Annotated in this window: 45 protein-coding genes and 1 tRNA gene (1 of these 46 cut by a window edge); 33 read left to right on the top strand and 13 right to left on the bottom strand. The window is 65.6% G+C overall.

Annotated elements, in window-relative coordinates; translation table 11 throughout:
* The 3 genes from WKW82_RS15590 to WKW82_RS15580 all read left to right on the top strand — a co-directional run.
* Positions 1–1,078, top strand: a 1,078-nt coding sequence (locus WKW82_RS15590; RefSeq protein ID WP_340343203.1) for a Mu transposase domain-containing protein, incomplete at its 5' end; no start/stop codon positions are given.
* Complete coding sequence (gene istB, locus WKW82_RS15585; protein ID WP_340343202.1) at positions 1,075–1,872, top strand: IS21-like element helper ATPase IstB; 798 nt, start codon at positions 1,075–1,077, stop codon at positions 1,870–1,872. The genes WKW82_RS15590 and istB, both read left to right, overlap by 4 nt.
* Positions 1,873–1,993: 121 nt before the next feature.
* Entirely contained in the window at positions 1,994–3,910 is a 1,917-nt protein-coding gene (locus tag WKW82_RS15580) for an ATP-binding domain-containing protein (RefSeq protein ID WP_340343201.1), read from the top strand.
* A 699-nt stretch (positions 3,911–4,609) separates the two neighbouring features.
* On the opposite strand, the gene WKW82_RS15575 is transcribed toward WKW82_RS15580, so the two are convergent.
* The 3 genes from WKW82_RS15575 to WKW82_RS15565 all read right to left on the bottom strand — a co-directional run bounded on the left by WKW82_RS15575 (position 4,610) and on the right by WKW82_RS15565 (position 6,099).
* A tRNA-Ser gene (locus WKW82_RS15575) sits at positions 4,610–4,700 on the bottom strand.
* Between the two features lie 13 nt (positions 4,701–4,713).
* Positions 4,714–5,640: an SPFH domain-containing protein gene (locus tag WKW82_RS15570; protein WP_340343200.1), complete on the bottom strand. Its 927-nt coding sequence runs from the start codon at positions 5,638–5,640 to the stop codon at positions 4,714–4,716.
* Positions 5,641–5,673: 33 nt separating this feature from the next.
* Positions 5,674–6,099: an NfeD family protein gene (locus tag WKW82_RS15565; RefSeq protein ID WP_340343199.1), complete on the bottom strand. Its 426-nt coding sequence runs from the start codon at positions 6,097–6,099 to the stop codon at positions 5,674–5,676.
* A 108-nt stretch (positions 6,100–6,207) separates the two neighbouring features.
* Here WKW82_RS15565 and WKW82_RS15560 point away from each other — a divergent pair, with 108 nt between their 5' ends.
* Entirely contained in the window at positions 6,208–8,502 is a 2,295-nt protein-coding gene (locus WKW82_RS15560) for an Orn/Lys/Arg family decarboxylase (RefSeq protein WP_340343198.1), read from the top strand.
* A gap of 50 nt (positions 8,503–8,552) precedes the next feature.
* Here the strand turns inward: WKW82_RS15560 and WKW82_RS15555 are convergent, their stop codons facing one another.
* The 4 genes from WKW82_RS15555 to fabI all read right to left on the bottom strand — a co-directional run bounded on the left by WKW82_RS15555 (position 8,553) and on the right by fabI (position 12,378).
* Entirely contained in the window at positions 8,553–9,494 is a 942-nt protein-coding gene (locus WKW82_RS15555) for a M12 family metallo-peptidase (RefSeq protein WP_422823496.1), read from the bottom strand.
* Positions 9,418–10,380 carry a hypothetical protein gene (locus tag WKW82_RS15550; protein WP_340343196.1) on the bottom strand — a complete coding sequence of 321 codons (963 nt, stop codon included), beginning with the start codon at positions 10,378–10,380 and terminating at the stop codon, positions 9,418–9,420. Before WKW82_RS15550 ends, WKW82_RS15555 begins: the two co-directional genes overlap by 77 nt.
* A 277-nt stretch (positions 10,381–10,657) precedes the next feature.
* Positions 10,658–11,506 (bottom strand): DNA ligase, encoded by an 849-nt coding sequence (locus WKW82_RS15545; protein ID WP_340343195.1) that lies wholly within the window; start codon positions 11,504–11,506, stop codon positions 10,658–10,660.
* A gap of 80 nt (positions 11,507–11,586) precedes the next feature.
* Complete coding sequence (gene fabI, locus WKW82_RS15540; RefSeq protein WP_340343194.1) at positions 11,587–12,378, bottom strand: enoyl-ACP reductase FabI; 792 nt, start codon at positions 12,376–12,378, stop codon at positions 11,587–11,589.
* A gap of 38 nt (positions 12,379–12,416) precedes the next feature.
* On the opposite strand from fabI, the gene WKW82_RS15535 reads away from it, so the two are divergent.
* The 13 genes from WKW82_RS15535 (at position 12,417) to WKW82_RS15475 (ending at position 29,618) form a co-directional block, all read left to right on the top strand.
* Entirely contained in the window at positions 12,417–14,213 is a 1,797-nt protein-coding gene (locus tag WKW82_RS15535) for an extracellular solute-binding protein (RefSeq protein WP_340343193.1), read from the top strand.
* Positions 14,213–15,247: a microcin C ABC transporter permease YejB gene (locus tag WKW82_RS15530; protein ID WP_340343192.1), complete on the top strand. Its 1,035-nt coding sequence runs from the start codon at positions 14,213–14,215 to the stop codon at positions 15,245–15,247. The genes WKW82_RS15535 and WKW82_RS15530 overlap by 1 nt, the downstream gene beginning before the upstream one ends.
* A 4-nt stretch (positions 15,248–15,251) precedes the next feature.
* A complete protein-coding gene (locus WKW82_RS15525; RefSeq protein WP_340343191.1) occupies positions 15,252–16,283 on the top strand; it encodes an ABC transporter permease in 1,032 nt (343 codons plus the stop codon).
* Between the two features lie 16 nt (positions 16,284–16,299).
* Positions 16,300–17,907 carry an ABC transporter ATP-binding protein gene (locus WKW82_RS15520; RefSeq protein ID WP_340343190.1) on the top strand — a complete coding sequence of 536 codons (1,608 nt, stop codon included), beginning with the start codon at positions 16,300–16,302 and terminating at the stop codon, positions 17,905–17,907.
* Positions 17,908–18,030: 123 nt separating this feature from the next.
* Positions 18,031–19,206: a YbfB/YjiJ family MFS transporter gene (locus WKW82_RS15515; protein ID WP_340343189.1), complete on the top strand. Its 1,176-nt coding sequence runs from the start codon at positions 18,031–18,033 to the stop codon at positions 19,204–19,206.
* Positions 19,207–19,515: 309 nt separating this feature from the next.
* Positions 19,516–20,109 carry a ribosome maturation factor RimP gene (gene rimP, locus WKW82_RS15510; protein WP_340343221.1) on the top strand — a complete coding sequence of 198 codons (594 nt, stop codon included), beginning with the start codon at positions 19,516–19,518 and terminating at the stop codon, positions 20,107–20,109.
* A gap of 17 nt (positions 20,110–20,126) precedes the next feature.
* Complete coding sequence (gene nusA, locus WKW82_RS15505) at positions 20,127–21,611, top strand: transcription termination factor NusA (RefSeq protein ID WP_340343188.1); 1,485 nt, start codon at positions 20,127–20,129, stop codon at positions 21,609–21,611.
* Positions 21,612–21,635: 24 nt separating this feature from the next.
* Positions 21,636–24,596 (top strand): translation initiation factor IF-2, encoded by a 2,961-nt coding sequence (gene infB, locus WKW82_RS15500; protein WP_340343187.1) that lies wholly within the window; start codon positions 21,636–21,638, stop codon positions 24,594–24,596.
* Between the two features lie 140 nt (positions 24,597–24,736).
* Positions 24,737–25,108 (top strand): 30S ribosome-binding factor RbfA, encoded by a 372-nt coding sequence (rbfA, locus tag WKW82_RS15495; RefSeq protein ID WP_340333627.1) that lies wholly within the window; start codon positions 24,737–24,739, stop codon positions 25,106–25,108.
* Positions 25,109–25,110: 2 nt separating this feature from the next.
* Entirely contained in the window at positions 25,111–26,070 is a 960-nt protein-coding gene (gene truB, locus WKW82_RS15490) for a tRNA pseudouridine(55) synthase TruB (RefSeq protein WP_340343186.1), read from the top strand.
* A complete protein-coding gene (gene typA / locus WKW82_RS15485) occupies positions 26,067–27,902 on the top strand; it encodes a translational GTPase TypA (RefSeq protein ID WP_340343185.1) in 1,836 nt (611 codons plus the stop codon). Before truB ends, typA begins: the two co-directional genes overlap by 4 nt.
* Positions 27,903–27,972: 70 nt before the next feature.
* Complete coding sequence (locus tag WKW82_RS15480) at positions 27,973–28,749, top strand: hypothetical protein (RefSeq protein ID WP_340343184.1); 777 nt, start codon at positions 27,973–27,975, stop codon at positions 28,747–28,749.
* Between the two features lie 29 nt (positions 28,750–28,778).
* Positions 28,779–29,618, top strand: a complete 840-nt coding sequence (locus WKW82_RS15475) for a DMT family transporter (RefSeq protein WP_479694181.1) — start codon at positions 28,779–28,781, stop codon at positions 29,616–29,618.
* Between the two features lie 220 nt (positions 29,619–29,838).
* Here WKW82_RS15475 and WKW82_RS15470 read toward each other — a convergent pair whose 3' ends face one another.
* Positions 29,839–30,231: a COG4315 family predicted lipoprotein gene (locus WKW82_RS15470; RefSeq protein WP_340343182.1), complete on the bottom strand. Its 393-nt coding sequence runs from the start codon at positions 30,229–30,231 to the stop codon at positions 29,839–29,841.
* Positions 30,232–30,309: 78 nt separating this feature from the next.
* Positions 30,310–30,789: an SsrA-binding protein SmpB gene (gene smpB, locus WKW82_RS15465; RefSeq protein WP_213954899.1), complete on the bottom strand. Its 480-nt coding sequence runs from the start codon at positions 30,787–30,789 to the stop codon at positions 30,310–30,312.
* 63 nt (positions 30,790–30,852) lie between these two features.
* On the opposite strand from smpB, the gene WKW82_RS15460 reads away from it, so the two are divergent.
* Together WKW82_RS15460 and WKW82_RS15455 are read left to right on the top strand one after the other, a co-directional pair.
* A complete protein-coding gene (locus WKW82_RS15460; RefSeq protein ID WP_340343181.1) occupies positions 30,853–31,305 on the top strand; it encodes a type II toxin-antitoxin system RatA family toxin in 453 nt (150 codons plus the stop codon).
* Entirely contained in the window at positions 31,302–31,634 is a 333-nt protein-coding gene (locus tag WKW82_RS15455) for an RnfH family protein (protein ID WP_340343180.1), read from the top strand. Before WKW82_RS15460 ends, WKW82_RS15455 begins: the two co-directional genes overlap by 4 nt.
* 4 nt (positions 31,635–31,638) lie before the next feature.
* On the opposite strand, the gene WKW82_RS15450 is transcribed toward WKW82_RS15455, so the two are convergent.
* Positions 31,639–32,163, bottom strand: a complete 525-nt coding sequence (locus tag WKW82_RS15450; protein WP_340343179.1) for a DUF4124 domain-containing protein — start codon at positions 32,161–32,163, stop codon at positions 31,639–31,641.
* 166 nt (positions 32,164–32,329) lie between these two features.
* On the opposite strand from WKW82_RS15450, the gene guaB reads away from it, so the two are divergent.
* The 4 genes from guaB to guaA are packed head-to-tail and all read left to right on the top strand — an operon-like array spanning position 32,330 to position 36,149.
* The gene (gene guaB, locus WKW82_RS15445) at positions 32,330–33,799 is read left to right on the top strand and encodes an IMP dehydrogenase (RefSeq protein ID WP_340343178.1); all 1,470 of its coding nucleotides are present in this window, start codon (positions 32,330–32,332) and stop codon (positions 33,797–33,799) included.
* A gap of 37 nt (positions 33,800–33,836) precedes the next feature.
* Positions 33,837–34,109 carry a type II toxin-antitoxin system Phd/YefM family antitoxin gene (locus WKW82_RS15440; protein ID WP_340343177.1) on the top strand — a complete coding sequence of 91 codons (273 nt, stop codon included), beginning with the start codon at positions 33,837–33,839 and terminating at the stop codon, positions 34,107–34,109.
* Positions 34,106–34,531: a type II toxin-antitoxin system VapC family toxin gene (locus tag WKW82_RS15435; RefSeq protein WP_340343176.1), complete on the top strand. Its 426-nt coding sequence runs from the start codon at positions 34,106–34,108 to the stop codon at positions 34,529–34,531. Before WKW82_RS15440 ends, WKW82_RS15435 begins: the two co-directional genes overlap by 4 nt.
* Positions 34,532–34,538: 7 nt before the next feature.
* Positions 34,539–36,149 carry a glutamine-hydrolyzing GMP synthase gene (gene guaA / locus WKW82_RS15430; RefSeq protein WP_340343175.1) on the top strand — a complete coding sequence of 537 codons (1,611 nt, stop codon included), beginning with the start codon at positions 34,539–34,541 and terminating at the stop codon, positions 36,147–36,149.
* Between the two features lie 69 nt (positions 36,150–36,218).
* Here the strand turns inward: guaA and WKW82_RS15425 are convergent, their stop codons facing one another.
* Positions 36,219–37,391, bottom strand: coding sequence for a hypothetical protein (locus WKW82_RS15425; RefSeq protein WP_340343174.1), 1,173 nt, complete (start codon positions 37,389–37,391; stop codon positions 36,219–36,221).
* A gap of 202 nt (positions 37,392–37,593) precedes the next feature.
* Between WKW82_RS15425 and WKW82_RS15420 the strand changes: the two genes are divergently transcribed.
* Both WKW82_RS15420 and mdoH read left to right on the top strand, forming a co-directional pair.
* The gene (locus tag WKW82_RS15420) at positions 37,594–38,130 is read left to right on the top strand and encodes a cytochrome b (RefSeq protein WP_340343173.1); all 537 of its coding nucleotides are present in this window, start codon (positions 37,594–37,596) and stop codon (positions 38,128–38,130) included.
* Positions 38,127–39,887, top strand: a complete 1,761-nt coding sequence (gene mdoH, locus WKW82_RS15415) for a glucans biosynthesis glucosyltransferase MdoH (protein ID WP_340343172.1) — start codon at positions 38,127–38,129, stop codon at positions 39,885–39,887. The genes WKW82_RS15420 and mdoH overlap by 4 nt, the downstream gene beginning before the upstream one ends.
* 33 nt (positions 39,888–39,920) lie before the next feature.
* Here mdoH and WKW82_RS15410 read toward each other — a convergent pair whose 3' ends face one another.
* Both WKW82_RS15410 and WKW82_RS15405 read right to left on the bottom strand, forming a co-directional pair.
* Positions 39,921–41,828, bottom strand: a complete 1,908-nt coding sequence (locus WKW82_RS15410; protein ID WP_340343171.1) for an acyl-CoA synthetase — start codon at positions 41,826–41,828, stop codon at positions 39,921–39,923.
* A 157-nt stretch (positions 41,829–41,985) separates the two neighbouring features.
* Complete coding sequence (locus WKW82_RS15405; protein WP_340343170.1) at positions 41,986–42,819, bottom strand: phytanoyl-CoA dioxygenase family protein; 834 nt, start codon at positions 42,817–42,819, stop codon at positions 41,986–41,988.
* A gap of 158 nt (positions 42,820–42,977) precedes the next feature.
* Here WKW82_RS15405 and WKW82_RS15400 point away from each other — a divergent pair, with 158 nt between their 5' ends.
* The 8 genes from WKW82_RS15400 to WKW82_RS15365 form a co-directional block, all read left to right on the top strand.
* Positions 42,978–44,435 carry a sensor histidine kinase gene (locus WKW82_RS15400; protein ID WP_340343169.1) on the top strand — a complete coding sequence of 486 codons (1,458 nt, stop codon included), beginning with the start codon at positions 42,978–42,980 and terminating at the stop codon, positions 44,433–44,435.
* Complete coding sequence (locus WKW82_RS15395; RefSeq protein ID WP_340343168.1) at positions 44,432–45,058, top strand: response regulator transcription factor; 627 nt, start codon at positions 44,432–44,434, stop codon at positions 45,056–45,058. The genes WKW82_RS15400 and WKW82_RS15395 overlap by 4 nt, the downstream gene beginning before the upstream one ends.
* Positions 45,059–45,172: 114 nt before the next feature.
* Positions 45,173–45,688 (top strand): GlcG/HbpS family heme-binding protein, encoded by a 516-nt coding sequence (locus tag WKW82_RS15390; RefSeq protein ID WP_340343167.1) that lies wholly within the window; start codon positions 45,173–45,175, stop codon positions 45,686–45,688.
* A 5-nt stretch (positions 45,689–45,693) separates the two neighbouring features.
* Positions 45,694–46,380 carry an ankyrin repeat domain-containing protein gene (locus WKW82_RS15385; protein ID WP_340343220.1) on the top strand — a complete coding sequence of 229 codons (687 nt, stop codon included), beginning with the start codon at positions 45,694–45,696 and terminating at the stop codon, positions 46,378–46,380.
* A gap of 185 nt (positions 46,381–46,565) precedes the next feature.
* Positions 46,566–47,195 (top strand): response regulator, encoded by a 630-nt coding sequence (locus tag WKW82_RS15380; protein WP_340343166.1) that lies wholly within the window; start codon positions 46,566–46,568, stop codon positions 47,193–47,195.
* 12 nt (positions 47,196–47,207) lie between these two features.
* Positions 47,208–50,894: a response regulator gene (locus tag WKW82_RS15375; protein WP_340343165.1), complete on the top strand. Its 3,687-nt coding sequence runs from the start codon at positions 47,208–47,210 to the stop codon at positions 50,892–50,894.
* 60 nt (positions 50,895–50,954) lie between these two features.
* A complete protein-coding gene (locus WKW82_RS15370; RefSeq protein ID WP_340343164.1) occupies positions 50,955–51,590 on the top strand; it encodes an FMN-binding negative transcriptional regulator in 636 nt (211 codons plus the stop codon).
* Positions 51,583–51,656: the 5' end (the start) of a hypothetical protein gene (locus WKW82_RS15365; protein ID WP_340343163.1), read on the top strand. It continues 148 nt past the right edge of the window; only the first 74 of its 222 coding nucleotides appear in the window; the start codon lies at positions 51,583–51,585; the stop codon falls past the right edge of the window. Before WKW82_RS15370 ends, WKW82_RS15365 begins: the two co-directional genes overlap by 8 nt.

Below are 51,656 nucleotides of genomic sequence, written 5' to 3'. Positions count from 1 at the left end.
CGTCTGCGACGAACTCAAGGTGGTCATCGCTGGCATTGCCTTCCCGCATCGGATCTACCAGTTCGCGCTTGCCCACTCGGGCTGGCGCCACGCCGTCGTATTCGAGGGTGGCGAGAGCTTCATCGCGCTGTCCACCGGACTGCAATCGGCGCTATGGCGCCTGGGCGGCGTACCCGAGGAACATCGAACCGACAGCCTGTCGGCCGCCTTCAACAACCTGGCAGAGGAGCTGGAACTCACGCGCCGCTATGCCGCGCTGTGCAAGCATTACGAGATGCGCGCGAGTCGCTGCAACCCGGGTCAGTCGCAGGAGAACGGCTCGATCGAATCGCGTCACGATTCGCTCAAGACGGCGCTCGACCAGGCACTGCGCCTGCGCGGCTCGCGCTGCTTCGACGAGCGTGCGGCGTACGAGGCGTTGGTAGCGACGATCGTGGCGCGGCTCAACGCCCGCGTAGCAGTCCGCCTGGTGGTCGAGCGCGCCACGTTGCGCGCGCTGCCGCAGCGGCGTACCGCCGAGTACGAGGAGGTGCCTGCACGGGTGAGCAAATACGCGATCTTCACCGTGCGCGGCGCCCAGTACAGCGCGCCGAGCCAACTCGTCGGCCAGCGCATGACGGTGCGCCTGTACACCGACCACATCGAGTGCTGGCTCGGTGGCACGTGCGTGCTCGAGCGTGCGCGCTTGAACCACTGCGACGGGCAGCGCCATCCGCGCGACATCGACTACCGGCACCTTATCGCAGCGCTCAGGCGCAAGCCCGGCGCCTTCGCACGTTCGGTGCTGCGCGATGCAATGTTCCCGCGTGCGGTCTATCGCCAGACCTGGGAGCGACTGAACGCGCAGCTGAGTGAACGCGACGCCTGCAAGACCATCGTCGGTTTGCTCGCGTTGGCCGCCGACGGCCATGAGGCCCAACTGGCCACCGAACTGGAGCAGCTCATCGAGCTCGATCAATTGCCCGACCTGCTGGCGCTGACTACCCTGCTTGCGCCGCGCCCCGGCGTGCTGCCGGACGTGAAGGTGGAATTGCCCGATCTGGCGGGCTTCGATGCCTTGCTTGGAGTGCGAGCATGAGCGCGGCCCTGGAAGGCCGTCTGGGCCTCATCCTGACCGATCTGAGGCTGCCCACGATCAAGCGGCTCGCCCTCGATCTGTGTGCCCAGTCCGATCGTGAGGGCTGGCCTGGCAATCGACTGCTGGAGGCGCTGTTCGAGCACGAGATCAACGAGCGCGAAGTGCGCCGCATCGAGCGGCACCGCAACGAGTCGGGGCTGACCCCGGACAAGCAGTTGTCGAACTTCGACTTCGCCGCGGTGCCCAGCGTGTCCAAGGCTCAGGTGATGGCGCTGGCCGCAGGGACCGAGTGGCTCGATCGCGGCGCCAGCGTGCTCTTGTTCGGCCCGCCTGGCGTTGGTAAGAGCCACTTGATCAGTGGCCTCGGGCACGCTCTGATCGATGCCGGACGAAGGGTCCTGTTCGTGCGCTGTTCCGAGCTCGTGCAACGCCTGCAAACGGCGCGACGCGACCTGCGCCTGGCCCAAGAGTTGGCCAAGCTCGATCGTTTCGATCTGCTGGTGCTGGACGATATCAGCTATGTGCGCCGCGACCAGGCCGAGACCAGCGTGCTGTTCGAACTGATCGCCGAGCGCTACGAGCGAAAGAGCATTGCCATCACGGCCAATACGCCGTTCTCGCAATGGGGCGAAGTGTTCGTCGACGCCGCCATGACGGTGGCCGCGGTCGACCGCCTGGTCCACCACTCGACGATCCTCGAGATGAACGTCGAAAGTTACCGACGTCGGGCCGCTCAGGCAGCACAGGCGCCGGCAAAACGCGCCCTGGCGGCGACAACTATCGAAAGCATTTGAACAAACCTCGCCCGCCGTGGACAAGCCACCTGCCCACAGGCCAAGCCTGTGGACAGCCCCTGCGGGGTCCGTGACTTGACCACCGCTCCCCGAATGATGCCTCCGGCCTGACGCGCTTCGCTTGCCAAACAGCCATTTAAAAAGGAACTCGAGAAGAGACAGCCAAAGACAACTCAGACCATCAATAAATTCCCCCGCCTCCACCGGCCAGGATAGTTGTCGCCGGGCGGACAAGGTAGTTGACGCCGGCCACCCTTGCAAGCAGATGTCGCAGTCAAGACGACGCGTCGTGTCGCAGGCATGGCAATTCCTGCGCTTCGGCATCGCGGCAAAGTCGCTGCCTCGAATAGAGTGCGCCATGGCTGAAATTCGTCCTCCGCTTTCGCCCGCCATCGGTAGCGGTCAGTACCGCGAACACGACATGATCCGGCTGTTGGGAGATGCGCTTCCGGCAGCTTGCACCATCTATCACTCGTTGCAGATGTCGCAACTGCACGAGTCATTGCAGCGATTTGGCGAGTTGGATGTGGTAGTGGTCTTTCCAGGTGGGCATCTTGCGGTACTCGAGGTCAAGGCCGGCGCGGTCGAGCTGTCGGAGAGCGGGGTGTTCAAACGCTACGGTTCGGGCGGGAAGAACCTTGCCCACCAGGCGCACTCGCAATTGCAGGGCTTGATCTTCCGGCTGCGCGAGTCGCAGCTTGGCGAGGTGCGGATCGCGCATTTCCTGCTCCTGCCGGATTTCAGGGTGGCGCAGGGCAGCATCGGCTACCCGCGAGAACGGATCATCGACGCGGGCCAGCTTCACGAGTTGGGACCATTGCTGACCGATGCCTGCAGGCACATGCCGCTGGCGCCGGACAAGGTCGAACAACTGCACGCCTTTCTCGCCAACCGCTTCGCCGTCGTTCCGGATGCCGCCTGCCACCAAGGCCAGCGCCAGGCAGCCACGCGGCGCTTGGCGCAGGGGCTTGCGACGTGGGTGCCGCGCATCAGCGCGCCGTCAGGCGTCTACATCGTCGAAGGCACCGCAGGGTCCGGCAAGACGCAACTGGCGCTGACACTGCTGCAGCATGCGGCTGAGCGGCGCGAGCGAGCGCAGTACGTGTGCTTCAACCGCCCGCTGGCGGACCACATCGCGCGGATTGCCCCGGTGCGCGCCGAGGTCGGCACGGCCGATGAATTCGGGATCACCGCGCTGCGCGCGAGCGGCGTGGAGCCTGACTTCGTTGGTGATCCGGCAGTGTTTGGCAAAGGGCGCGCAGCGCTGGCTGCGGCCAATGCGTTGGCCGCGCCCACACTGGACATGTTGATCATCGACGAGTCGCAGGACTTCGATGGCGAATGGCTCGAGGCATTGCTGCCGCGCCTGAAGCCGCAGGGTCGCCTTTACCTCATGGGCGACCCAAGCCAGGCGATCTACCAGAAAGCGCCCTTCGACCTGCCCGAGGGCGTGCGCACAGTCTGTCCGGACAACTTCCGCAGCCCGCGGCGTGTCGTGGAGACGATCAACCTGTTGCGCCTGACCGCCGAGCCCATCGTCGCGCGTGGTCCGGACGAAGGCGACATGCCTGGCTTGCATGTGCATGAGCCATCCGATCTCGGTGGTTTGAAAGCCGTCGAAAAGATCATTGCGGATGTGCTTCGGGACGGCTTTGCGACCGACGACATCGCGCTTGTGAGCTTCTGTGGTCGCCAGCGTTCGGCCCTGTTGCAGCAGGACCGGTTGGGGTCACGACCGCTGCGCCGCTTCACGGGTCGATACGAGCCGTCGGGAGTGCCTGTCTGGACCGATGGAGAGTTGCTGGCCGAATCGGTCTACCGCTTCAAGGGCCAGTCGGCGCCCGTTATCGTGGTCTGCGAGATGGACTTCGAAGCGCTGGACGAGCAGCGGGCGCGGATGCTGTTCGTCGCGATGACGCGGGCGCAGTCTCGGTTGCACCTCGTGATGTCTCGAGCGGCGGAGCGGGCGCTCGCCGCGCGGCTCGATCCCGCCAGCGCCGCAGCCCAGGGTTTGCAGGACAGGGCGCAGCTCACATGAGCTGTTGAAAATGCAGGCGGATGATTCGGTCGTCACCAACATGACGTCGAGTGCATCGCCACCACGTTTGAGTCTCCCGTCGGAGTTCAGCCGCCCCAGGATGTTCGAGTAGATGACCTTCGCGGAGTCGCCGCTTCGTAGGTCTGGCTCATTGCGTCGAATGCATCGACGATCTGCGTCAGCACCGTAGGGGTCTTCTCTGCACCATCCTTGAACGAAGCGCCAGACTGATGGCAGGTGGCGCGATCAATGAAGACATAGCGATCGTGTCCGTTGGCGATTCGAACCCCCACTTGCGCTCCCGTCTGCTTCACAAACTGCGCAACTGCGGGGACGAGAACTTGAATCCCCTTCGAACACAAGATCCGGATCGTGACGCCGGCTGTGACCGCGGCAAGTAGCGAGACACGAACTCGGCTGACATGTGCGGATCGACGAACAGAATGTCTTGCCTGGCGCCTTCAATAATCTTCCGCAACTCATCAAAACAGCTGAAGACCTGCCCAGCGCCGAAAGCTGTCGAAGTCGGTCCAGCGGCCTGCAGACGCAGTTCGTGAGCGGCGCGTCGAAGTGTGATCTGCATGTCGCGCAGGTACGTGGCGGACACTTCGGGTTGAACCTTAGACCCGAGGCTGGTGGGCCTGGTTGTGGGAAAAGAAAGAAAAACGGGGCGCTAGGCCCCGTTCTTTACTCACTATCTGGCGGAGCAGGCGGGATTCGAACCCGCGGAGGGCTATTAACCCTCACACGCTTTCCAGGCGTGCGACTTAAACCGCTCATCCACCGCTCCGAAGCCCAAGATTCTAACCCGCAGAAGTGTTCGTTTTCCCGACCTGAATCATCCGCATCGCCGATGCGATCAACGCAGCCGTCTCGGTCATGTTGCTCGGCACGATCAGCGTGGTCTTCGAATCGGCCGCGACCTTGCCGTAGGCGTCCACCGCGCGCTCGGCCACCTTGAGCTGCACCGCCTGTTCGCCGCCCGGTTCGCGGATAGCGGCTGCCACGCGCGAGATGGCGCCTGCGGTCGCCTCAGCCACGGCAGTGATGGCTGCGGCCTCGCCCTGGGCGTTGTTGATCTGGGCCTGCTTCTCGCCCTCGGAACGGGCGATGAAGGCCTCGCGTTCGCCGGTAGCGATGTTGATCTGTTCCTGGCGACGGCCTTCCGACGCGGCGATCAGCGCGCGCTTCTCGCGTTCCGCAGTGATCTGGCGCTGCATGGCTTGCAGGATCTCCTTGGGCGGCGTCAGGTCCTTGATCTCGTAGCGCAGCACCTTCACGCCCCAGTTCAGCGCCGCCTCGTCGATGGCGGCCACCACTTGGGCGTTGATGATGTCGCGTTCCTCGAAGGTCTTGTCCAGCTCCAGCTTGCCGATCACGCTGCGCAGCGAGGTTTGCGCGAGTTGCGTCACGGCCACGATGTAGTTGGAGGAACCGTAGCTTGCGCGCATCGGGTCGGTCACCTGGAAGTAGAGGATGCCGTCCACCTGCAGTTGCGTGTTATCGCGCGTGATGCAGATCTGGCTCGGCACGTCGAGCGGAATCTCCTTCAGGCTGTGCTTGTAGGCCACCTTGTCGATGAAGGGGATCAGGAAGTTGGGCCCCGGTGTCATCGTGCCGTTGTACTTGCCCAGCCGCTCGCGCACCCACGCGTTCTGCTGCGGCACGAACTTCACCGACTGGCTGATGAAGATGATGGCGATGACGAGGATGACGGCTGCGACTTCCATGGTGCGGTTCCTTTGCTGCGTTCTCTGCGGGTTTCAGATCTTGTCGACGATGAGGCGGCTGCCGACCACCTCGGCCACGCGGTGCATGCCGGTGGTGGGCGTGACGCCGGGGCGGTGCATGGCCGTCCATTGCGCGCCGCGATAGCGAACACTCGCGGTGCCGTCGGTGTTCCAGGCGTCGACCTGCACGCTGCCTCCAACGTCGAGATTGACGTCGGCATTGGATTGCGCGGGCAACTCTGGCGGCCTGCGCTTGCGGATGACGTACCAGGCCAGCACCGCACCCACGCCGATCACGGCGGCCACGACCAGTTGCGTGGTCAGGCCCGCGCCCAGATGCGCTGAAACAGCGGCCGCCGCAAAGCCTCCGCCCAGCAGCAACAGGTAGACCGTGCCGGACATCAGTTCCAGCACGATGGCGGCCCCCGCAATCAACCACCAGACGGTGGAAAGCTCCATGAATTTGCTCCTGCACGTGAATCCGGCTGCATTCTCTGACATACGGTCCAACAGCGGGCTTTCGAATTCCTTACACTTCGCGCCTCTTTTCCCCATCCGGGCACGCCCATGAAATTCCGTTTTCCCATCGTCATCATCGACGAGGACTTCCGCGCCGAGAACACCTCGGGCCTCGGCATCCGCGCGCTCGCACAAGCCATCGAGAGCGAAGGCTTCGAAGTCCTTGGCGTCACGAGCTACGGCGACCTGAGCCAGTTCGCCCAGCAGCAGAGCCGTGCCAGCGCCTTCATCCTGTCGATCGACGACGAAGAGTTCACGCCCGGCCCGGACCTCGACCCCGCGGTGTTGAACCTGCGCACCTTCATCGACCAGGTGCGCCGCAAGAACGCCGAGGTGCCGATCTACATCTACGGCGAGACACGGACCTCACGCCACCTGCCCAACGACATCCTGCGTGAGCTGCACGGCTTCATCCACATGTTCGAGGACACGCCGGAGTTCGTGGCGCGTCACATCATCCGTGAGGCCAAGAGCTACCTGGAAGGCGTGCAGCCGCCGTTCTTCAAGGCGCTGATCGACTACGCGGAAGACGGCTCCTATTCATGGCACTGCCCCGGCCATTCCGGCGGCGTGGCCTTCCTGAAGAGCCCGGTCGGCCAGATGTTCCACCAGTTCTTCGGCGAGAACATGCTGCGCGCGGACGTGTGCAATGCCGTGGAGGAACTCGGCCAACTGCTCGACCACACGGGCCCTGTGGCCGCGAGCGAGCGCAATGCGGCGCGCATCTTCAACGCCGACCACTGCTTCTTCGTCACCAACGGCACCAGCACCAGCAACAAGATGGTTTGGCACCACACCGTGGCGCCAGACGACGTGGTGGTGGTGGACCGCAACTGCCACAAGTCGATCCTGCACGCGATCATCATGACTGGCGCCATTCCGGTCTTTATGAAGCCCACACGCAACCACTTCGGCATCATCGGCCCGATCCCCAAGAGCGAGTTCGAGCCCAGCGCAATCAAGGCCAAGATCAAGGCCAACCCGCTGCTGGCCGGCGTCGATGCCGACAAGGTCAAGCCGCGCGTGATGACGCTCACGCAGTCGACCTACGACGGCGTGATCTACAACACCGAGACGATCAAGAACATGCTCGACGGCTACGTCGACACGCTGCACTTCGACGAGGCCTGGCTGCCACATGCGGCCTTCCACCCGTTCTATGGCGCCTATCACGCGATGGGCAAGCGCCGCGTGCGGCCGAAGGAGTCGCTGGTGTTCGCCACGCAGTCCACGCACAAGCTGCTGGCCGGCATCAGCCAGGCGAGCCACGTGCTGGTGCAGGACTCGCAGAATCGCGCGCTGGACCGCGACCTGTTCAACGAGGCCTACCTGATGCACTCGTCGACCAGCCCGCAGTACGCCATCATTGCCAGCTGCGACGTGGCCGCCGCGATGATGGAGCCACCCGGCGGCACGGCGCTGGTGGAGGAGTCCATCCTCGAAGCACTCGACTTCCGCCGCGCCATGCGCAAGGTCGAGGAAGAGTTCGGCAAGAACGAATGGTGGTTCAAGGTCTGGGGCCCGGAGAAGCTGGTCGACGAAGGCATCGGCCGCGCCGAGGACTGGGTCATGAAGGGCGAGGGCAGCAGCGAGAAGAAGACCAAGAGCTCGGCCCGCAACTGGCACGGCTTCGGCAAGCTGGCCGACGGCTTCAACATGCTCGACCCGATCAAGTCGACGATCGTCACGCCGGGCCTGGACCTGCAGGGCAAGTTCGCCGAGACCGGCATTCCGGCCAGCGTGGTGACCAAGTTCCTCGCGGAGCACGGCGTGATCGTTGAGAAGACCGGGCTCTACAGCTTCTTCATCATGTTCACCATCGGCATCACCAAGGGCCGCTGGAACACGCTGTTGACGGCGCTGCAGCAGTTCAAGGACGACTACGCCCGCAACCAGCCGATGTGGCGCATCCTGCCGGAGTTCTGCCAGCAGCATCCCGGTTACGAACGCCTGGGCCTGCGCGACTTGTGCAACCACATCCACAAGCTCTATGCGCGTTACGACGTGGCGCGCCTGACGACCGAGATGTACCTGAGCGACCTCACGCCGGCGATGAAGCCCAGCGACGCCTATGCCCACATCGCGCACCGCAAGACCGAGCGCGTGGAGATCGACAAGCTCGAAGGCCGTATCACGACCAGCCTGATCACGCCGTACCCCCCAGGCATTCCGCTGCTGATCCCCGGCGAGGTATTCAACAAGAAGATCGTCGACTACCTGAAGTTCGCGCGCGAGTTCAACACCGAGTGCCCGGGCTTCGAGACCGACATCCACGGTCTCGTGGCCAAGGTCGACGAGACCGGCAAGAAGCGCTACTACGCGGACTGTGTGCGGGCCGACTGAAACTTGTGTCTGCCCGATGCGCGCTCATCCGGAGTCGCTTTCGGCTAGCGCTAGCGAAAGGTTGCAGCCTTGAACCGGCTTTCGTTCAGCACGCGCGCGTTGTTCCTGGTGGGTGTTCCCATCGGGATGCCGTCATAGAAGATGTCCGGGTTGGACCAGTAGTTCAGGCGAATGTTGGGGGCACCTGCCTCCAGGGTGCTCCATTTGCCGTTGTAGTTGTAGCCGTAGGCATAGCTTCCCTCCTTGGCCTCTGCAGTGTCATGGTTCGCGCCCAGGTTATGACCGATCTCGTGGGTCGCTGTTGAGCCGTTCGAGGCGCACGCCGCCCAGACGACACTGAAGGCCGCCGCACCGGATTGCGCAGCCAGGTACGCCTGGCCGCAGTATCCATTGTTGTTGGCCCACAGCTGGACGAGGTTGGCGTTGGTCGCGGCCCGTTGCGTATGAACGCCGTCGAGCTTGCCATCGCCCTTGGTGCGCAGGTCAAAAAGGATGGTGCTGAAGGTCTTGTCCTCGACATAGTCGGGATCCACCCATGTGCCGGCGAGTTCGAACTTGATCTTGACGTTGCTGTTCGTGAAGCTCTGATTCGCCTGCGCAATGACCAACTGTGCCTGTGCCTGGAGATCGGGGATGTACTTCTGGACGGCGTCCTTGGTCGCGACGATCAGGACTCGCAGCGTGGTGATGTCATCCACAGCGGGTGCGGGTGCGGGTGCGGGTGCGGGTGCGGGTGCGGGTGGCGATGGTGGTGGCGGGGGTGCTGGAGGTGGCGGTGCTGGAGGCGGGGGAGGCGGCGGAGGAACTGGAACTGGCGCCGGGGCCGGAGCGGGCGCAGGGCCCGGAGCGGGCGCGGGGGCGATCCCGCAGTCGCCCACCGGTTGCCAGACGCCATACGCGCCCGACGCGCTCGGGTCATCGCCCTGGGTCCACCATTTGTTCTCGTAGTTCTTGCCTTTCCAGCTGACCCGCGTACCTCCGGTGGCGTACACCACGCCGGATGACCATGTGGGGCCGCATGCGGAGGAAGGTGCAGGCGACGGAGCCGGAGCGGGAGGTGGTGCTGGTGCTGGGGCGGGCGGCGGAGGAACAGGCACCGGCACCGGCGCCGGTGCAGGAGCAGGCGCCGGAGCAGGCGCCGGAGCAGGAGCAGGAGCACCCGACCCGCACGCCCCTGCCCGCACTCCACACGCCCCATTGGCCGCTCAGGCTGGGGTCGTCCCCTTGCGTCCACCACTTGTTTTCGTAGTTCTGGCCGTTCTGGCTTGCGCGTTTGCCTGCGACGTCGTAGACCTGTGCGGAAATCCACGCCGGTGCGCAGGGCGGGGCGGCGGCGGTGCTTGCAGCGGCCACCGTTTCAGGCGGCGGCGGCAGCGCGTCATTGGTGTCGGGCGGCAACTTGTCCAGATCGACCTCGACCAGGGCATGCCCGCCGCCGGCCAGCGGCATGATGCTGTAGAGCTGACCGTTGTAGCGCACCGAGCCGGCGATGTTGTTGCCATGGCGAACGATGGTGACGGAGTTGAATTCATCCGTGGGCGCCTCTGATGATGAGCGCGTGCGCCTGGGTGAAAAGTTGCCGCGCCAGACCTGCGTTCCGTCGCGTAGCGTTTCGAACCCCTGCTTCAGCGCAATGCGCCCCGCCCCCGAGGGCAGGTCGATGGAGATGGACTGCGAGCCGTCCGACACCATTGCGGGATTGGGATTGATCACCATGAAACTGCGCGTGGACGGCAGGGTGGCGACCGGATCGTTGCGCCGGGTCTCTCGTTGTGCCGGCTGCACCGTGAACAAGCTGTTGCCCTGGGCCTGGGCGGGACCGACATGGCCCAAGCCGCTACCGACCAGCGCAAGAAAAAGGGCTGATGGACGATTCATTGCCTCAATCCCCGCGTTTCTGATGAGAGGGCGCACTTGTACATCCGCAGAGGTGCGTGGATGTCGACCTATCGGACTAAAGAGTTGCCACCGGTATCGAAGTTGGTTTTCTTGGTGACAATCGAAAGGGATGATTGCTTCGGTGCGTGTAAAGCCGAATTCGATGGCAAATCAGGCTGCGGCGGGGCGCTCCGCGGAATCGTTCCGTCGTCGATCTGCCCGCCGCTCGTGGACAAGATCGCGCGAGCGCTGAGGCAGGACTGGATGCCCCGACACGTCAGCCCGGCGCGTCGGCGCGCACGCGCATGAAGCGCGCGAACCGGGGCAGGCCACTCGGATTCGTGCCGTTGTAGCGGTAGGTCACCCAGGCACCGATCGCCGGAGGATCTTCGCGTTGCGCGTCGGTGAAGCCTCCGCCGAGCTTGAAGCGATGGCCATCGGGCGTTTCGACCAGCAAGGCGCCGAGCCGACCGGTGTGCTTGCCCTTGCCGGGCACGATGCCGATCACGCGCGCATCCGCATCGTCGAAGGGCTTGAACTTCAGCAGGTCGGTCGTGCGTTCACCGCGATAGAACGACGTGCCCTTGTGCAGCATCAAGCCTTCGCCACCGAGCTTGATGGTCTTGTCGAGCAGGGCTTGCAGCTCGGCCTCCGTGGTTGCGCGTTGCTGCGCCACGGGCAGCACCCACGGCGCCGCCGGGAGCGGAAGCAGCCTCCGCAGGGCAACGAGCCGGGCATTGAAGTCGCCCGGTTGCATCGGCAAGTCGAACACCATGAAGTGGATCTCGCGCCATGCCGCATCGTTGGGCGTCTGGCTACGCACCGTGGACATGGCCAGGTTGAACTTGCCGCGGCCGGCCCAAAGCTCGCCATCCATCGGCGTGCTCGGCATCGCTGCGGTGAACCAGGTGGGCGCCGTGATCGGCTCGCCGTTGCGGGTCCAGAACTGCTTGCCGTCCCAGTAGCCGCGGACGCCATCGAATTTCTCGCTGACCCAATAGCCATCGAGCGGCATGCCATGCCGGTACACCTCGGCAAGCATCACGGCCCGCGGCGCCGCGAAGGTTGGCGTGCCGAGGCCGAATGCCAGCACGCCCAGGGCGAGGAGTTTTCGCCGATTCAACATACTTCCCTTTGGATACGCTGGCCGCTTTCGCCCTCTTTCCGGGGCGGTGCGGCACTTGTGAAAAGAACCGAATGACAAGCTCAGGCGGCAGGTTCCGAGAGGCCCCCCACGACTTGGCTGAAGCCGCCGTCGACGTAGGTGATCTCGGCGCTGACGCCGCTGGCCAGGTCGCTCAGCAGGAAGGCGGCCACGTTGCCGACCTCGTCGATCGTCACGTTGCGGCGAATCGGCGAGGCCTTCGCCACACCCGACAGCATCTTGCCGAAGTCCTTGATGCCGCTCGCTGCCAGCGTCTTGATCGGGCCGGCGCTGATGCCGTTGACCCGCATGCCCTTGGGGCCGAGCGAATCGGCCAGGTAGCGCACCGAGGCTTCCAGCGAGGCCTTGGCCAGGCCCATGGTGTTGTAGTTGGGCAGGGCGCGCAGTGCACCGAGATAGGTCAGCGTCAGCAGGGCCGACTTGTCGTTGAGGTAGGGCAGGGCCGCCTTGGCCATGGCGGGGAAGCTGTACGCACTGATGTCGTGCGCGATCTTGAAGCCTTCACGCGACAGCCCTTCGAGAAAGTCGCCGGCGATGGCCTCGCGCGGCGCAAAGCCGATGCTGTGCACGAAGCCGTCGAACTTGGGCCAGGTCTGGGAGAGGTCGGTGAACAACTTGTCGATCTGCGCATCGTCGCCTACGTCGCAATCGAAGATCAGCTTGGAATCGAAGTCGGCCGCGAATTCGGTGATGCGGTCCTTGAAGCGCTCGCCCACATAGCTGAAGGCCAGTTCCGCGCCTTGTGTGTGGCATGCCCTGGCGATGCCGTAAGCGATCGAGCGGTTGCTCAGCACACCGGTGATCAACAGTTTTTTCCCCGTGAGAAAGCCCATGGATGTTGCCTCTTTGAAATCTTGGGCAGAATTCTCGCATGCGAGGTTGGCTGTTCTGTGTGTTGGCTCTCTTGGCGGCCCCTTCGTGGGCTGCCCATGCCTATGCGCAATTCGGCGACATCAAATACGCGCCCGGTTTCACCCACTTCAGCTATGTGAATCCCGATGCGCCCAAGGGTGGCGAGATCCGCCTCGTCCCGCCCACGCGCCCGACCAACTTCGACAAGTTCAATCCGTTCACGCTGAAGGGTACGCCGCCCTATGGCCTGGGTGGGCTGATGTTCGAAAGCCTTCTCACCGGCAACTCCGAAGAGCCAACGACGGCCTACGGTCTGCTGGCCGAGGATGTGGAAGTCGCGCCCGATCGCAAGTCGGCCACTTTCAGGATCCACCCGAAGGCACGATTCAACGACGGCTCGCCGGTACAGGCTGCCGATGTGGTGCATTCGTTCACCATGCTGACCAGCAAGCTCGCGGCCCCGCAGTTCCGCACGATCTATGCGGAGGTGCAACGCGTGGTGGCCGTGGACGATCGCACGGTGCGCTTCGAGTTCGCCAGTCCCAACCGCGAACTGCCGCTGGTCGTGGGCGGCATGGCGGTGTTCAGCCGCAAGTGGGGCGCAGGCAAGCCCTTCGACCAGATCACCAGCGACGTGCCGATCACCTCCGGCCCCTACCAGCCCGCGAAGGCCGGACTGGGTCGCGACATCACCTATGTGCGTGACCCCAAGTACTGGGGCGCCGAACTGCCCGTGCGCCGGGGGCAGTTCAATTTCGACCGCGTCACCTTCAAGATCTATCTGGACGACACCTCCCGCTTCGAGGGCCTGAAGGCCGGCGAATTCGACTTCATGCGCGAGTTCACCTCGCGCAACTGGGCCCGTCAGTACACCGGCAAGCAATTCAGCTCGGGCGAATTGAAGAAGCAGGCCTTCCAGAACCACAATCCGGGCGACTTCCAGGGTTACGTCTTCAACCTGCGCAACACGAAGTTCAAGGACATCCGGGTGCGTCAGGCGATTGGCCTGGCGATGGATTTCGAATGGCTCAACAAGCAGCTTTTCTACGGGCTCTACAAGCGCGTCCAGGGCTACTACCCCAACAGCGACTTCCACGCGGAGGGCGAGCCCAAGCCGGATGAACTCGCGTTGCTCGAACCCCTGCGCGACAAGCTCCGTCCCGAGGTGTTCGGCCCCGCCGTGATTTCACCCAGCACCGCGCCGCCCGGCAGCCTGCGTGAGAACCTGCGCAAGGCGCGGACCCTGCTCGAGCAAGCCGGCTGGACCTACCGCGACGGTGCGTTGCGCAATGCAAAGGGCGAGCCTTTCACCATCGAATTCCTGAACGACCAGCCCTCGCTGATCCGGGTGGCGACACCGTTCCAGACCTCCTTGCAAAAGCTCGGAATCGCCATGACTTTCCGGACGGTCGACTTCTCGCTGTCGCAACAACGGATGGACAACTTCGAGTTCGAGATGACCTCGATCCGCTTGCCCGGGAGCACATCGCCGGGAGGTGAGTTGCTCGAGTTCTTCGGCTCGAAAGCGGCCGACACCAAAGGCTCGTCGAATATCTGGGGCATTGCCGATCCGGCCGTGGACGCGCTGTTGCAGAAGGTGGTGAGTGCCACGACACGGCCGGAACTGGGCGCCGCCATGCGCTCACTCGATCGCGTGCTCTCGCATGGCTACTACTCGGTGCCGCAGTACTATGGCGACGCATTTCTCATCGGCTATCGGCCGGCGCCTTTCGTGCTGCCGCCGACCGTGCCGCCGTACTACCAGCCGGACAACTGGGCGATGAGCACCTGGTGGGCATCGCCTTCCAACAAGTAATGGCCAGCTACATCCTCAAACGCCTGCTGCTGATGGTGCCCACGCTCCTTGGCGTGTTGCTGGTCACCTTCGCGGTGATCCAGTTCGTGCCGGGTGGACCGGTCGAGCAGATGGTGTCGCAGCTGCAAGGCCGCGATTCCGGTGGCGAGCGTGCGGCGTCGAGCGGTGCCGGCTATCGCGGGCGCCAGGGCCTCGACGAAAAGCGCATCGACGAAATCAGGCAGCTCTATGGCTTCGACAAGCCGGCGCCGGAGCGCTTCTGGCAGATGCTGAAGTCCTTCGCGCGCTTCGACCTGGGCCAGAGCTTCTACCAGCGCAAGGCGGTGTCGCAACTGGTCGTCGAGAAGTTGCCCGTGTCGATCAGCCTCGGGCTCTGGACCTTCTTCATCAGCTACCTGATCGCAGTGCCCCTGGGCGTGGCCAAGGCGGTGCGGGCCGGGTCGCGCTTCGACTTCGTGACCACGCTGATCGTGCTGGTCGGCTATGCGATTCCGGGCTTTGTGCTGGGCGTGGCCTTGCTCGTGGTGTTCGGCGGGCAACTGCAGTGGTTCCCGCTGCGCGGCCTGGTCTCGGCCAACTGGGACACCCTGAGTTGGGGCGCCAAGGTGACGGACTACCTCTGGCACATCGCACTGCCGGTGACGGCGATGGTGCTCGGCAGCTTCGCGGTCACGGCCATGCTGACCAAGAACTCGTTCCTGGAGGAGATCCGCAAGCAGTACGTGTTGACCGCGCGCGCCAAGGGTCTCGCGGAGCGGCAGGTGCTATGGAAGCATGTGTTCCGCAATGCGCTGATCCCGATCATCACGGGCTTTCCGGCAGCGTTCATCGGGGCTTTCTTCACCGGGTCGCTGCTGATCGAGACGCTGTTCTCGCTCGACGGACTGGGCCTGCTGAGCTACGAAAGCGTGATCCGGCGCGATTACCCCGTGGTGCTGGGCACGCTCTACCTGTTCACGCTGATCGGCCTCGTGACCAAGCTGATCAGTGATCTGTGCTACGTCTGGGTCGATCCGAGGGTGAAGTTTGACTAGGCCGGTGACCGTTTCATTGAGCCCGGGCCAGCGCGCCTGGCAACGCTTCAAGCGCAACCGGCTCGGCTTCTGGAGCCTGGTCATCTTCACCGTGCTGGTCGTGCTGAGCCTGTTTGCCGAGTTGCTGTCCACCGACAAGCCGCTGGTCGTGCGCTATGAAGGCACAACCTACTTCCCGGTGGTGCGCGACTACTCGGAGAAAACCTTCGGCGGCGACTTCGAGACGCCTGCCGACTACCTCGACCCGTTCATCCGCCAGCGCATCACGCAGGGCGGCAACTGGGCCCTCTACGCGCCCAACCCCTATGGCCCGAAGACCCTCAACTACTTCGCGACCTCACCGAATCCAGCGGCGCCCTCGCGCGAGAACTTCCTCGGCAGCGACGACCGCGGCCGCGACCTGCTGGCGCAACTGATCTACGGCTTCCGCGTCAGCGTGCTGTTCGGCCTGGCGCTGACCGTCATCGGCGTGGTGCTGGGCGTCATCACCGGCGCAATCCAGGGCTTCTTCGGCGGCAAGACCGACCTGGCTTTCCAGCGCTTCATCGAGATCTGGGGTTCGATGCCGGAGCTATACCTGCTCATCATCTTCAGCGCCATCTTTGCGCCCAGCGTGGCGCTGCTGCTGGTGTTGCTGAGCCTGTTCGGCTGGATGGGACTGTCGGACTACGTGCGTGCCGAATTCCTGCGCAACCGGCAGATGGATTACGTCCGCGCCGCACGTGCGCTCGGCGTCGGCAACCTGCAGATCATGTGGAGGCACATCCTGCCCAACAGCATGGTGCCGGTCGTGACCTTCCTGCCCTTCCGCATGAGCGCGGCGATCCTGGCGCTGACCTCGCTCGACTTTCTCGGCCTCGGCGTGCCGCCCGGGACGCCCTCGCTCGGCGAGCTGCTGAGCCAGGGCAAGGCCAACATCGACGCCTGGTGGATCTCGCTGTCAACCTTCGGCGTGCTGGTCGTGACGCTGATGCTGCTGACCTTCATGGGCGACGCATTGCGCGATGCGCTCGACCCCCGGAAGGCTGACAAATGACTGAGCCCGTATCCCCATGAACCTGCTCGACGTCCGGAACCTGCGCGTCGCCTTTGGTGGCAAGGAGGTGGTGCATGGCATCGACTTCCAGGTCGCGGCGGGGGAGAAGCTGGCGCTCGTGGGCGAATCGGGGTCGGGCAAGACGGTGACGGCTTTGTCGCTGCTGCGGCTGGTGCAGAACGCCGAACTGGGCGGCGTCGCGAGCTTCCACGGCGAAGGCGGCGAGGTGCGCGACCTGCTGTCCCTGCCGGAGCAAAGCTTGCGCGGCATCCGTGGCAAGGAGATCGCCATGATCTTCCAGGAGCCGATGACCGCGCTCAACGCGCTGTACCCGGTCGGCGACCAGATTGCCGAGGTGCTCGAACTGCACGAGGGCCTGTCGAAGCGCGATGCGCATGCCGCGGCGGTGAAGCTGCTCGCGGAAACCGGCATCCCCGAGCCCGAGCGTCGCGCGCTGTCCTTCCCGCACCAGCTTTCTGGCGGACAACGCCAACGGGCCATGATCGCGATGGCGCTCGCCTGCAAGCCACGCTTGCTGCTGGCCGACGAGCCGACCACGGCCCTCGACGTGACCGTGCGCGCACAGATCCTGGCTTTGCTGGCCGACCTTCAAGCCAAACATGGCATGGCGGTGCTGCTCATCACGCACGACCTGAACCTGGTGCGCCACTTCGCCGATCGCGTGGCCGTGATGGAGAACGGGCACATCGTCGAGCACGGGCCGGTGCGGAAGGTCTTCGACGCGCCGCAACACCCCTACACCCGCAAGCTCATCGACAGCCGCCCCGAGCGCGACGTGGCGCCGGCACAAGGGCAGGGGGCCGACGCGGTGTTGCAAGCCGAGGGGCTGCGTGTGACGTATCCGGTGCCGGTGGCGGGCGTGCGCGGCTGGTTCAGCAAGGGCGCCTTAGTCGCCGTGCAGGGCGCGGACCTGGCGATCGCGCCGGGCCAGACGCTGGGCGTCGTGGGTGAATCGGGTTCCGGCAAGTCGACGCTGGCGCTCGCAGCGCTCGGCCTGTTGCGCCATGAGGGCACGCTGAACATCGCCGGTAAGGCGTGGGTCGGCAACGGCAACGCCGACCGCGCCTTGAGGCGCGTGATGCAGGTGGTTTTCCAGGACCCGTTCTCCTCGCTCTCCCCCCGCATGACCGTCGAACAGATCGTCGGCGAGGGCCTGAAGGTGCATGAGCCCGCCCTGGACACCGCCGCGCGCCGCGTGCGCAGCCTGGCCGCCCTGCACGACGTGGGCCTGACCGAGGCGCAGTTCCCGGCCTTGCTCGACCGCTATCCGCACGAGTTCTCTGGCGGCCAGCGCCAGCGCATTGCCATCGCACGGGCGCTGATCGTCAATCCACAACTGCTGGTGCTCGACGAGCCCACCAGCGCGCTCGACGTGACCATCCAGAAGCAGGTGCTCGGCTTGCTTCAGCGCCTGCAGCGCGAGCGCGGGCTGAGCTACCTGTTGATCACCCACGATGTCGAGGTGATCCGCGCGATGGCGCACGAGGTGATCGTGATGAAGGATGGCGCCATCCTTGAATCCGGTCCGGTCGATCAGGTTCTCGACGCGCCGCAGCATCCCTACACCCGGCAACTGGTCGCTGCGGCGCTGATCGATCCATGAGCGCCGCCCGGCCGCCTGAAGGCGCTCGCACCGCAGCGCGAAGGTTTGCTGTGAGCGCCGCCCGGCCGCCCGAAGGCGCTCGCACCGCGGCACGCAGCGCGAAAGTGACCCGGTGAACGTTGCATGACCGACGACGAAAACAGGCGCGGTGCCTGGCGCGCCGCATTGGCCTGCATGGTGACCTTGGCGGTGGCGCTGGGCATCGGGCGCTTTGCTTTCACCCCGATGCTGCCGGTGATGCTTGCGGAGGGAAAGCTCGATCTCCAGGGCGGCGGCCTGCTGGCTTCCTTGAACTACCTCGGCTACTTCGTGGGTGCGCTGTCGTGCGCGGCGATCCGCCTGCCGCCGATCGTCATGGTGCGCGGTGGCTTGATTGCGACGGCGGTGCTGCTGCTGGGCATGGGCCTCCTGAACGACTTCGCAGCCTGGGGTCTGCTGCGCGGCGCCGCAGGCGTCGTCAGCGCATGGGTATTCGTCTTCGCTTCGGGCTGGGGGTTGCGGCGACTCGCGGAGACGGGCGCACCGGCGCTGGGTGGCGTGATCTATTCCGGGCCCGGCATCGGCATCGCGGCCACCGGCCTGCTCGGCGGTGTGGTGGGCCGCTGGGGCTCCACGGCGGCCTGGATCGGCTTTGGCCTTGCCGCGCTGGTGCTGGTCGCGGTGATCTGGCGGATCTTCGACGATGGCGCCGTCGTTGCCCCGGCGTCTGCGCTGCCCGCATCGCCGCCAGCCGCCGGCGCCCTGGCCGCCGCGCGCAGCGACGCACGCTGGCTCGTCGCGCTCTACGGCATCGCCGGCTTCGGCTACATCATCACCGCTACCTTCCTGCCGGTGATCGCCCGGCAGGCCCTCCCGGCCTCGCCCTGGCCCGACTTGTTCTGGCCACTGTTCGGCCTGGCCATCGTGCCCGGCGCCATCATCGGCGCGCGCGTGCCCTCGCATTGGGACAACCGCCTGCTGCTGGCGGCCGGATGCGCGCTGCAGGCGCTCGGCGTGTTGCTGTCGGTGGTCTGGCCGACCGTGCCGGGCTTCCTGCTGGGCAGTGTCTTGCTGGGCCTGCCGTTCACCGCCATCACGCTGTTCGCGGTGCGCGAGGCACGGCGCCTGCGCGGCAACGCGGCGGCCGGCCTGATCGGTTATGCGACCGCTTCGTACGGGGTCGGCCAGATCGTCGGCCCGCTGTTCGCCGCGCCGCTCGCGCATGCCACCGGCAGCTTCGCGGTGCCACTGCTGGCGGCCGCGGCGGCGCTGATGGTCGGGAGTGCGTTGTTCGTGCTGGTGTGGTGGAGGAAGGGCTGAAGCTGCCGGAATTCCTGCTGCGCGATTCAGGCAAGGCGAGCGCGGCTTGGCCTTAATTGGAAACACAATGTTTCAAAGCTGGGTTGCCGGCTGCGGTTCACCCAAATCGTCGCGTGCCGTGCGCCTTACCTGAGCTATTCCGTCGCAACTGAAACATAACTGGCATATAATTCGAGGCTCACGACCAAACGGGCGGGTACCAACCGCCCGTTTTTTTTGGTCGATCGTTTATCGACACTGCTGCACGGACAGGGCGGCGCCCGGGGCAGTGTCAGGCACAGACACACAACTCAAGGCGAATTCGAACACGTGGCATTGCAGCAGACAGTGGAACAAACCGTTGCCGGACTCGGCTACGACCTGGTCGAGATCGAAAGATCCGCCGGGGGATTGCTGCGCGTCACGATTGATTTGCCCTGGACTGGCCCCAATTCGGAAGGTGTGGCCGGCGCGCCCGAACCGTTCGTGACGGTCGAGGATTGCGAGAAGGTCACGCGGCAGTTGCAGTTTGCGCTGGAAGTCGACCAGGTCGAATACAAGCGGCTCGAGGTGTCCTCGCCCGGTATCGACAGGCCGCTGCGACACGAGAAGGATTTCGAGCGTTTCGTCGGCGAGGTGATCGACCTGACGCTCAAGGCGCCCATGGGGGCGGCGGCGGGTGGCCAGGTGTCGGCCAGCCGCAAGAAATTCAGGGGCACGCTGGAGCGTGCAGAGGCGGGTGGCTGGCAGATCGTCTGGAGCGACGAACCCGCACCCAAGCCAGGACAAAAAGTGAGCAAGAAGCGCGCGCCAGCAACGTTGCAGGCGCTCGGCTTTGGATTGGACGAACTGCGCGACGCGCGGCTCGCTCCAATCGTGGATTTCAAGGGCCGCAAGGCCAAAACCGGCGGGTCGCCGGACTGATCGAGGAGCGTAGTGGCATGAATCGCGAAATGTTGATGTTGGTGGATGCGATCTCGCGCGAGAAGAACGTTGAACGCGACGTGGTTTTCGGCGCCGTCGAATCCGCGCTGGCGCAAGCTACCAAGAAGCTTCACACGGGTGATGTGGACATCCGCGTCGCCATCGACCGCGACAGCGGCGTCTACGAAACCTTCCGCCGCTGGCACGTCGTTCCCGACGAGGCCGGACTGCAGCTGCCCGACCAGGAAATCCTCCTGTTCGAAGCCAAGGAAGAAATGCCCGACATCGAGGTGGACGAGTACATCGAGGAATCGGTGGAATCGGTGCCGATCGGCCGCATCGGCGCGATGGCCGCCAAGCAAGTCATCCTGCAGAAGATCCGCGACGCGGAGCGCGAGATGCTGCTCAACGACTTCATGTCGCGCGGCGACAAGATCTTCGTCGGCACAGTCAAGCGTCTGGACAAGGGCGACATCATCGTGGAAGCCGGCCGCGTCGAAGGGCGCCTGCGCCGCAGCGAGATGATCGCCAAGGAAAACCTGCGCAATGGCGACCGCGTGCGCGCCATGATCATGGAGGTCGACCTGACGCTGCGCGGCGCGCCGATCATCCTGTCGCGCTCCGCGCCCGAGTTCATGATCGAACTGTTTCGCCAGGAAGTGCCCGAAATCGAGCAGGGCCTGCTGGAAATCAAGAGCTGCGCCCGCGACCCCGGTTCGCGCGCCAAGATCGCCGTGCTCTCGCACGACAAGCGTGTCGACCCGATCGGCACCTGCGTCGGCGTGCGCGGCACGCGTGTCAACGCCGTCACCAATGAACTGGCCGGCGAGCGCGTCGACATCGTGCTGTGGAGCGAAGACCCGGCGCAATTCGTGATCGGCGCCTTGGCCCCGGCCAACGTGTCGTCCATCGTGGTGGACGAGGAAAAGCACGCCATGGACGTGGTGGTCGACGAGGAAAACCTCGCCATCGCCATCGGCCGCGGTGGCCAGAACGTGCGCCTGGCTTCCGACCTCACCGGTTGGAAGATCAACATCATGGACGCCAACGAATCGGCACAGAAGCAGGCCGTCGAAACCGACGCCAGCCGCAAGCTGTTCATGGAAAAGCTCGATGTGGACGAGGAAATCGCCGACATCCTGATCTCCGAAGGCTTTACCAGCCTCGAGGAAGTGGCCTATGTGCCGATCTCCGAGCTGCTCGAAATCGAGAGCTTCGATGAAGACACCATCAACGAGCTGCGTTCGCGCGCCAAGGATGCGCTGTTGACGATGGAGATCGCCAAGGAAGAAAACGTCGAGACCGTCTCGCAGAACCTGCGCGACCTCGATGGCCTCGATCCTGAACTCATTCCCAAGTTGGCCGAGGCGGGTGTCCACACCCGTGACGACCTGGCCGACCTCGCGGTCGACGAACTCACCGAGATCACCGGCCAGAGCGCCGATGACGCCAAAGCCCTCATCCTGAAAGCCCGCGAACATTGGTTCGCCGGCCAGGCTTGACGGTCATGGAGGCTCAAAGCATATATGTCCAGCACCACAGTCGCCGAGTTCGCGAACGAACTCAAAAAGACCCCCGAAATCCTTCTTGACCAGCTCAAGAGCGCAGGCGTGCCCAAAGCGGCCGCGTCCGACGCGCTTACCGAGCAGGACAAGCAGCGCCTGCTCGGCCACCTCAAGGCCAGCCACGGCACGGTCGAGCCCGAGCGCAAGAAGATCACGCTGACGAAGAAGTCGACCAGCGAGATCAAGCAGGCCGACGCCACCGGCCGCGCGCGCACCATCCAGGTGGAAGTGCGCAAGAAGCGCACCTTCATCCAGCGCGACGAGCCCCATGCGCCCGCGCCCGAGGCGCCCCAAGCAGTCGCACCGGTTGCGCAGGCTCCTGCCGCACCCCAGATCGACGGCGCCGAACTGGCCCGCCGCGAGGAAGAAGCGCGCCGCCAGGCCGAGTTGATCCGCCGCCAGGAGGAAGAACTCGCCGAGAAGCGCCGTGTCCGCGAAGAGGCTGAAGCCCGCGAACGCGAGCAGGCCGAGCGCGCCGAGAAGGCTGAAAAGGCCGAGCAAGCCGCCAAGGCGGAAGCCGCCGCTGCTGCTGCCGCCGCTGCCGCCAAGCAGAAGGAAGCCGCGCCACCGGCCCCGCCCGTCAAGGTCACGGCCAAGGCTGTCGCGGCCGAAGAGGCCGCCAAGGTCGTCGCTGCCAAGGCTGCCGCCGACAAGGTCGTCGCCGACGCCGCCGCTGCGCAAGTCAAGGAAGACGCCAAGGCCAAGGCCGCCGCCGATTCGAAGGCACGCGCCGATGAGGAAGCCGCCCGCGCGGCTGACCTGAACGAGCGCCGCCGCAAGGCTTTGGCCGAGGCCGAAGCCATTCGCGCCATGATGAACGCACCGGCCCGCGTGCTGGTGCCGCACAAGGCGCCCGAGAAGGAACAACCGAAGCCAGCGGTCAAAGGCACGTTGCACAAGCCCGCCACGCCGCCGGCTCGTCCGGGCGCGCCCGCCGCGGCCCCCGGCGCTGCTACCGCCGCCGCACCTGGCAGCAAGGACGTCAAGTCCGCCAAGCTCTCGTCGAGCTGGGCAGGCGATCCGGCCAAGAAGAAGGAAATCAAGACCCGTGGCGACGCCAGTGGTGGCGTTGGACGCGGCAACTGGCGCGGAGGCCCGCGCGGCCGTCGCGGCAATGACCGCGGAGGCCCGGAAGAGCATCAGCAAGCCGCGCCGGTCGAGGCACGCATTCTTGAAGTGCATGTGCCCGAAACCATCACCGTGGCCGAGCTGGCGCACAAGATGGCCGTCAAGGCGCAAGAGGTCATCAAGCAGTTGATGAAGCTCGGCATGATGGCGACCATCAACCAGTCGCTCGACCAGGACACCGCCATGATCGTGGTGGAAGAACTGGGCCACAACGCGGTGGTCGCCGCGCTGGACGATCCGGAAGCCTTCACCGACGACGACGTCTCGGCACAAACGGCAGAACTGCTGCCGCGCGCCCCGGTCGTCACCGTCATGGGTCACGTCGACCACGGCAAGACCTCGCTGCTGGACTACATCCGCCGCGCCAAGGTCGCTGCGGGCGAAGCCGGCGGCATCACGCAGCACATCGGTGCGTACCACGTCGAAACCGAACGCGGCATGGTGTCCTTCCTGGACACCCCGGGTCACGAGGCGTTCACCGCCATGCGTGCCCGTGGCGCGCAAGCGACCGACATCGTCATCCTCGTGGTGGCGGCGGACGACGGCGTCATGCCGCAGACCAAGGAAGCCATCAAGCACGCGAAGGCTGCGGGTGTGCCGATCGTGGTCGCGATCAACAAGGTCGACAAGCCCGATGCCAACCTGGACCGCGTCAAGCAGGAACTGGTGGCCGAAGAAGTCGTGCCCGAAGAGTATGGCGGCGACGTGCCGTTCGTGCCGGTGTCCGCCAAGACGGGCCAGGGCATCGACGAGCTGCTGGAACAAGTGCTGCTGCAAGCCGAAGTGCTAGAACTCAAGGCGCCGGTCGATGCCGCTGCCAAGGGTCTGGTCATCGAAGCGCAGCTCGACAAGGGCCGCGGCCCGGTCGCAACCGTGCTGGTGCAGTCCGGCACGCTGAAGACCGGCGACGTGGTGCTGGCAGGCTCGACCTACGGCCGCGTGCGCGCCATGCTCGACGAAGACGGCAAGTCCATCAAGTCGGCGGGTCCGTCGATCCCGGTGGAAATCCAGGGCCTGACCGAAGTGCCGCAAGCGGGCGACGAGTTCATGGTGATGGCCGACGAGCGCCGTGCGCGCGAGATCGCCACCTACCGTGCCGGCAAGTTCCGCAACACCAAGCTGGCCAAGCAACAAGCCGCGAACCTGTCGAACATGTTCACGGACCTGTCGGCGGGCGAAGTGCAGACGCTGCGCATCATCATCAAGGCCGACGTGCAAGGCTCGCAGGAAGCCCTGGCGCAGTCGCTGCTCAAGCTGGCGACCGAAGAAGTCAAGGTGCAGATCGTCTATGCAGGCGTCGGCGGCATCAGCGAAAGCGACATCAACCTTGCGATCGCGTCGAAGGCTGTCGTCATCGGCTTCAACGTGCGGGCCGATGCCGGCGCGCGCAAGCTGGCCGAAGGCAATGGCGTGCAACTGAACTACTACAGCATCATCTACGACGCCGTGGATGAGGTGAAGGTGGCGATGTCCGGCATGCTGGCGCCCGAGCGTCGCGAAGAGGTCATCGGCGCGGCCGAGATCCGCACGGTGTTCGTCGCGTCGAAGATCGGTACCGTGGCGGGTTCGTACATCACGGCCGGCCATGTCACCCGCAGCTCGCATTTCCGCCTGCTGCGCGACAACGTCGTGGTCTACACCGGCGAAATCGACTCGCTCAAGCGCATGAAGGACGACGTCCGCGAAGTCCGCGAAGGCTTCGAGTGCGGTATCAAGCTCAAGAACTACAACGACATCAAAGAGGGCGATCAGCTCGAATTCTTCGAAGTCAAGGAGATTGCGCGTACCCTGTAATCGGAACACGGACAGTCGGCCGCGAAGGCCGCGAAAACTGCGCGAAGAATGCGAAAGAGACACCCGGTTTCTTTCTCTTTCGCGTGCTTTGCGCAACCTTCGCGAACTCTGCGTCCTTGACCCCGATTCCGCATTTTGACATGCCAAAACGCAAAGCAGCTGCCCCCAACCGATCGTTCAAGATCGCCGATCAGATCCAGCGCGATCTGACGGAGTTGATCGGGCGCGAATTGAAGGACCCGCGGGTTGGCATGGTGACGCTGCAAGGCGTCGAGGTCACGCCGGACTATGCGCATGCAAAGGTCTTCTTCAGCGTGCTCACCGGCGATCCGGTCGAGACCACCGAGGCACTGAACCAGGCGGCGGGCTTCCTGCGCGCCGGTCTCTTCAAGCGCCTGCACATCCACACCGTGCCGACGCTGCACTTCCTGTTCGACCGCACCACCGAGCGTGCCGCCGACATGAACAAGCTCATCGCGCAAGCCGTCGCCTCGCGCTCGAAAGAGGAATAGCCATGCACGCGCCACGCACAAGGGTGCAGCGGCGCCCTGTGCATGGGGTGTTGCTGCTCGACAAACCGCTGGGGCTTTCCAGCAACCAAGCCTTGCAGAAGGCCAAGTGGTTGCTGCGTGCCGAGAAGGCGGGTCACACGGGCACGCTCGATCCATTGGCGACTGGCGTGCTGCCGCTGTGCTTTGGCGCGGCGACCAAGTTCAGCCAGTTGCATCTGGATGCGGACAAGACCTATGTCGCGACGGCGCGGCTGGGGGTGAAGACATCCACTGGCGATGCGGAAGGCGACGTGATTGCCGAGCGGCCTGTCAGCGTCACGCCTGAGGACCTGGCGCGCGTCGAAGCGCAGTTCACCGGCCCGCTGCGGCAAGTACCGCCGATGCACAGCGCGCTCAAGAAAGACGGCAAGGCACTCTACGAATACGCCCGCCAAGGCATCGAGGTCGAGCGCGCGGCGCGCGACGTCGTGATTCATTCGCTGAAGGTGGCCGCCATGGACACGCCTTCGGACATCCGCATCACCGCCCGCGTGAGCAAGGGCACCTACATCCGTACGCTCGGCGAAGACATCGGCGAGGCGCTCGGCTGCGGTGCGCATCTCACTTCGCTGCGTCGTACCGCAACGGGCGACTTCACCGAATCGCAATGCATCACGCTCGAGGCGCTCGAAGCCATGAGCGAAGAAGAGCGCCTCGCGCAACTGTTGCCAGCCGAAGCGCTGGTGGCGGGCCACAGCCGTGTCACGCTTGGCGTGGAAGATGCGGCGCGTTTTCTGTCCGGGCTGCGGCGGCGTGGGCAGTGGGCTGATGCGAGCGAAGTCGCAGTGTTCGGCTCCGAGCCCCAGGCCTTTCTCGGCACCGCCCACATCACCGCCAACGAACTGATCCCGGGGCGCTTGCTGAACCCCATCGAAATCCAGCAAATCCTTTTGAACGCAACTTCTTGCGAGACGACACCATGAGTACCAACCAAATCCGCAACATTGCCATCATCGCCCACGTGGACCATGGCAAGACCACGATGGTCGACCAATTGCTGCGCCAGTCCGGCACCTTTGCCGAACACGAAAAGGTGGTCGACACCGTGATGGACAACAACGCGATCGAAAAGGAACGCGGCATCACCATCCTGGCCAAGAACTGCGCCGTGACTTGGCAAGGCACGCACATCAACATCGTCGACACCCCGGGCCACGCGGACTTCGGCGGTGAAGTGGAACGCGCGCTGTCGATGGTCGACGGCGTGGTGCTGCTGATCGACGCGCAGGAAGGCCCGATGCCGCAGACGCGCTTCGTGACCAAGAAGGCGCTGGCCCTGGGCCTGAAGCCCATCCTCGTCGTGAACAAGGTCGACAAGCCGGGCGCGAATCCCGACAAGGTCGTCAATGCCGCCTTCGACCTGTTCGACAAGCTCGGCGCCACCGACGAACAGCTCGACTTCCCCGTGGTCTACGCCTCGGGCATCAACGGCTGGTCCTCGCTGGAAGAAGGCCCGCAGGGCGAGCAGTGGGGCCCGGACATGTCGGCCCTGTTCGACACCATCCTGAAGCACGTCCCCTCGCAGAAGGGCGATCCGGACGCGCCGCTGCAACTGCAGATTTCCGCACTCGACTTCTCGACCTTCGTCGGTCGCATCGGCGTGGGCCGCATCAGCCAGGGCACGCTCAAGCCGATGATGGACGTGGTCGTGATGGAAGGTCCGGACGGCAAGCAGGTGAAGGGCCGCGTCAACCAGGTGCTGACCTTCCAAGGCCTGGACCGCGTGCAGGCCACCGAAGCCGGCCCGGGCGAGATCGTGCTGATCAACGGGATCACAGATATCGGCATCGGCGTCACCGTCACCGACCCGACCAATCCGGCGCCGCTGCCGATGTTGAAAGTCGACGAGCCCACGCTGACGATGAACTTCTGCGTCAACACCAGCCCGCTGGCCGGTCGCGAAGGCAAGTTCGTCACCAGCCGCCAGATCTGGGACCGCTTGCAGAAGGAACTGCAGCACAACGTCGCGCTGCGCGTGAACGAGACCGACGAAGAAGGCATCTTCGAAGTCATGGGCCGCGGCGAACTGCACCTGACCATCCTGCTGGAAAACATGCGCCGGGAAGGCTATGAAATGGCCGTGTCGAAGCCGCGCGTGGTGTTCCGCACCGTCGACGGCGAGAAGCACGAACCGATCGAACTGGTGACGGCCGACATTGAGGACCAGCACCAAGGCGGCGTGATGCAGGCGCTGGGCGAGCGCAAGGGCGAACTGGTCAACATGGAACCGGACGGCCGCGGCCGCGTGCGCCTGGAATACCGCATCCCGGCGCGTGGCCTGATCGGCTTCACCAACGAATTCCTGAACCTGACGCGCGGCTCCGGCCTCATCAGCAACATTTTCGACAGCTACGAGCCGCACAAGGGCGAGATCGGCAGCCGCAAGAACGGCGTTCTGATCTCGATGGACGACGGTGAAATCTTCACCTACGCCCTGGGCAAGCTGGACGACCGCGGCCGCATGTTCGTGCGCGCCAACGATCCGGTGTACGAAGGCATGATTGTCGGCATCCACAGCCGCGACAACGACCTGGTCGTGAACGCCACGCGCACCAAGCAGCTGACCAACTTCCGTGTGAGCGGCAAGGAAGACGCGATCAAGATCACGCCGCCGATCGAACTCACGCTGGAATACGGCGTGGAATTCATCGAGGACGACGAACTCGTCGAAATCACCCCCAAGAGCGTTCGCCTGCGCAAGCGCTTCCTGAAGGAACATGAACGCAAGCGCGCTTCCCGCGAAACGGCCGCCTGAGTCGGAGGCGTCGGCAGGGGACGCCTCGGTCGCTGCCCTGAACGGGTGGCGATGGCTTGCGCTTGTCTGGATGCTGCTCGTGCTGGTGGCGCTCGCGCCGCTTGCCCGCGCCGGGTCCGACTTGCCCCTCACCGCGCATGCCCAGGCCGGGCACGCCTTCGACGGGCTGCGCTCGTTGCGCCCCGATGAGATGCCGCGTCTGGCCGATGCACAAGGCGGGGTCGTGCTGCGCCTGCTCGGCGATTCGACGCGCTTTGTCGACAACGTGAAGTACGAGCCGGAGGACCTTGCGGCCCTGTCGCAGGTGTGCGACCGCACCCGGGCCGCGATCACGGCGTACACAAGCTTCAACGCCCTGCAGCAGGGCGTTCCCGATGCCAAAGCCGTGGTGCAGAACGTGGTCGACTACCAGGGCGAAATCGCGGTGCTGCAGCCCTTCGTGGCGCGCTGCATCGCCCGGCAGGTGCTGCTCGCCGAAGCCATGTTGCAGAAACTGGGTGCAGCGCAAACCTCGCAGTTGCGGCTTGGCGGCTTGAAGCGCGCCCAGAACTCGTTGTTGCAACTCTATGCGGGCGTGGCCTCCTTTTTTGCAGATACCCGCTTCGGCGCTTCCTACTGCGCGCTGCTCGACACGATGTCCGATCTCGCGCGGGTGCATGCGCGCGGCCTGCCGCTGGTGTCGCGCGCCTTTGCATTGCGCCTGTTGCCCCAGCCGGCGCAGGTTCCTGCAGGTCGGCAACGTGAGGCGTTGCAGCGCATCGTCGACGCGCTGAGCGATGTTCGATGCACCGCCCTTTGCTTGCTCGGATCGAACGACGGCCAGTCCCCGGGTGGGGGCAAGTCTTGAAGCTGCCGCACACGCGCGCGGTCTGGTTGATGGTGGTCGTGACCCTGATGTGGGCCACGGCCGGGGTGGTGACGCGGCATCTCGAAGCGGCGCGCAGCTTCGAGGTCACGTTCTGGCGCAGCCTGTTCACGGTGCTGGCGCTGCTGGTGATCCTGCCGGCCTGGCAAGGACGCGCGGTCTTCACGAAGATCCGGCGCGGCGGCGTCGACCTCTGGGTGTCCGGCCTCTGCTGGTGCGTGATGTTCACCGCCTTCATGGTGGCGCTGACGATCACCTCGACCGCCAACGTGCTGGTCACGATGTCGGTCGGTCCCCTGTTCACGGCCCTGGCGGCGCGCATCTTCATTGGCCACAAGCTGCCGGCGCGCACCTGGGGCGCCATTGCGGTGGCGGGTGTCGGCATCGCATGGATGTACGGCCAGCAGTTCGGCCAGGGGTCGATGACGGGCACCTTCGTCGCGCTGTGCGTGCCGCTGGCGCTCGCCTGCAACTGGACCGTGGTGCAGCATGCCCATGCCACCGGTCACGATGTGGACCTGGTTCCGGCCGTGCTGATCGGTGCGGCGCTGTCGGCGCTGGTGACCTTGCCGCTGGCCTGGCCGTTCCAGGCCAATGCGCATGACCTGGGGTTGCTGGCGTTCCTGGGTTTGTTCCAGCTGGCGATTCCCTGCGTGCTCTCGGTGCTGTGCGCCAAGGTGCTGAAGGCGCCCGAAGTGGCCTTGCTGTCGCTGCTGGAGGTGCTGTTCGGAATTGCGCTGGCCTGGGTCGGCGCGGGTGAAACGCCTGCGTCCAGCGTATTGACCGGTGGTGCGCTCGTGATGGGTGCGCTGGTGGTCAACGAATGGTTGGGTTGGCGGCAGCGCCAGTGAGTTGACGCTGCCGCGCGGCCCAGCGACGCAGGAAAGCTGGCGCGCAATGCCTGCTCGTGGGCACCCGCGGAACCGGCTTCGCCGGGCCGCCAGGTGCGCCCCCTTGAGGGGCTGAGGGCCGCGGCTCCAAGCCTGCCTGTGCAGGCTTGGACGGCCCGTAAGAGCAGCCGCATCTGGCGGCCGCCCGGGCGCCGCAGGCGCTGCGGGGGTGGGCTTTACGTCAGGGCCGCGCCACTGCCCAAGCCTTGTCGGCCATGCCGTCACCCGTCTTGTCGCCCGGCTTGGCGTCCTTGGCCCAGTAGTAGAGCGGCCAGCCCTTGTAGGCCCACTGCTTCTTGCCATCGTCACGCGTGACGATGGTGTAGGGGCCCATGGGTTGCTTGGGCGAGTCGGGCGCAAACAGCGGGGGCCAGTTGGTGGCGCAAGCTGCGTTGCAGACCGACTTGCCGCTGTTGACCGCATCCTTGTTGAAGGTGTAAAGCGTCATGCCGTTGGGGCCGATCAGCACGCCGTCGGAGGTGCGGGTCGGGGCGTCGGGAGCCTTGGACATGCTGCCGCAGCCGGAAAGCAGGGCGACCGCGACGACGGAAGCGCTGAACAGTTTGGTGATCATGATGAAGTTTCCCCTTCAGTTAAGAAAAATCGACGCAACGAAGGTATTCATTGCGACACGGCAGTTTATGCGGGCGAACTACCTGTTGCGGCTCTTCATGGCGCGCTCGACTTCGCGCTTGCCTTCTCGGTCCTTGATGGTGTCGCGCTTGTCATGTTCGGCCTTGCCCTTGGCCAATGCGATCTCGCACTTCACCTTGCCCGCTTTCCAGTGCAGGTTGAGCGGCACCAGCGTGTAGCCCTTCTGCTCGACCTTGCCGGTGAGGCGGCGGATCTGCTCCTTGTGCAGCAGCAGCTTCTTGGTGCGGATGGAATCGGGCGTGGTGTGCGTGGAGGCGCTGCGCAGCGGGTTGATCTGGCAGCCGACGATGAACATCTCGCCGTCGCGGATCATCACGTAACCATCGGTGAGTTGCACTTTGCCCTCGCGCAGGGACTTCACTTCCCAGCCTTCCAGCACCATGCCAGCCTCGAAGCGCTCCTCGAAGAAGTAGTTGTACGCCGCCTTCTTGTTGTCGGCGATGCGGGAGGAGGGGTCTGCTTTTTTCTTGGTGGCCATGGTGCTTGATTTGGGGTCTGCATGGCTTCAATACAATCCGTCGCGCACGCTCGTACCCATTCTATGAAAACAGTCCACAAGTCCGTCCTGATCTGGTACAGCGCCGAGGAGATGTATGCACTGGTGACGGACGTGGCCAGGTATCCGGAGTTCCTGCCTTGGTGCGATCGCTCGAAGGTGATCGACCAGGACGAGCACGGCATGACGGCCGAGGTCGGCCTCGCATTCGGTGGCATCCACCAGAGCTTCACGACCCGCAACACGCAGGTGCCGGGCCGCGAAGTGCGGCTCAAGCTGATCAGCGGGCCGTTCTCCAATCTCGATGGCGTCTGGAAGTTCCAGCCGGTGGGCGGGGAGGGCGAACGGGCCTGCCGGGTCGACCTGAACCTGAGCTACAGCTTCAACAACTTCGCGCTGGAGAAACTCGTCGGTCCGGTGTTCGACAAGATCGCATCCAGCCTGGTCGAGGCCTTCGTGAAGCGCGCCGAGCAGGTCTACGACAAGCCGCCGGGATGATGCAGATCACGCTGGTGTACTCGCCAGCGCCGCGCGAGGTCTTCGAGCAGGCGCTGACGCTGCCCGCGCAAGCGACGGTCCGCGATGCGGTGCTCGCCAGTGCACTGCCTGCGCGCTTTCCGGCGCTGGATTGGGCCGCGATGGCGTGCGGGGTCTGGGGCCGGGCGGTCGAATGGGACCAAACCCTGAGTGAGGGCGACCGCGTCGAGTTGTGCCGCCCGCTCACGGTGGATCCGAAGGTGGCGCGCCGTGAGCGCTTTCGTCGGCAAGGGGCGCGGGCGACCGGACTGTTCGCCAGGCGGCGAGAGGGCGGCAAGCCGGGCTACTGAAGATTTACTTGCAGTCGCGGTCGATGGCCGCCTGCGCGCGCTTGACTTCGGCGGCGCGCTGGGCGTCGTCCAGGATCTCGCGTTCGCCGCTGGCGTTGACGCGGGCGACGCGGATGCCGCTGTCGAAGGTGGCCTTGCTCTGGCGGGCCTGGGCGCAGTTGTCGGCCTTGGCCTTGGCGACTTTGGCTTCCTCGGCGGCCTTCTTGGCTTTCTCGGCCTCCGCGGCCTTGCGTGCCTTTTCCTCGAGTTCTTTGTCGATGCCGGTGGGCTTGGGCGCGCTGGCGGCCGCAGGCGGGGGCGTGGCGGCCGGGGCATCCGCGCCGGTGGGGGGCGCGGCGTCCACGTTCACGCGGGGGGCGCTGCGGGCATTGGCGGGACGTCGAAGAACGTTCTTCTCCGGCACGTCGAGTGGCGGGGGCTGGTCGCTGAAAACCGTCTTGCCCGCGTTGTCGACCCATTGCCATTGCGCGTTCGCGGCCAACGGCAGCGCACAGGCGAAACCAAGAATCAGGGCGTGCGCTAGTTTCATGGGTGGCAGTTCAGGGGTTGCGTGAAAATTGTTACGGATGTGTTGTCGGAAATTAACGAATGACGACCGCTTTTAAACATTGTAGGGAAGCAACGCAGGGACAACGCTACGCGCGTCCGGGTAACTACGCACCCATCGTTACAATCCATCTTTTGGAGCCTCACCCATGCGCCTTCTCGGCAAAGCGCTGACCTTCGACGATGTGTTGTTGGTGCCAGCGTTCTCCCAGGTCCTGCCCAAGGACACCTCCCTCGCCACCCGACTCTCCCGCAACATCACGTTGAACATCCCGCTCGTTTCTGCGGCGATGGACACCGTGACCGAGGCGCGCCTCGCGATTGCGATTGCCCAGGAGGGCGGCATCGGAATCGTGCACAAGAACCTGACGGCCCAGCAGCAGGCCGCAGAAGTCGCGCGGGTGAAGCGCTACGAATCCGGCGTGCTGCGCGACCCGGTCGTGATCACGCCGACGCACACGGTGCGCCAGGTGATGGCGCTGTCGGACCAACTCGGCATCTCTGGCTTTCCAGTCGTGGATGCGGGCAAGGTGGTTGGCATCGTGACCGGGCGCGACCTGCGCTTCGAGAATCGCTATGACGCGCCGGTGACCGAGATCATGACGCCGCGGGACAAGCTCATCACCGTCCCCGACGGCACGACGCTGGCAGACGCCAAGGCGCTGCTCAACAAGCACAAGCTGGAGCGCTTGCTGGTCATCAACGGCGAATGGGTGCTCAAGGGCCTGATCACCGTCAAGGACATCACCAAGCAGACCAGCTTCCCGAACGCGGCGCGTGACGGCTCGGGCAGGCTGCGCGTGGGCGCGGCGGTGGGCGTGGGCGAGGGCACCGAGGAGCGCGTCGAGGCGCTGGTGAAGGCCGGCGTGGACGTGATCGTGGTCGACACGGCGCACGGCCACAGTGCCGGCGTGATCGAGCGGGTGCGCTGGGTCAAGAAGAACTATCCGCAGGTCGACGTGATCGGCGGCAACATCGCCACCGGCGACGCGGCGCGTGCACTGGCGGATGCGGGCGCGGATGCGGTGAAGGTCGGCATCGGGCCGGGCTCGATCTGTACGACGCGGATCGTGGCGGGCGTGGGCGTGCCGCAGATCATGGCGGTCGACAGCGTAGCTACCGCGCTTCAAGGGACCGGCGTACCGTTGATTTCCGACGGCGGCGTGCGCTATTCGGGCGACATTGCCAAGGCGATCGCGGCCGGGGCGAGCACGGTGATGATGGGCAGCATGTTCGCTGGTACCGAAGAGGCGCCGGGCGAGATCGTGCTGTACCAGGGCCGCAGCTACAAGAGCTATCGCGGCATGGGCTCGATCGGCGCGATGCAGCAAGGCAGTGCCGACCGCTACTTCCAGGAATCGACGACCGGCAACCCGAACACGGACAAGCTGGTGCCTGAGGGCATCGAAGGTCGCGTGCCGTACAAGGGCTCGATCGTGTCGATCGTCTACCAGATGGCCGGCGGCGTTCGCGCGAGCATGGGCTACTGCGGTTGCGCGACGATCGCGGACATGCAGAACAAGGCGGAGTTCGTGGAGATCACCTCGGCCGGCATTCGCGAAAGCCATGTGCACGACGTGCAGATCACCAAGGAAGCGCCGAACTACCGGGCGGAATAGGCGATAATCTGGCCTGATTTTGAAATAAGGCCAGATCATGCAATCGATCGCCATTCATCAGGCAAAGAACCAGCTTTCCGCGCTGATCCACGCTGTGGAACAGGGCGAAGAGGTGGTACTCACGCGCCATGGCCGGCCCATTGCGCGCATCGTCCGAGAGCCCGGCGAGGAACAGTCGCCCGATGCGCTCGAAGCGCTCGGCCAGCAAGCGCTGGACGAACTGAATGCCTTTCGCGCATTGGTCAAGCCCGACCCGGATTACCAACCTGGTGACTGGAAGAAACTGCGCGACGAGGGGCGCCGTTTTTGAAGCCCGTCATCGTCGACGCCTCCGCTGCCGCGGCTTGGCTCATTCCGGATGAACGAACCGACGCGGCGGACCAGCTCTACAAGCAGGTGCGCGTGCAGCCGGGACGTTTCCATGCGCCGTCGCTGTGGCATTGGGAAACGGGCAACCTGCTGCTGATGTCCTTGCGCCGGGGCCGTCTCGACCCCGAGCAGGTCGAGCAGGGCATGAAGCTGCTGGGCGCATGCCAGATCGAATTCGACCCGCCGCCCGATGCACGTCGCCGCAGCGCGATCCTGCGGATGGCCGGCGCCCATCAACTGACTTTTTACGACGCTGCGTACCTGGAACTTTGCGTGAGGCTCAACGGCCAGATCGCATCGACCGACAAGGCACTCCTGCGCGCCGCCCAAGCTTGCGGCATCGAGCGCATTGCACTGGACTGAACGAAACATGCAACACCAGAAAATCCTCATCCTCGACTTCGGCTCGCAAGTCACGCAACTGATCGCCCGCCGTGTGCGCGAGGCGCATGTGTTCAGTGAGGTTCATCCTTGCGACGTCAGCGACGAATGGGTGCGCGAATACGCCAAGGACGGCACGCTCAAGGGCGTGATCCTTTCTGGCAGCCATGCGAGCGTCTACGAAGACACGACCGACAAGGCGCCGCAGGCGGTGTTCGAACTGGGCGTGCCGGTGCTCGGCATCTGCTACGGCATGCAGACCATGGCGCATCAGCTGGGCGGCAAGGTCGAGAGCGGCCACAAGCGCGAGTTCGGCTCGGCGGCGGTGCGCGCGCATGGCCACACCGAACTGCTGAAGGACATCGCCGACTTCACCACGCCGGAAGGCCACGGCATGCTCAACGTCTGGATGAGCCACGGCGACAAGGTCACCGAAATGCCGCCGGGCTTCAAGCTGATGGCGTCGAACGACAGTTGCCCGATCGCCGGCATGGCCGACGAGACGCGGCACTTCTATGCGCTGCAGTTTCACCCGGAAGTCACGCACACGGTGCAGGGGCAGGCGATCCTCGATCGCTTCGTGCTCGGCATTTGCGGCGCGAAGCCGGACTGGGTGATGCGGGACCACATCGCCGAGGCGGTCGAGCAGGTCCGCGAGCAGGTGGGTGACGAGGAAGTGATCCTGGGCCTGTCGGGCGGGGTCGATTCGTCGGTGGCGGCGGCGCTGATCCATCGCGCGATCGGCGACCAACTGACCTGCGTGTTCGTCGATCACGGCCTGCTGCGTCTGAACGAAGGCGACATGGTGATGGACATGTTCGTCGGTAAGCTGCATGCGAAGGTGATCCGCGTCGATGCGAGCGACCTGTTCCTGGGCAAGCTCGCGGGCGTGAGCGACCCGGAGGCCAAGCGCAAGATCATCGGCGGCGAGTTCGTCACGGTGTTCAAGCAGGAAGCGGCGAAGCTGACAAGCGCGGGCGCGAAGGGCGCGAAGTGGCTGGCGCAGGGCACGATCTATCCGGACGTGATCGAGTCGGGCGGCGCGAAGAGCAAGAAGGCCGTGACGATCAAGAGCCATCACAACGTTGGCGGTTTGCCTGAACAGTTGGGTCTCAAGCTGCTGGAGCCGCTGCGCGACCTGTTCAAGGACGAAGTGCGCGAACTGGGCGTGGCGCTGGGGCTGCCGCCCGAGATGGTCTATCGCCATCCGTTCCCGGGCCCGGGCCTCGGCGTGCGCATCCTCGGTGAAGTGAAGAAGGAATACGCCGACCTGCTGCGCCGCGCCGATGCGATCTTCATCGAGGAGCTTCGCAACTTCAAGGATGCGTCCGGCAAGACCTGGTACGACCTCACCAGCCAGGCTTTCACGGTGTTCCTGCCGGTGAAGAGCGTGGGTGTGATGGGCGATGGGCGCACGTACGACTACGTGGTGGCGTTGCGCGCGGTGCAGACCAGCGACTTCATGACGGCCGATTGGGCGGAGCTGCCCTATGCGCTGCTCAAGAAGGTGTCGGGGCGGATCATCAATGAGGTGCGCGGGATCAACCGCGTGACTTATGACGTGAGTTCGAAGCCGCCTGCGACGATTGAGTGGGAGTGATCGGGTCGTAGCAGCGAGCCGGCGATCGTGAGGTCGGCCCGGTCCTGGCCCGGTTGACCGCGATGCGCCTCACGCCGGCATGCGGTTCGGAAAGAGCGCCTTGAGCCGCGCATGGAACAGGGCGGCGAACTTGTCGAATCCCTGCCGGGACGGATGCAGCTCGTTGTGCCAGCTCGCCGCCGCCGGCGCCAGCGTGCCCTGACCGTTGATGAAGGTCACGCCCTTGTGCGCGGTGGCCAGCGCTTGCAGCAGCGAGGCCAGGTCCGACAGCATCAGCTTCACGACCTCGGCGCCGGCCTGTTGCGTCGGGAACCCGCGCAGGTCGAAGGTCGGCTTGAGCCAGGGCCCGAGATGGCAGACGCCGCGCCCGTCGGGCAGGGCGAAGTCATACGCATGGAAGACCAGATGTGTGCGCGGGCTCAGCGCATCGCGCAGGGCGATCAGGTCCTCGTAGCCGGCGCGCACGATGGCCAGGGCCGCGTCGAAGCGGGGCCGATGGATCAGTTGAGCGGGTGGCTTCCCCGCCACGAAGTCCCGCACCCAGAGCGCCATCGGATTGGAGACGATGTCGTTGCCGCCGCCGGAGAACAGCAACACCTCCCATTCACCGCCCGTGGGGCAACCCGCGCTGAGCTGCTCGGCCATCAGCTTGCGCTCGTCCACGCCCATCATGAAACGCACTTCGTCGCCAGCCTTGGCCAGGTTCAGGATGGGGATGCCCATGCGCTTTTCCAGGCGTGGGATGATGCCGCCGCCGAACAGCGGATAGGGATAGTCGAACCAGGAGTCGCCTTCCGCGAACACGCGCAGCGGGCCGCCCGGAGCGGCCGCCGTGAGAGGCACCCTGGCGCCCGGGCGTGCGGCCGCGGCCGACGGCTGCTCCTCTGGCGCCATGTTCTGCACGCCGCGCTGCTTCATCACCTGCATCACGGCCTTGTAGTCCTGGATGCGCTGTTTCTGCTCGCGTCGCTGCGCTTGCGCCATCTGCTTGCGTTCACGGGCGACATCGCGCAACGATGTCGCGGCGGGTGGGGGCAGGGGGCCGGCTGCTGCGCCCGCAGGGGCAGGCGTGCGCGCACGCGCGCGTGCCGCGACGATGGCTTTGGCCTGTTCGAGCGTGACTGCGCCATCATCGTTCGTCTCGGCGGCAGCCGTTGGCGCGGCGGACCGCTTCACTGCCGCCAGTCGGGCAGCCTTCCTGGCAGGCACTTTGGCCTTGGGCATCTTGCGAGGCGGGACCATGGGTCGGTTCCTGTAGTGCGTTGATGGCGCTCATGCACCATGGGGCACGGCTCGGACCAAGCAGTATGGTGCGGCCGAGGATATCCGTGCTCCCCAATCTCCCTTACCATCGGCCGGCGGCGCCAAGGTCGCAGCCGATGAGATGGTCCGGCTGCGACCGCCCAGGCGCGCTGATCGCCATCCGACGAATCTGGAGGCTTGTATGACACCTGTGTCGCGCTACGCTGCTTCGTCCCGCTTGTTGCACTGGCTGATGAGCGCGCTGGTGCTTCTCGTCGTCATTCCAGCCGGCATCTGGATCGCCTTCTTCGAGCCGGCCGACGAGGCTTTCAAGATGCGGCTCTACAACATTCACGAGAGCTTTGGCGTGCTGATCTTCGTGCTGGTGCTGATCCGCATCGTCAATCGCCGCCTGAACCCGCCGCCGCCGTTGCCGCTCGACATGCCGGCATGGATGCGCTTCGTCGCGCATGCGAACCACATCGGCCTTTACGTGCTGCTGGTGCTGATGCCGATCATTGGCTTCCTGGCCACCAACGCCTGGGGCTTTCCGCTGTCGGTCTTCAACGTGTTGCCGATCCCGTCACCGGTGGGCAAGGACGAGGCGCTCGCCAAGGTGCTGTCCTTCCTGCACTTCTGCGGTGCGATCGCGATCGGGCTGCTGATCCTGGGACATCTGGCGGGCGTCGTGCATCACACCTTCATCCGACGCGACGGGCTGTTGCGCCGCATGCTGTGAAGCCTGACGTCGTCGTGAACGCCGGCCTGCGCTGGCGACGCGCTGGCTTTGCCCTGGCCGTCGCAGCCACGGTGCTCGGCCTGGTCTGGCTGATGGCTGCGACGCTGTTCGTCGGAAGGATCGACGCGCTGGGCCTCGGGATGCTGCTGGCTTTCGCGGTCACGCTGCCGTGGACGGTGGTCGGCTTCTGGAATGCGGCCATCGGCCTGGCTCTGATGGGCGCCAGCCGCCATGCGGCCGGCCTGGTCGCACCGCACATCCATGCCGCCGAGCCGCTGCAGCGCATCGAATCGTCCACGGCACTGCTGGCCTGCATTCGCAACGAGGACACGGGCCGCCTCTCGCGCAACCTGGCCTGGATGCTCCACGGCCTCGTCGACAGCGGGCAGGCGGCGGCCTTCCATCTCTACGTCCTGAGCGACAGCGACGAGCCCGGGATCGTGGCCGCTGAAGCCCGCATGGTGGCTTCACTGCAGGCGCGCTTCGGCACGGCGATCGCGCTGAGCTACCGGCTGCGCGAGCAGCACCATGGCTTCAAGGCCGGCAACATCCGCGACTTCTGCGAGCGCTGGGGCACGCTGCACGACTACGCCATCGTGCTCGATGCCGACAGCCTGATGACGCCACAGGCGATGCTTCGGCTGGTGCGCATCATGCAAGCGCGGCCCGCGATCGGCATCCTGCAGACGCTGGTGACCGGGCTGCCCAGCGCCAGCGCCTTCACGCGCATGTTTCAGTTCGGCATGCGGCTGGGCATGCGTTCGTACACCTTGGGTGCGGCGAGTTGGCAGGGTGACTGTGGTCCTTACTGGGGCCACAACGCCATCTTGCGCCTGCAGCCCTTCATCGCGCATTGCGAGTTGCCGGAGTTGCCCGGTCCGCCGCCGCTCGGCGGCCCGGTGCTGAGCCACGATCAGCTGGAGGCCGTGCTGATGCGGCGCGCTGGCTACGAAGTCCGCGTGCTGCCGGACGAGGAGGGCAGCTGGGAAGAGAACCCACCGAACCTGCTCGAGTTCATCCGGCGCGATCTGCGCTGGTGCCAAGGCAACATGCAGTACCTGCAATTGCTCACCTTGCCGGGGCTGTTGCCGGTGAGCCGTTGCCAGTTGCTGCTGGCGATTGCGATGTACCTGGGGGCGCCGGCGTGGCTTGCTTTCATGATGCTCGGGATGTGGCGTGAACAGCCCTTCCGGCCCGATTTCGCAGTCGTGCTGTTCGTCGCCGTGATGGGCATGAACCTGGCGCCCAAGCTGGCCACGCTGGTCGACGTGATGCTGCGCGGTCCGCTGCGCCGGGCCTATGGTGGTGCGCCGCGTATCGCTTGCGGCGCTGTGCTGGAATTCGGTTTCTGGCTGCTGACAGCGCCTGTGGTGGCGGTGGCCGTGACCCTGTTCCTGCTCGGGCTGCCCTTCGGCCGGCGCGTCGGCTGGGCCGCGCAGCAGCGCGATGTGCAGCGCATCGACTGGAGGGTCGCACTGCGCGGGTTGTGGCCGCAGACGTTGCTCGGGCTGGTGCTGGCCGGCCTTGTTTTCTTGCGGACGCCGGGTGCGATCTGGGTCTGGTCGCCGGTGCTGGCGGGCCTGATCGGATCGATCCCGTTCGCATGGCTGAGCGCGCACGAGGTGGTCGGCCGATGGCTGGTGCGTTGGGGACTGTGCCGCATTCCGGAGGAGGCGCCGAAAGCTACCGGCCTGGCGTCACACGCCCTGCCGGTACACGCGCCGGTGGTGGCGCCCGTGGTACCGGCGGTTGATTGAAGCGCGCCACGGGCGCCGCTGGGTGGGCTTCGTTCAGCTCCAGACGACTTCGTGTTTCCACACCAGCGGCCCGATGCGCGCGCCGACATCCTGCGCGAGCCGTTCCCGCTCGCCCTCACCGACGCCTTCGAACCTGACCTTGATCAGATTGCCGTTCACCGGGCAGGGTCCGGCGGTGACGGACATCTGCTTGCCTGCGGGAACCAGGTCCGCCAGCATCTGCGTCACCGTGCGACCCGCGGCATCCCAGCGCAGCGCCGGCTTGAACACCTTGCCCACGGCGGTCAATGGAATGCTGTCGACCAGGTACAGGTTCACCGGCACCGCGGCGCGCTCGGGCGTGCGCTCGGCGATGAAGGCGCGCAGTTCGGCCGCATCGGCGGTCACGCCCGCCTTGAGTTGCACGTAGGCGACTGGCAACTCGCCCGCATACACATCGGGCTGCCCGACGACCGCCGCCAGTGCGATGGCGGGATGCTGGAAGAAAACTTCCTCCAACGCCATCGGATCGATGTTGTGGCCGCCGCGGATGATCAGGTCCTTGGCGCGCCCGGTGACCCACAGATAGCCGTCCTCGTCGAGGCGGCCCAGGTCACCCGAGTTGACCCAGCCAGGTTCCACGAAAGCGCCCTTGTTGTGCTTGTCGTTCAGGTAGCCGGAGAACACGCCCGGCCCGCTCATCGTGATCACGCCGATCTCGTTGACCTCGCAATCACGCACCACGCGGTCCTGTTCATCGAGCTGCACGACACGCACATGGCTGTAGGGAACGGGGTGCCCCACGGCGCCGATGCGGATCGGCCGCGTCTCGTGCGAGATGACGTGCACGCTGGAGGTCTCGGTCATGCCATAGACCTCCATCACCGGGATGTTGAAGCGCTCCGCGTACGCCTTGCCGACCGGCACCGGAATGGCGGAACCGCCGCCCGCGGCGCGCCGCAGGCTGGACACGTCGGCGCCATCCACAGGCACGTTGAGCGCTGCCGCCATGACGGTGGGCACGCCGCCGAAAACCTCGGGCCGATAGCGTTCGATGAGGCGCCACACATTGCGAATCGACGCCGGATTGCGCCAGCCGGAAGGCGACAACACGACGAGCGCGCCGCCGCCGGACAGCGTCGCCAGCCCCTGCGTCAGCGCGCCGCCCACATGGAACAGCGGCAGGCCGAACAGGAAGGTGCTGCCGGGCTTGAGCTTGAGGAGCAGGTCCATGGCCCACGCCTGGTAGACCTGGTTGGCATGGGTATGGCGCACGAGCTTGGGCAGGCCAGTGGTGCCGCCGGTGTGGAAGTAGGCCGCGATGTCGCTGGAGGCGATGCGTCGGCCACTGGTGAGTTTGTCGGCGGGCTGGCGCGCGACGGCGGTGTCGAGGTTGTAGACCCCGCGCGCAGCATCGTCGGCGCCGCCCACCACGAAGACCGTCTTGAGCTCCGGCATCAACTCGCGAATGCGCTCGACCTTGGTCCAGATGTCGGTGCCGGGGACCGGGCCCAGCGCGACCAGCACCTTGGTGTTGGCTGCACGAAGGATTTCCGCGAGCTGGCCCGGCTCCAGCAGCGGGTTCACCGGATTCGCGATGCCCGCGGCCTCGGCGCCGAACAGCGTGAAGAAGGCCTGCGGCACCAGCGGCAGCAGGAAGCTCACCACGTCGTTGGGCCCGATGCCGGATTCGGTGAAGAGGTTGGCCGCCTGCGTGACGCGGCCGAGGAACTCGCGGTGGGTGACGCGAACCGGTGTCTCTTCGGGATCGGCATTGGGCAGGTACAGCAGCGCCGGCGCATCGGGGTTGCAGGCCGCGCCGAGCTGCAAGGCCTCGTAGGTGCTCGCGGCGGCGATGCGTTCGTCGTAGGGCACGGTTTCGAATTCGCGGATCTCCGCGTCGTTCGCGAGCGTCGGCCAGGTGTCGCCGATGAATTTGTCCAGCGGATGAATGTGCGCCATGGTGTGTCTCCCTTTCTGGGTTGGAGGATCGGTTTGTGCTTGAAGTGCAGTCACGACAGTGCCTTGCCGGTTCGTGGGTACCCGCGGGACCGGCTTTGCCGGACCGCTGGGTGCGCCCCTCGAGGGCGCGCGCCGCAGGCGCATTCGGCGGTGGGTTTCATGTTTCTCGTGCTGACTCGACGACGTTGACGTACCCGGGACGCAGGACCTTGGTGGGATGCGACGCGGTCACATGCCCCATGAACGGCGCCATGATTTCGTAGCCCAGCAGCGTCTGCATGCGCGGCGACATCTGGCGGACCAGCGCGGGCGGAATGCCGAGGAAGAAGTTCTCCTGCGTGCGCGCCCAGGGTTCGCAATACTGGTTGGAGAAGGCGAGGCGCTCGGCATGGCTGCGGTTGGCGCCGCCGCGGTGGAGCAGGGTGCCGTGGAAGACGACGCAGGCGCCTGCGGGCATTTCCATCGGCACCAGTTGGCGTTCAAGTTGCGGTGGCATGTCGGCATCGGCGTCATGGCCGTCGTAGGCGCCAGCGATCTGCGCGTCGCTCCAGCGATGGCTGCCGGGAATCACTTCGGTGCCGCCGTTCTCCGCGGTGAATGCGTCCACCGCGACGATGGTGCTGATGCTGATCGACGGCCGCGGTCGCGGGATCGGATAGAAGGAATCGTCGAAGTGGATCGGCTGCGGTGTCTCGCCCGGGTAGATGCAGATCGCCTGGCTGGCGGTGAGCAGGTAGCCGGGCGCCAGCAGCTTGTCGAGCAGCGCCAGCACCCGCGCGTCCTCGGCGATGTCCTCGAAGCAGCGGCCCCGGCCTGCAAGCGTGTAGACCCGCTCGGTCTTGAAGCCTTCGAAGTTGTTGCGCCCGGCGTGGGTGCTGAGAAAGGGCGCGAGGCCGGCGCGCACGCGCGCGATGTCGTCGGCCTTCAGGAAGTCGGGGATGACGGTGTAGCCCTGCGTGTCCAGTTCGTCGAGGTGACGTTGAACGTCCATCGGTGGAAGCTCCCATGCGCTGCGTGGCGCGCTCAATGTTGCTCGGATCGGCGCCGGGAAGTCCGGCCCGCAAAGGCTATCGTGCTTGCTTGCCGGCGCGATTCTCGTTATCCATGACCCGGTGCGCGGGCTCGGGATGCGCGGGCACAATCCGCGCCATGAATCAACGGTTGCGCGCGCTCGCTGGCTGGTGGCTCGCGTGGCTCGTGGTCAGCGCGGCGGGCGCGGTGTGGCTGGCACGCAGCGAGTTGCAGCAACTGCAGGAAGCCTTCGAGACGGATGCCCGCATCGCGCACCGGCTGTTGAGCCAGCAGGTGGTGCAGTACGACGCGGTGCTGGCGACGCTGGCTTTGCTCGGCAGGGCAGGCGCGGCCGATGCGCCCGAGCAGCGGCTGACCTCGGTCTATCCCTCCATCCTGTCCGTGGAACGCCGCGAGCGTGGCGGGACGTGGACCGATCACGAAATCGCCCAGGCCGAGGCGCAATCGCGCAGCCAGCACCGGCCCGCACTCGCGCAGGTCGACTTCGCGCGGGGCCGCTACCGGCTGGTCATCGGCGCGGAGCCGGTCAGCTATGCGCTGGACATCGACCTAGCCGCGACCGTGCCCTGGCGCGACTGGCCGATGGACCCCAAGACCAGCCAGAGCCGCGTCACCGTCGAACAAGCGGCGCAGCAGTTCGTCGTGCAACCGGGGCGCATCGGCATTGGTGGTTGGCGCTTCGACTTCCGCAAGGTGCTGGCCTCGGAGAGCCAGGCCTTCGACGTGGTGGCGCAGCGCAACGTGGCCTGGCGGGAATTGCCCTGGATCCTGATGGCTACCTGGGCCTTGGCCGTGGGGGTGGTGCTCGGCGGCGTGCGGATGTTGATGCGCCAACGCGAGGCGCGACGTCGCGCCGAGGAACTGTTGCGGCTTGGCCAAGTCGCCCGGCTGAATGCGTTGGGCGAACTCGCGGCCGGCATGGCACATGAACTCAACCAGCCGCTGACCGCCATGCTGGCCAACACGCAGGCGGCCAGGCGCCTGCTGGCCGACGATCCGCCGGAACTGGACACGGCCCGCGACGCGATGGGCAAGGCGGCCGAGCAAGCCCGGCGCGCTGCCGAAGTGGTGGCCCGACTGCGGCGCGCGATCGAGCGGCCCGACGGCCACGGCCGGCGCGAGCCGGTGGCGCTGCAGGACGCAGCGCGCAGCGCCTTGTACCTGCTGGAGCCGGAATGCACGCGACGTGACGTGGGCATCAGCTTCGACCCGGGCGCGCCCGTGCGTGTGCTGGCCGACCCGGTCGCGCTGGAGCAGGTCGTGCACAACCTCCTGATCAATGCGCTGCAGGCGCTGGACACGATGCCGCCCGGCCGGCGCCGCATCGAGATCGAAGTCCGTACGCAAGACGCGATGGGCCAGCTCGTCGTGAGCGACAACGGTCCCGGCATTGCCGAGGAAGCACTGCCGCGCCTGTTCGAACCTTTCTACAGCACCCGCGAAGGCGGCCTGGGCCTTGGCCTGAGCCTGAGCGAATCGCTGGCCAGCGACATGGGCGGCTCGCTTGCTGCCGATGCCTCGATGGCGGGCGGTGCGCGCTTCGTCCTGAGCCTGCCGCTGGCACAAACGCCATGAATCCACCACTGTCGCCCCTCATCCATCTGATCGACGACGACCAGGCCGTGCGCGACAGCCTGGCGCTGCTGATCGGCACGGTGGGACTGCGCGTGCAGACCTGGTCCGATCCGCAAGCCTTCATCGAGCAGTTCGACCGCGGCGGCATCGGCGCGATCGTGCTCGACGTGCGCATGCCGGGCATCAGCGGGCTCACGGTGCTGGACCGGCTGGTGGCCCAGCAGGTGGACCAGCCGATCATCATGCTGACCGGCCACGGCACGGTGGAGATGTGCCGGCGCGCGTTCAAGTCGGGCGCGGCGGAGTTCCTGGAGAAGCCGGTCGACGACGAGCAACTGCTCGAGGCGCTGCAGCACGCGGTCCGTCAACACGTCAATTCGCGCGAGCGTGCGCAGGTCGATCAGTTCGCGCGCGAACGCTTTGCGCAACTCTCGGAGCGGGAGCGCGAAGTGCTCGGCATGATCGTCGCCGGACTCACCAACAAGGAGATCGCGCGGGCGCTGACGCTCTCGCCGCGCACGGTCGAGACGCACCGTGCCAACCTCTTCGCCAAGCTCGATTGCGACTCGCTGGCGCAACTGATCCGCCGCTATGCCGCGTTGGCGGAACGGGCCGCTCCGTAGAACTACGGAGCACCGCGCGTAGCCCTACGAATAGCGGCCGGGCAGGGCGTTTTCTACAGTAGCGACGCGGTTGGCGCTTCTGCCAGCACGGTCATTCCTCACTGGAGATTTCACATGCATTCCACCCTTCGTCTCGGCGCCATCGCACTGGCATTCGCAGCCATCGGCGCGCACGCACAACAAGCGCAACAACCAGCGCAGCCCCTGGTCCGCACCGAGAAGAACATGTCGCTCGAACTGGCCACCCAGATTGCCTCCGCTGCGGTCGCCGCTTGCGCGGCCAATGGCTACAACGTGGCAGCCACGGTGGTCGACCGCGCCGGCACCGTGCGTGCCGTCCAGCGTGCCGACAACGCCGGCCCGCACACGCTGGCGTCGAGCGAGCGCAAGGCCTGGACCTCGGCATCGGCCAAGTCGCCCACGCAAGCCATGATGGAAGGCTCGCAGAAGAACGCTGGCGCCGCCAACCTGGTCTACCTGCCGGGCATGCTGCTGCTGGGTGGCGGCGTGCCGGTGAAGGCGGGCAATGACGTCATCGGCGCGGTGGGCGTCGGCGGTGCACCCGGCGGCCACCTCGACGAGCAATGCGCCAACGCAGCGCTCGACAAGGTCAAGGGCCTGCTGGGTTGATGAGCATGCGTCGCCGCCTGTTCGCGCTGCTGGGCGTGCTGTTCCTGTGCGCTGGTCCGGCCGTGGCGCAGGTGGGACCGTCCTCCACGGAAGTGCAAGCCTACGAGGCCCTTCACAAGGCCGCCTGGCGAGGTGACCTGGCCTCGTTGAACAGCGAGTTGAAGGCCGGCGCCGACACGAAGGCGCGCGACGCCCATGGCCGCACGCCGCTGCATGTCGCGACCTTTGCGCGCCACAGCGACGTGATCCGCGCCCTCGCACAAGCCGGTGCGGACCTCAATGCCCTGGAGAACGACCGCTATGACGCGGTCACCATCGCATCCGTGGCCAACGACCCGGCCACGCTCGCGACCTTGTTGTGGCTCGGCGCGAGCGCAAGCCAGGTCACCAGCCGATATGACGGCACCGCGTTGATCGCGGCGGCACACCTGGGCCATGACGAAGTCGTTCGCCAACTCATCACGGCCGGCGCACCGCTTGACCATGTGAACAACCTGCACTGGACGGCGGTGATCGAATCGATCGTGCTCGGCGATGGTGGCCCGCGGCACCAACGCACGCTGGCGCTGCTGGTCAAGGCCGGCGCCAACCTGCAGTTGACCGATCGGGAAGGCAACACCCCGTTGCAACTGGCGACCATGCGCGGCTATGCGCCGATGATCGCCATGCTGAAGGCGGCCAGCGCCCGCTGAACAAGGTGTGAAGACTTCGTAGCGGGGGCGCCGAGCTCGGGTCAAGCACCGCAACCGCACTTCGGTACGGCGAGGAGCGCAGTCCCGGGATCGGTGGCCGCAGTAGAAAGATTCACACCTTCCAGGGTGAGCCCCTAGAATTTGCCGCTGGGGGGTCACGCCTGTTCCGAGAGGATCGAGCCGCCATGCACTCCGTAGTCATCGTCGACGACCACCCCGCCATCCGCGTTGCCGTCCGTTCCGTCCTGGAAGGCAGCGGGCTTTTCAAGGTGGTCGGCGATGCCGATTCCGGGCCGGCCGCGCTCACGGTCATCCGGGACCTCCAACCCTCGCTGGCGATCCTCGACCTCGACCTGCCCCGCATGAACGGCCTGGAGTTGATCGAGCGGCTCAAGGCGTCGAATCCCATGCTCAAGCTGCTGGTGCTCTCGGGCCAGCAGGAGTCCATCTTTGCCACCCGTGCCTTGCACGCCGGCGCCAACGGTTTCCTCAGCAAGTCGGAGGACATGGCCTCGATCGTGCAGGCGGCGCAATCGGTGCTGTCGGGCTACAGCGTCTTTCCGAGCGGTGCGTTGACATCGCTGACGGGCACCGTGGGCGCGACGCCGGCCGACCTGGTCAAGACCTTGTCGGACCGGGAACTGAGCGTTCTGCAACACCTGGCGCGCGGCCTGAGCAACAAGGAGATCGGCGACATGCTGCTCATCAGCAACAAGACGGTGAGCAGCTACAAGACGCGCCTGTTCGAGAAGCTGAACATCTCGACGCTGGTCGAACTGGTGGACTTCGCGCGAGCCAACGGCCTCATCACCTGAAGGTTCGGCATCGTGGCCACGCTCGGTCTGGTTTGGCGTTGGCAAGTCTGGAAGGTGCTGGGCCTGCTGGTGCTCCTGGGATGGACCGCGACAGTCGCCAGGGGCCAGGAGGCATCGCCCGCGCCACCGCCAAACCTGGTCGGCTACACCCACCTGCCCAGCCTGCCGCTGTCCTTCAGCGCCGGCGACAAGCGATGGCTCGCGGCGCACCGAACCCTTGTCGTCGGCGTGCTGCCGAATGACCTGGCCCCCTTCGACCTGATCGGGCTGGACAACGAATACAAGGGCATCTCGCCCGACTACCTGGACGCCGCTGGCACCGCCTTGGGCATCGCCATGCAGGTCAAGACCTTCGGTTCGATCCAGGAGGCCACCGCGGCCTTGGCGAGGGGCGATGTCGACATCCTCCCGACGGTGCCGCGGATGCGGTCCGGCGGCGGGGTGGCGCTCACCGTGCCGTACTTCGTCAGCCGCCATGTGGAAGTCACCGCGCTGAATGGGCCGATCGACCGCGGCGCGCCGATCAGCGTGGGCTACATCCCCGGCCACGTCCCGCTGGAGGCGCTGCGGGCGGCGTACCCGTCCGCGAAGCTCGTTCCCTACGCGGGCGTGTTCCTCGGCCTGACCGCCGCCTCCGACGAGAAGGTTGCCTTGTTCGTGGAGAACGGTGCCACGGCCGGCTACCTGATCGACCAGTACCAGTTGAGCAAGCTGCGTATCGCCAATTTCGGCGAGGAGCCGGTCTACTCGGTGCACTTCGCCGTGCGTTCGGACGACACGGTGCTGCAGCGGCTGATCAACCAGGTGCTGACCTCGCTGCCGCCGCGGGTGCGCCAGGACATCAAGGCGCGCTGGTCGCCCACCTACGAGCCGACCGAGCCGGCGGAGCGCGTCAACCTGTCCGAGGAGGAGCGCAAATGGATCGCCGCGAACCCGGTGATGCACTATGCCGCGGTGCCCGACCGCATGCCCTTCATGTTCGTCGACCAGTCGGACCGGTACGCCGGCCTGACCGTGCAGGTGATGAGCAAGATCACCAGCGAAACCGGCCTCAAGTTCGAGCCGATCCAGACGCGGGCCGGCAGGATCGGTCGGGCGGACCTGCTGCCGGTCATGATCACCGGCCAGCAATCGGAGATCGACGTGCTGCCCTCCGCGCCGTACTACCGGGGCTACTGGGTGCTGGTCTCGCGGGTCGACGGCCCCGATATCCTGCGCATCGACAAGCTGGCCGGCAAGCGCATCGCGTACCTCGCGCCCAACAGCGTCGCGGAAGCGTTGAAGCAACGCGTGCCGGGCGTCGAGCTGGTGCCGGTCGACTCCATTGCCGAAAGCTACGAATACGTGGCCGGCGGCAAGGCGGACGTGACGGTGGGCAACGTGAACACGGCGAGCTACCTCATCCGGCAGCGTTACGCCAACCAACTCAAGGTTGCAGGCGCGATCAACGATGCGCCGGTCGACGTGTCCTTCGGCGTGCGGGCGGACAACCCGGTGCTGCTCTCGATCATCGACAAGACCCTGCAGAGCATCTCCCCGGAAGAGATGCGGCGCCTGCGCACCAACTGGACCTTCTCCAACCATCCGTCCACGGGCTGGAGCCACTACGCGCACTGGCTCTACCCCATCGGTGCGGCCTTGCTGCTGTGCCTGCTCCTGGTCGCCGTATGGAACCGTGCACTGAAGAAGCAGGTGACCCGGCGGCTGGAGGCCGAGGCGGAACTGCGCGACCAGCTCACTTTCCAGCGGGCCATGCTCGAAGGCATACCGCATGCCATCTGCGTGCGCGACATGCATGCCCGGCTGATCTTCTGCAACGGCGCCTTCGAAACCTTCTTCCATGTGGATCGGCAGGACGTCCTGGGCAAGACCTTGCCTGAATCCAGCGTGACCGAAGCCACGCCCAAGCAGGTGCGGTCGGTGCACGCCCAGTACATGCAATTGGTCGCGGAGGGGCGCAGCATCAACGAGGACATCGATGTGGTGCTGGGCGGCGAGATCAAGCACATCAACCACTGGGCCGCGCCCATCTCGCTGGTCGAGGGCGGGGCGCGCGTGGCTTTCGTGAGCGGCGCCATCGACATGACGGAGCGCCAGCAGATGGTGGCGCAGATCGAGACGGCCCGGGAAAAGGCCGAGGCGGCCAATCGGGCCAAGTCGAACTTCCTGGCCACCATGAGCCATGAGATCCGCACCCCGATGAACGCGGTCCTGGGCATGCTCGAGCTGATGGTGCGCGAGGGCCGGCTCTCCCGCGAGGACCTGGCTTCGGCGGACCTGGCCCGCAAATCTGCGCAAGGGCTGCTGGGCTTGATCGATGACATCCTCGACATCTCCAAGATCGAGGCCGGTGGCTTGGAGGTGATTCCGCGGCCGGCGCAACTGCGGCCGCTGATCCGGGAAGTGGCGAACGTTTTCGCCAGCATGGCTCGACAGCGCGGTCTCGACATCACCGTGAAGATCGACGAACGGGTGGCGCAGTGGCACGCGGTGGACGGCGTGCGCTTTCGGCAGATCGTCAACAACCTGGTCAGCAACGCGATCAAGTACAGCGACGAGGGCGGCGTCACGATCCGCTTGCGGCATGTGATGCGGGTCGATGACGTGGAGCATGTCGAACTCGAGGTGGAAGACACCGGCATCGGCATCGGCGCGGCCGACCTCGCCAACCTCTTCAAGCCCTTCTTCCAGGCCGAGGCCGCGGGCCCGCGCGCCATCGGCGGCACCGGGTTGGGCCTGCCGATCGTGCAGCGCCTGTGCACGAAGATGGGCGCGGAAATCTCCGTGCAAAGCCAGCACGGCAAGGGAACCAGCGTGCTGGTCGAACTGAGGTTGCCGGTGCTGGCCGCGCCCGCCGGGCTGCCGGACGAGGAGGAGGCCAGAAGGGCGGCGGAGTCCCCGCTCTCCAGCCTCCGGAACTGCAAGGTGCTCGTGGTCGACGACCATCCGGCCAACCGCATGCTGTTGAAGCGGCAACTGGAATTCCTCGGCATGCAATGCGAAACCGCGGAGGACGGGGAGATCGCGCTGGACATGTGGCGCCATGACGCCTTCGACGTGGTCATCACCGACTGCTCGATGCCCGTGATGGACGGGTATGCATTGACCGAGGCCATTCGCGCCATCGAGCGAGAAAAAGGCCTGCCGCGCCGACCTGTGCTGGGATGCACGGCACACGTGCAGGAGAAGGAGCGCAAGCACGCCCTCGACGTCGGCATGGACGAATGCCTGATGAAGCCGCTCAGTGTCGATGCCCTGCGTGATGCCCTGCGCCGGCACCTGCATGGCGGCGCCAGCGCGGGGCCGGCGTCGGACCCAGCCACGACCGGGTCGGCCACGCCAGACCAGCCCTTCGACCTTTCCACGCTCAAGACCTTTTCAGGCGGCGATCCCGCAGTGGAGTCCAGTTTCATGGAGGCGCTCCTGCGCTCGAACCTGTCGGACGCGGAAGAACTCGCGGAATTCATCGAATCCAACGACCTTGGCAAGGTGGCCTCGGCCGCCCACAAGATCAAGGGCGCTGCGCGGCTGGTCAAGGCCGAGTCTGTGATGCGCGATTGCGAAGCGCTGGAAGACGCCGCCAAGGAAGGCGATGCCGACGCAGCGCGGGAACGATTCGCGGCCCTCCAGCGCAGCCTGGCGGAATTCAACGACGCGCTGGCGGCGCTGTTGCAGGCGCCGATGCCGCTGGCACACTAAGGTGGGCTCCGCACAAGTCCGGAGCCTTCCCCGCGACCGCCCCAGCACTCACGCAAGAACATGTACCTGCCCCCGCAATTCAACGAGAAGAATCGCGACGTCGCCATCGAGCTGATGCGCGCGCATTCCTTCGCCAGCCTCATCGCCACCGACGAGGAAGGCTTGCCCGAAGTGACGCACCTGCCGCTGGTGGTGGACGTGCGCGACGACACGCAGTTCTCCCTGCTCGGCCACTGCGCCAAGCCCAATCCGCTGTGGCGCCACCTGCGGGCACGTCCGCGCGCCGTCGTCACCTTCCAGGGGCCGCATGCCTACATGTCGCCCGGCGTCTATCCCGACCTCGCCCGCGTGCCGACGTGGAACTACCTGGCCGTGCATTGCACCGTCGAAGCCACGCTCATCGAATCGCCGCAGGAAAAGGACGCCTTGCTCAAGCGCCTGATCGGCGAACACGAACCCGCCTATGCCGAGCAATGGAAGAGCCTCGGGGAGGAATTCCAGCTCAAGATGCTGGCCGGCATCGTCGGCTTCGAGTTGAAGGTGGTCGCCTGGCAATGCAAGCTCAAGCTCAACCAGCACCGCCGCGAGGCCCATGCCGCCATGTACACCGCCTACAGCCAGGGCACGCCCGACGAGCAGGCACTGGCCGCGTGGATGCAGCGGCTCGGCATGGCCGAAGGAGCCGAGCATGCGTAGTCTTGGATTGGTCGGCCTGGTGTTGGCGCTGGTGATCGTCGGCCTGCTGGCAAAGAAGCAGATGAG

The sequence above is a fragment of the Variovorax rhizosphaerae genome, from assembly GCF_037889975.1.
Lineage (GTDB): Bacteria > Pseudomonadota > Gammaproteobacteria > Burkholderiales > Burkholderiaceae_C > Variovorax > Variovorax rhizosphaerae.
This window is presented reverse-complemented; position numbering and strand designations above follow the sequence as displayed.

Excerpts from the sequence above, each read along its gene's own strand:
- istB (WP_340343202.1), top strand. The coding sequence starts at position 1,075 with ATGAGCGCGGCCCTGGAAGGCCGTCTGGGCCTCATCCTGACCGATCTG.
- WKW82_RS15570 (WP_340343200.1), bottom strand. The coding sequence starts at position 5,640 with ATGGAAGTCGCAGCCGTCATCCTCGTCATCGCCATCATCTTCATCAGC.
- WKW82_RS15565 (WP_340343199.1), bottom strand. The coding sequence starts at position 6,099 with ATGGAGCTTTCCACCGTCTGGTGGTTGATTGCGGGGGCCGCCATCGTG.
- WKW82_RS15560 (WP_340343198.1), top strand. The coding sequence starts at position 6,208 with ATGAAATTCCGTTTTCCCATCGTCATCATCGACGAGGACTTCCGCGCC.
- WKW82_RS15550 (WP_340343196.1), bottom strand. The coding sequence starts at position 10,380 with ATGAATCGTCCATCAGCCCTTTTTCTTGCGCTGGTCGGTAGCGGCTTG.
- WKW82_RS15545 (WP_340343195.1), bottom strand. The coding sequence starts at position 11,506 with ATGTTGAATCGGCGAAAACTCCTCGCCCTGGGCGTGCTGGCATTCGGC.
- fabI (WP_340343194.1), bottom strand. The coding sequence starts at position 12,378 with ATGGGCTTTCTCACGGGGAAAAAACTGTTGATCACCGGTGTGCTGAGC.
- WKW82_RS15535 (WP_340343193.1), top strand. The coding sequence starts at position 12,417 with ATGCGAGGTTGGCTGTTCTGTGTGTTGGCTCTCTTGGCGGCCCCTTCG.
- WKW82_RS15530 (WP_340343192.1), top strand. The coding sequence starts at position 14,213 with ATGGCCAGCTACATCCTCAAACGCCTGCTGCTGATGGTGCCCACGCTC.
- WKW82_RS15520 (WP_340343190.1), top strand. The coding sequence starts at position 16,300 with ATGAACCTGCTCGACGTCCGGAACCTGCGCGTCGCCTTTGGTGGCAAG.
- WKW82_RS15515 (WP_340343189.1), top strand. The coding sequence starts at position 18,031 with ATGACCGACGACGAAAACAGGCGCGGTGCCTGGCGCGCCGCATTGGCC.
- nusA (WP_340343188.1), top strand. The coding sequence starts at position 20,127 with ATGAATCGCGAAATGTTGATGTTGGTGGATGCGATCTCGCGCGAGAAG.
- infB (WP_340343187.1), top strand. The coding sequence starts at position 21,636 with ATGTCCAGCACCACAGTCGCCGAGTTCGCGAACGAACTCAAAAAGACC.
- rbfA (WP_340333627.1), top strand. The coding sequence starts at position 24,737 with ATGCCAAAACGCAAAGCAGCTGCCCCCAACCGATCGTTCAAGATCGCC.
- truB (WP_340343186.1), top strand. The coding sequence starts at position 25,111 with ATGCACGCGCCACGCACAAGGGTGCAGCGGCGCCCTGTGCATGGGGTG.
- typA (WP_340343185.1), top strand. The coding sequence starts at position 26,067 with ATGAGTACCAACCAAATCCGCAACATTGCCATCATCGCCCACGTGGAC.
- WKW82_RS15480 (WP_340343184.1), top strand. The coding sequence starts at position 27,973 with ATGCTGCTCGTGCTGGTGGCGCTCGCGCCGCTTGCCCGCGCCGGGTCC.
- WKW82_RS15475 (WP_479694181.1), top strand. The coding sequence starts at position 28,779 with ATGGTGGTCGTGACCCTGATGTGGGCCACGGCCGGGGTGGTGACGCGG.
- WKW82_RS15470 (WP_340343182.1), bottom strand. The coding sequence starts at position 30,231 with ATGATCACCAAACTGTTCAGCGCTTCCGTCGTCGCGGTCGCCCTGCTT.
- smpB (WP_213954899.1), bottom strand. The coding sequence starts at position 30,789 with ATGGCCACCAAGAAAAAAGCAGACCCCTCCTCCCGCATCGCCGACAAC.
- WKW82_RS15460 (WP_340343181.1), top strand. The coding sequence starts at position 30,853 with ATGAAAACAGTCCACAAGTCCGTCCTGATCTGGTACAGCGCCGAGGAG.
- WKW82_RS15455 (WP_340343180.1), top strand. The coding sequence starts at position 31,302 with ATGATGCAGATCACGCTGGTGTACTCGCCAGCGCCGCGCGAGGTCTTC.
- WKW82_RS15450 (WP_340343179.1), bottom strand. The coding sequence starts at position 32,163 with ATGAAACTAGCGCACGCCCTGATTCTTGGTTTCGCCTGTGCGCTGCCG.
- guaB (WP_340343178.1), top strand. The coding sequence starts at position 32,330 with ATGCGCCTTCTCGGCAAAGCGCTGACCTTCGACGATGTGTTGTTGGTG.
- WKW82_RS15440 (WP_340343177.1), top strand. The coding sequence starts at position 33,837 with ATGCAATCGATCGCCATTCATCAGGCAAAGAACCAGCTTTCCGCGCTG.
- guaA (WP_340343175.1), top strand. The coding sequence starts at position 34,539 with ATGCAACACCAGAAAATCCTCATCCTCGACTTCGGCTCGCAAGTCACG.
- WKW82_RS15425 (WP_340343174.1), bottom strand. The coding sequence starts at position 37,391 with ATGGTCCCGCCTCGCAAGATGCCCAAGGCCAAAGTGCCTGCCAGGAAG.
- WKW82_RS15420 (WP_340343173.1), top strand. The coding sequence starts at position 37,594 with ATGACACCTGTGTCGCGCTACGCTGCTTCGTCCCGCTTGTTGCACTGG.
- WKW82_RS15410 (WP_340343171.1), bottom strand. The coding sequence starts at position 41,828 with ATGGCGCACATTCATCCGCTGGACAAATTCATCGGCGACACCTGGCCG.
- WKW82_RS15405 (WP_340343170.1), bottom strand. The coding sequence starts at position 42,819 with ATGGACGTTCAACGTCACCTCGACGAACTGGACACGCAGGGCTACACC.
- WKW82_RS15400 (WP_340343169.1), top strand. The coding sequence starts at position 42,978 with ATGAATCAACGGTTGCGCGCGCTCGCTGGCTGGTGGCTCGCGTGGCTC.
- WKW82_RS15395 (WP_340343168.1), top strand. The coding sequence starts at position 44,432 with ATGAATCCACCACTGTCGCCCCTCATCCATCTGATCGACGACGACCAG.
- WKW82_RS15390 (WP_340343167.1), top strand. The coding sequence starts at position 45,173 with ATGCATTCCACCCTTCGTCTCGGCGCCATCGCACTGGCATTCGCAGCC.
- WKW82_RS15385 (WP_340343220.1), top strand. The coding sequence starts at position 45,694 with ATGCGTCGCCGCCTGTTCGCGCTGCTGGGCGTGCTGTTCCTGTGCGCT.
- WKW82_RS15380 (WP_340343166.1), top strand. The coding sequence starts at position 46,566 with ATGCACTCCGTAGTCATCGTCGACGACCACCCCGCCATCCGCGTTGCC.
- WKW82_RS15370 (WP_340343164.1), top strand. The coding sequence starts at position 50,955 with ATGTACCTGCCCCCGCAATTCAACGAGAAGAATCGCGACGTCGCCATC.